46 protein-coding genes and 1 pseudogene (1 of these 47 cut by a window edge) are annotated in these 51,354 nt (G+C 60.8%); 12 read left to right on the forward strand and 35 right to left on the reverse strand.

Annotated elements, in window-relative coordinates; all coding sequences use genetic code 11:
• Positions 1–157: the final stretch of a YlbL family protein gene (locus ACFOTD_RS26925; RefSeq protein ID WP_378123041.1), read on the forward strand. It extends 1,010 nt beyond the left edge of the window; only the last 157 of its 1,167 coding nucleotides appear in the window; the start codon falls outside the window, past its left edge; the stop codon is at positions 155–157.
• Between the two features lie 347 nt (positions 158–504).
• Here the strand turns inward: ACFOTD_RS26925 and ACFOTD_RS26930 are convergent, their stop codons facing one another.
• The gene (locus tag ACFOTD_RS26930; RefSeq protein ID WP_378123085.1) at positions 505–1,248 is read right to left on the reverse strand and encodes an IclR family transcriptional regulator; all 744 of its coding nucleotides are present in this window, start codon (positions 1,246–1,248) and stop codon (positions 505–507) included.
• A 211-nt stretch (positions 1,249–1,459) separates the two neighbouring features.
• Between ACFOTD_RS26930 and ACFOTD_RS26935 the strand changes: the two genes are divergently transcribed.
• A complete protein-coding gene (locus ACFOTD_RS26935; RefSeq protein WP_378123042.1) occupies positions 1,460–2,500 on the forward strand; it encodes an alpha/beta hydrolase in 1,041 nt (346 codons plus the stop codon).
• Between the two features lie 80 nt (positions 2,501–2,580).
• Positions 2,581–3,720, forward strand: coding sequence for a superoxide dismutase (locus ACFOTD_RS26940; RefSeq protein ID WP_378123043.1), 1,140 nt, complete (start codon positions 2,581–2,583; stop codon positions 3,718–3,720).
• A gap of 1,186 nt (positions 3,721–4,906) precedes the next feature.
• On the opposite strand, the gene ACFOTD_RS26945 is transcribed toward ACFOTD_RS26940, so the two are convergent.
• Positions 4,907–6,511, reverse strand: coding sequence for a sensor domain-containing diguanylate cyclase (locus ACFOTD_RS26945; protein ID WP_378123044.1), 1,605 nt, complete (start codon positions 6,509–6,511; stop codon positions 4,907–4,909).
• A gap of 199 nt (positions 6,512–6,710) precedes the next feature.
• Positions 6,711–7,787 carry a Gfo/Idh/MocA family protein gene (locus tag ACFOTD_RS26950; RefSeq protein ID WP_378123045.1) on the reverse strand — a complete coding sequence of 359 codons (1,077 nt, stop codon included), beginning with the start codon at positions 7,785–7,787 and terminating at the stop codon, positions 6,711–6,713.
• Positions 7,788–8,001: 214 nt separating this feature from the next.
• On the opposite strand from ACFOTD_RS26950, the gene ACFOTD_RS26955 reads away from it, so the two are divergent.
• Positions 8,002–8,766, forward strand: a complete 765-nt coding sequence (locus ACFOTD_RS26955; RefSeq protein ID WP_378123046.1) for a GNAT family N-acetyltransferase — start codon at positions 8,002–8,004, stop codon at positions 8,764–8,766.
• A 63-nt stretch (positions 8,767–8,829) separates the two neighbouring features.
• Here ACFOTD_RS26955 and folE read toward each other — a convergent pair whose 3' ends face one another.
• From folE to ACFOTD_RS26990, 7 genes are all read right to left on the reverse strand, one after another.
• Positions 8,830–9,423 carry a GTP cyclohydrolase I FolE gene (folE, locus tag ACFOTD_RS26960; RefSeq protein WP_090109012.1) on the reverse strand — a complete coding sequence of 198 codons (594 nt, stop codon included), beginning with the start codon at positions 9,421–9,423 and terminating at the stop codon, positions 8,830–8,832.
• A 60-nt stretch (positions 9,424–9,483) separates the two neighbouring features.
• Positions 9,484–9,726 carry a YneF family protein gene (locus ACFOTD_RS26965; protein WP_378123047.1) on the reverse strand — a complete coding sequence of 81 codons (243 nt, stop codon included), beginning with the start codon at positions 9,724–9,726 and terminating at the stop codon, positions 9,484–9,486.
• A gap of 190 nt (positions 9,727–9,916) precedes the next feature.
• The gene (locus ACFOTD_RS26970) at positions 9,917–10,936 is read right to left on the reverse strand and encodes an HD-GYP domain-containing protein (protein WP_378123048.1); all 1,020 of its coding nucleotides are present in this window, start codon (positions 10,934–10,936) and stop codon (positions 9,917–9,919) included.
• A gap of 208 nt (positions 10,937–11,144) precedes the next feature.
• A complete protein-coding gene (gene queG / locus ACFOTD_RS26975) occupies positions 11,145–12,284 on the reverse strand; it encodes a tRNA epoxyqueuosine(34) reductase QueG (protein WP_378123086.1) in 1,140 nt (379 codons plus the stop codon).
• Positions 12,285–12,371: 87 nt separating this feature from the next.
• Positions 12,372–12,956 (reverse strand): signal peptidase I, encoded by a 585-nt coding sequence (gene lepB / locus ACFOTD_RS26980; RefSeq protein ID WP_378123049.1) that lies wholly within the window; start codon positions 12,954–12,956, stop codon positions 12,372–12,374.
• The gene (locus ACFOTD_RS26985) at positions 12,953–13,549 is read right to left on the reverse strand and encodes a DUF402 domain-containing protein (protein WP_378123050.1); all 597 of its coding nucleotides are present in this window, start codon (positions 13,547–13,549) and stop codon (positions 12,953–12,955) included. The genes lepB and ACFOTD_RS26985 overlap by 4 nt, the downstream gene beginning before the upstream one ends.
• A gap of 148 nt (positions 13,550–13,697) precedes the next feature.
• Positions 13,698–14,120, reverse strand: coding sequence for a GNAT family N-acetyltransferase (locus tag ACFOTD_RS26990; protein WP_378123051.1), 423 nt, complete (start codon positions 14,118–14,120; stop codon positions 13,698–13,700).
• A gap of 476 nt (positions 14,121–14,596) precedes the next feature.
• Here ACFOTD_RS26990 and ACFOTD_RS26995 point away from each other — a divergent pair, with 476 nt between their 5' ends.
• Positions 14,597–15,208, forward strand: a complete 612-nt coding sequence (locus tag ACFOTD_RS26995) for a superoxide dismutase (RefSeq protein ID WP_378123052.1) — start codon at positions 14,597–14,599, stop codon at positions 15,206–15,208.
• Positions 15,209–15,461: 253 nt separating this feature from the next.
• Here the strand turns inward: ACFOTD_RS26995 and mutY are convergent, their stop codons facing one another.
• Both mutY and ACFOTD_RS27005 read right to left on the reverse strand, forming a co-directional pair.
• Positions 15,462–16,802, reverse strand: a complete 1,341-nt coding sequence (mutY, locus tag ACFOTD_RS27000) for an A/G-specific adenine glycosylase (RefSeq protein ID WP_378123053.1) — start codon at positions 16,800–16,802, stop codon at positions 15,462–15,464.
• Positions 16,799–17,701: a helix-turn-helix domain-containing protein gene (locus tag ACFOTD_RS27005; protein ID WP_378123054.1), complete on the reverse strand. Its 903-nt coding sequence runs from the start codon at positions 17,699–17,701 to the stop codon at positions 16,799–16,801. Before ACFOTD_RS27005 ends, mutY begins: the two co-directional genes overlap by 4 nt.
• 79 nt (positions 17,702–17,780) lie before the next feature.
• Here ACFOTD_RS27005 and ACFOTD_RS27010 point away from each other — a divergent pair, with 79 nt between their 5' ends.
• The gene (locus ACFOTD_RS27010) at positions 17,781–18,146 is read left to right on the forward strand and encodes a c-type cytochrome (protein WP_378123056.1); all 366 of its coding nucleotides are present in this window, start codon (positions 17,781–17,783) and stop codon (positions 18,144–18,146) included.
• A 202-nt stretch (positions 18,147–18,348) separates the two neighbouring features.
• On the opposite strand, the gene acpS is transcribed toward ACFOTD_RS27010, so the two are convergent.
• The 5 genes from acpS to ACFOTD_RS27035 form a co-directional block, all read right to left on the reverse strand.
• Positions 18,349–18,744: a holo-ACP synthase gene (acpS, locus tag ACFOTD_RS27015; RefSeq protein WP_378123057.1), complete on the reverse strand. Its 396-nt coding sequence runs from the start codon at positions 18,742–18,744 to the stop codon at positions 18,349–18,351.
• Between the two features lie 7 nt (positions 18,745–18,751).
• A complete protein-coding gene (nadE, locus tag ACFOTD_RS27020) occupies positions 18,752–19,561 on the reverse strand; it encodes an ammonia-dependent NAD(+) synthetase (protein ID WP_378123058.1) in 810 nt (269 codons plus the stop codon).
• Positions 19,562–19,692: 131 nt separating this feature from the next.
• Entirely contained in the window at positions 19,693–20,127 is a 435-nt protein-coding gene (locus tag ACFOTD_RS27025) for a BrxA/BrxB family bacilliredoxin (RefSeq protein ID WP_378123059.1), read from the reverse strand.
• Positions 20,128–20,258: 131 nt separating this feature from the next.
• Entirely contained in the window at positions 20,259–20,387 is a 129-nt protein-coding gene (locus ACFOTD_RS27030; RefSeq protein WP_282911031.1) for a hypothetical protein, read from the reverse strand.
• Positions 20,388–20,450: 63 nt separating this feature from the next.
• Positions 20,451–22,118, reverse strand: coding sequence for an ATP-binding protein (locus ACFOTD_RS27035; RefSeq protein ID WP_378123060.1), 1,668 nt, complete (start codon positions 22,116–22,118; stop codon positions 20,451–20,453).
• Between the two features lie 163 nt (positions 22,119–22,281).
• Between ACFOTD_RS27035 and ACFOTD_RS27040 the strand changes: the two genes are divergently transcribed.
• On the forward strand, positions 22,282–23,580 hold the full coding sequence (locus ACFOTD_RS27040) for a BaiN/RdsA family NAD(P)/FAD-dependent oxidoreductase (RefSeq protein ID WP_378123087.1): 1,299 nt from the start codon (positions 22,282–22,284) through the stop codon (positions 23,578–23,580).
• 262 nt (positions 23,581–23,842) lie between these two features.
• On the opposite strand, the gene ACFOTD_RS27045 is transcribed toward ACFOTD_RS27040, so the two are convergent.
• From ACFOTD_RS27045 to xylA, 5 genes are all read right to left on the reverse strand, one after another.
• Complete coding sequence (locus ACFOTD_RS27045) at positions 23,843–24,241, reverse strand: hypothetical protein (protein WP_378123061.1); 399 nt, start codon at positions 24,239–24,241, stop codon at positions 23,843–23,845.
• A 62-nt stretch (positions 24,242–24,303) separates the two neighbouring features.
• Complete coding sequence (locus ACFOTD_RS27050; RefSeq protein WP_378123062.1) at positions 24,304–25,635, reverse strand: ABC transporter permease; 1,332 nt, start codon at positions 25,633–25,635, stop codon at positions 24,304–24,306.
• Positions 25,632–26,405, reverse strand: coding sequence for an ABC transporter ATP-binding protein (locus tag ACFOTD_RS27055; RefSeq protein ID WP_378123063.1), 774 nt, complete (start codon positions 26,403–26,405; stop codon positions 25,632–25,634). Before ACFOTD_RS27055 ends, ACFOTD_RS27050 begins: the two co-directional genes overlap by 4 nt.
• Positions 26,406–26,632: 227 nt before the next feature.
• The gene (gene xylB / locus ACFOTD_RS27060; protein WP_378123064.1) at positions 26,633–28,129 is read right to left on the reverse strand and encodes a xylulokinase; all 1,497 of its coding nucleotides are present in this window, start codon (positions 28,127–28,129) and stop codon (positions 26,633–26,635) included.
• Between the two features lie 34 nt (positions 28,130–28,163).
• Entirely contained in the window at positions 28,164–29,546 is a 1,383-nt protein-coding gene (xylA, locus tag ACFOTD_RS27065; RefSeq protein ID WP_378123065.1) for a xylose isomerase, read from the reverse strand.
• Between the two features lie 123 nt (positions 29,547–29,669).
• Here xylA and ACFOTD_RS27070 point away from each other — a divergent pair, with 123 nt between their 5' ends.
• Positions 29,670–30,836: an ROK family protein gene (locus tag ACFOTD_RS27070; RefSeq protein WP_378123066.1), complete on the forward strand. Its 1,167-nt coding sequence runs from the start codon at positions 29,670–29,672 to the stop codon at positions 30,834–30,836.
• 252 nt (positions 30,837–31,088) lie between these two features.
• Here ACFOTD_RS27070 and ACFOTD_RS27075 read toward each other — a convergent pair whose 3' ends face one another.
• The 10 genes from ACFOTD_RS27075 to ACFOTD_RS27120 form a co-directional block, all read right to left on the reverse strand.
• Positions 31,089–31,523, reverse strand: a complete 435-nt coding sequence (locus ACFOTD_RS27075; protein WP_378123067.1) for an RbsD/FucU family protein — start codon at positions 31,521–31,523, stop codon at positions 31,089–31,091.
• A 145-nt stretch (positions 31,524–31,668) separates the two neighbouring features.
• A complete protein-coding gene (locus tag ACFOTD_RS27080) occupies positions 31,669–32,745 on the reverse strand; it encodes an ABC transporter substrate-binding protein (RefSeq protein ID WP_378123068.1) in 1,077 nt (358 codons plus the stop codon).
• A 99-nt stretch (positions 32,746–32,844) separates the two neighbouring features.
• On the reverse strand, positions 32,845–33,684 hold the full coding sequence (locus ACFOTD_RS27085) for a helix-turn-helix transcriptional regulator (protein WP_378123069.1): 840 nt from the start codon (positions 33,682–33,684) through the stop codon (positions 32,845–32,847).
• Positions 33,685–33,741: 57 nt separating this feature from the next.
• A complete protein-coding gene (locus ACFOTD_RS27090) occupies positions 33,742–34,200 on the reverse strand; it encodes an RrF2 family transcriptional regulator (RefSeq protein ID WP_378123070.1) in 459 nt (152 codons plus the stop codon).
• Between the two features lie 199 nt (positions 34,201–34,399).
• Positions 34,400–36,157: a type 2 periplasmic-binding domain-containing protein gene (locus tag ACFOTD_RS27095; protein WP_378123071.1), complete on the reverse strand. Its 1,758-nt coding sequence runs from the start codon at positions 36,155–36,157 to the stop codon at positions 34,400–34,402.
• Complete coding sequence (locus ACFOTD_RS27100) at positions 36,154–37,581, reverse strand: response regulator transcription factor (protein ID WP_378123072.1); 1,428 nt, start codon at positions 37,579–37,581, stop codon at positions 36,154–36,156. Before ACFOTD_RS27100 ends, ACFOTD_RS27095 begins: the two co-directional genes overlap by 4 nt.
• Positions 37,559–39,313 carry a sensor histidine kinase gene (locus ACFOTD_RS27105; RefSeq protein WP_378123073.1) on the reverse strand — a complete coding sequence of 585 codons (1,755 nt, stop codon included), beginning with the start codon at positions 39,311–39,313 and terminating at the stop codon, positions 37,559–37,561. The genes ACFOTD_RS27100 and ACFOTD_RS27105 overlap by 23 nt, the downstream gene beginning before the upstream one ends.
• Positions 39,314–39,513: 200 nt before the next feature.
• Positions 39,514–41,304: a type 2 periplasmic-binding domain-containing protein gene (locus tag ACFOTD_RS27110; protein ID WP_378123088.1), complete on the reverse strand. Its 1,791-nt coding sequence runs from the start codon at positions 41,302–41,304 to the stop codon at positions 39,514–39,516.
• 179 nt (positions 41,305–41,483) lie between these two features.
• A complete protein-coding gene (locus ACFOTD_RS27115; protein ID WP_378123074.1) occupies positions 41,484–42,380 on the reverse strand; it encodes a carbohydrate ABC transporter permease in 897 nt (298 codons plus the stop codon).
• A gap of 18 nt (positions 42,381–42,398) precedes the next feature.
• Positions 42,399–43,367, reverse strand: a complete 969-nt coding sequence (locus ACFOTD_RS27120; RefSeq protein WP_378123075.1) for an ABC transporter permease — start codon at positions 43,365–43,367, stop codon at positions 42,399–42,401.
• Between the two features lie 455 nt (positions 43,368–43,822).
• Between ACFOTD_RS27120 and ACFOTD_RS27125 the strand changes: the two genes are divergently transcribed.
• Positions 43,823–44,998 (forward strand): sugar ABC transporter substrate-binding protein, encoded by a 1,176-nt coding sequence (locus tag ACFOTD_RS27125; RefSeq protein WP_378123076.1) that lies wholly within the window; start codon positions 43,823–43,825, stop codon positions 44,996–44,998.
• Positions 44,995–46,497, forward strand: a complete 1,503-nt coding sequence (locus tag ACFOTD_RS27130) for a glycogen synthase (protein WP_378123077.1) — start codon at positions 44,995–44,997, stop codon at positions 46,495–46,497. Before ACFOTD_RS27125 ends, ACFOTD_RS27130 begins: the two co-directional genes overlap by 4 nt.
• A 75-nt stretch (positions 46,498–46,572) precedes the next feature.
• On the opposite strand, the gene ACFOTD_RS27135 is transcribed toward ACFOTD_RS27130, so the two are convergent.
• Positions 46,573–47,817 (reverse strand): MFS transporter, encoded by a 1,245-nt coding sequence (locus ACFOTD_RS27135; RefSeq protein ID WP_378123078.1) that lies wholly within the window; start codon positions 47,815–47,817, stop codon positions 46,573–46,575.
• Between the two features lie 277 nt (positions 47,818–48,094).
• Here ACFOTD_RS27135 and ACFOTD_RS27140 point away from each other — a divergent pair, with 277 nt between their 5' ends.
• Both ACFOTD_RS27140 and ACFOTD_RS27145 read left to right on the forward strand, forming a co-directional pair.
• The gene (locus ACFOTD_RS27140; RefSeq protein WP_378123079.1) at positions 48,095–48,715 is read left to right on the forward strand and encodes a TlpA family protein disulfide reductase; all 621 of its coding nucleotides are present in this window, start codon (positions 48,095–48,097) and stop codon (positions 48,713–48,715) included.
• A 147-nt stretch (positions 48,716–48,862) separates the two neighbouring features.
• Entirely contained in the window at positions 48,863–49,858 is a 996-nt protein-coding gene (locus ACFOTD_RS27145) for an acrylyl-CoA reductase family protein (protein WP_378123080.1), read from the forward strand.
• A gap of 81 nt (positions 49,859–49,939) precedes the next feature.
• Here ACFOTD_RS27145 and ACFOTD_RS27150 read toward each other — a convergent pair whose 3' ends face one another.
• Both ACFOTD_RS27150 and ACFOTD_RS27155 read right to left on the reverse strand, forming a co-directional pair.
• Positions 49,940–50,623, reverse strand: a complete 684-nt coding sequence (locus ACFOTD_RS27150; protein WP_378123081.1) for a queuosine precursor transporter — start codon at positions 50,621–50,623, stop codon at positions 49,940–49,942.
• A gap of 499 nt (positions 50,624–51,122) precedes the next feature.
• A pseudogene (locus tag ACFOTD_RS27155) lies at positions 51,123–51,354 on the reverse strand (transposase); the annotation flags it as partial.

The following is a 51,354-nucleotide window of genomic DNA, read 5'->3' on the forward strand; positions in this document are numbered from 1 at the left end:
CTGGAGTCTCGCGCAGCAGACGGTCGCCGATCTTAAGCTGAAGCCCAAGCTCGTGCCCGTCGCCTCGCTGCAGGATGCGCTGGACTTCCTGAACGGCCTGGAGCCAAAAAAGGACGAGAGCGCAGCGAGCCCGGCGCCTAGCGCCAAAGCTTCCTGATGATAAAAAGAGCCTTGCTTGCCGGTATAAGCGGCGAGCAAGGCTCTTTCTTATGCGTTCGAGCAGATCCCCGCGCGAGGTGCGGCGGCGCGTGTCGGCTGTCAACCTCGCGTCCCGGACACGAGAGCCGCTATTTAAGCTTTGATCGCGCTTTTGCCTCGCTAACGGACCCTGAGTCCGCTATTAGCCGGATATTCGACCATATCGGACCCGATTCCACCAAATAACGTCTCTCCAGTCCGCAGCCGCCACCGACATGCCATCATTTCGCAAAATAGCGTCTTCTGTGTCCGTTTGCCGACGACGATGCGCATCTCCTAATAATAGAAGCCAAGCGCGAGCAGCCGCTAGTCGAGCAGCGCGCCCATGCGCGTAGCTGCGCCGATGATCGCGGGCGCGCGCTCCTCCATGACGTCCGGCGTCAGCCTGTTCGAAGGGCCCGAGACGGAGAGCGCGGCGAACAGCCTGCCCGTGCGGCTGAAGATCGGGGCCGCCAAGGCGGCGGCGCCCGGCTCCCGCTCCTCGAAGCTGGTCGCGTAACCGGCGGCCATGACCTCGTCCAGCTGCTTGGCGTAGGACGGCCCCCTCAGCCCCGCGGGCCAAGCCGGGTCGCCGAGCAGCGCCTCGCGCGTATTGCTCTCCTCGAACGCAAGCAGCACCTTGCTGGAGGCGCCTACGGACAGCGGCAGGCGGATGCCGACCTGCGCGACCCGGCGGATCGCCTGCCTGCTCTGCACCGCCTGGATCCGCACCCGCTCGAGACGGTCGCGAATATAGAGGCTCACAGTCTCCCCCATCTGATCCCGCAGCTTCTCCATCTCGCCGATAAGCACGACCGTCGGATCGTCCGACCGCGCGTAGTGCGCGGACAGCTCCAGGACCCGCAGGCCAAGCCTGTATTTTTCCGTCGCGTCGTCCCGAATGACGAAGCCCTTCTCCTCGAGCGTCGCGAGCAGCCGATGCACGGTGCTCTTGTGCAGCTCGCACTTCACTGCCAGCTCCGTCAGGCTCCATTCGCCCCCTGTCGTGAAGACGAGCAGGATGTCGAGCGCGCGCTCGACGGCGCGCACGGTTTTCTTTTCCTCTTCCAGCGGGCCCACCTCCGTTTCACCACATGAAACCCTGTTACACCCAGTATAACTCACCGCAGTCCTAACGTAAATCTCCAAAGCTAGTATTACAGTTCGATTACATGTACCTAACAAAACGACAATGTCCGTTGACGCCTTAGGACGTAAGCACTAAATTTAAATTATCAGATAATAATGCGCTTTCAGTGCTAGATTGATAGGAGGCGATCCCATGAGCACCACTGTCCTGACACCTATGCCTCTTCACGCTGGATCGCTTCACCTCGAAGAAGATTCTCCGCGCCTCACCATTGCCCGCCGTCTCGCCCGCATTTTCGGCGCCGTGACCGCTTCGCTCGCCTTCGCCGCCGTGCTGATCGTCTTCGTACTCTACGGCTATATGAGCTGGCGTTTCACCCACCCGCCCGTCGCAGCGCTCAATACGAACCCGATGTCCGCCAAAAGTCTGCCGTACGCCGATGTCTCCTTCCCCGCCGCAGGCGGCGGTCGCGAGACCGACGGCTGGTGGATTCCGGCGCAGGCCGCCAGCGCCCGCACGGTCGTCCTCAGTCATGGCTTCGGCGCCAACCGGGAGGAATATTGGGTCCCGATGTACGATATCGCCGCCATGCTTCACAAACAGAATTACAACGTGCTGATGTTCGATTACGGCTATGCGGACCCGACCGGCAGATCGGCCGCGACCTTCGGCATCGGCGAATCGAAGCAGCTTATCGGCGCATTGGAATATGCGCGCGCGCAGGGCTCGAGCGAGCTGATCGTCTGGGGCTTCTCCATGGGCGCCGGCACCGCGCTTCAAGCCGCCCTGCAGACGTCCCTGATCGACGGTATGATCCTCGACAGCACCTTCGTGACGAACGCGGATACGATCGCATACAACCTCAAGCAGTATGGCGCTTTATCCTCCCGTTTGACGATGAACCTGCTCTCCCTCTTCACGCCCCTCTGGGCGGGCGTCCGGCTCGATCAGATTCCGTCCGACGAGATACAGAGCACGGCTTACAGCTTCCCCCTGCTGTTGATCCACGGCACGCGGGACGACAAAGCCCCGTACGAAATTTCCGAGCGGATCGCCAAGTCGCAGACGAACGCGGACTCCTCCCTCTGGCTCGTCAAGGACGCGATCCACGAGATGGTGTTCCGCACGTATCCGGAGGAATACGTCGCCCGCACCACCGCCTTCTTGCAGACCGTCGATACGGACCTCGCTGCGAGCCGCACTTCTAACATGGGCATGCTCGAGTCCGCCTGACCCTGCTCGGCATGGGACAGCTCTCCCCCCGCATACGATGGGAACGAAGCCATCATCAGGGATGAAGGGAGGCTGGTCCAATGTTGCCAGGCAAGCTGCTCGCCCAGCTCATCGACAGCAAATTGCGAGAATACAGGCATGCGGAATCGCTGCTCGAAGCCGTGCCCGATCTGGAACCGCCTTATGCCGAGTTGCTGCGGCAGTGGGAAGCCGCATTCGGCAGGACGATCTCGGCAGCGCAGTTCGCTGCGCAAGAGCAGGCGGCGGACGACGCGCTCGGAATCTACGCCGAAGCGCCGGTCAGAGAGGCAAGGCTGAGAAGCTTGATCGCCGAGTCGATGCTCCAGAGCCGCGAATTCGGCAAGCATCTGCTGCTCATGGGGAGCGGCAGCGAGGCCGTGCGACGGTTCGGTCAGGACATTCGTCTCCCCGCCGAAGAGTCCGATCCCGTCGAGAACGGCGATTATAGCGGACCGGAGCCCGCGGATGCCGCTCGGGCGACCGCCAAAAAAGCGGCAGGCAATCCGCAAGGCAGCGTCGCAGGCGCGAATGCCGCCGCGCCCCTATCCGCCGCAGCGAGCCCCGGCTGCGCGCCCGTGCCGATCGGCGGCCACAAGCTGCCGCCGCTGCCCTACGCCTACAATGCGCTGGAGCCCTACATCGACGAGACGACGATGCGCATTCACCACGACAAACATCATCAGGCGTACGTCGACGACCTGAACAAGGCCGAGCTCAAGCTGGCTGAGGCGAGGCGCAAAAACGACTTCGAGCTCGTCAAGCATTGGGAGCGCGAGCTGGCGTTTAACGGGGCCGGCCATTACTTACACACGTTGTTCTGGGACACGATGACGCCGGGCGGTGGCGGCAAGCCGACAGGCCCTCTCGCGGATCAGATCTCCAAGGACTTCGGCAGCGTCGACGCCTTCAAGCGGCAGTTCTCCGAAGCTGCGGGCAAGGTCGAAGGCGGCGGTTGGGCGATTCTCGTATGGAGCCCGAGAGCGCATCGCCTGGAGATCCTGACAGCCGAAAAGCATCAGAACCTGTCCCAATGGGACAACGTGCCGATCCTCCCGCTAGACGTGTGGGAGCATGCCTACTATCTCAAGCATCAGAACAAGCGGGCCGACTATGTGAAAGACTGGTGGAACGTCGTGAACTGGCCATACGCCAACGCCCGGTTCGAGGAGGCACGCAAGCTGAAGTGGCCGCCTTACTGAAGGCGCCATGACACGCCAAAAGCCCCGCCGTACCGAAGCTTGCGCTCGGTATAGCGGGGCTTGCCTTTACTGAGTCAGGTTCGCTTTTTGCAGCATTCTGCGAACGGCCGTGGCCGGCTTGGCGCGAGTCATGTTCGCCTTCGGCGCGAGCTTGTCCGCTCGTCTGCCGGCGAGACGCCGGAAGAAACGGCGGGCGCGGTGCCCTCCTTCGCCCAGGCCGATGTCCGGGGCACATCCTCCAAGCGGCCAAACAACCCTGCCGCTCCTCCGGCGCCCGGCGCCGTAGCCGCGGTTCAGCCCGTAGCCGACGGCCGTGCGGACGCGTCATGGTACCATGCCTGTCGGGAAACGCCGGCGTATCGCCACTCGCATATCGCCGCCTGCGTATCGCCGTCTGCGTATCGCAGCCCGCGTATCGCCACTCGCATATCGCCACTCGCATATCGCCACTCGCATATCGCCACTCGCATATCGCCACTCGCATATCGCCACTCGCATATCGCCACTCGCGTATCGCCACTCGCATATCGCCGTCCGCATATGGCAGCCCGCGGATCGCCGTCCGCGTATCGCCGTCCGCGGATCTCCGTCCCCGTATCGACGTCTCCGCCGTTCCTTCGCCGGAAAGCCTGCAAATAAAGTCAATTTCATAATTCAAAAAATCGCAAGTTCAAACAAACTTATTCATAAGATTTGGCGAATAACGTTCGGTTTTGGGATTATTTCCGAATCTCAGAGATTCTATTTCGTATTAAAAGTTCGGATTTATACTGGAAAAAAATGTTTATGAAATTGACTTAATATACATCTTTTTATACCGACAACGACTCTTTTGTACAAAATAGATGCCAAAATGCAGTTATTTTCCTTCATCAGCTGGATTCCCGGCTTGCGCTTTGAATTTACCTGCACATTTGCAGGCATTTTATCACGTGTCGCGCATCGACAAAAAATACCTGTACAAATGCAGGCTTTTCGTTCTGCCCGACTTCCGCAAAGAGCTCGACATGCCAAAAGCGAGCTCGCCTGTCGTCGATTTGCCGTCGACCGAAGCAGGAAGAAAGCGCGGCCTCTCATCGATAAGAAATGGACAGGCCCATTTCCAGAGTGTTCAAAAAAAAACGCCAGCAACCCGCGCGAACGCGAGTTTCTGACGTTTTGAGAACCCGATTTTGCAAATGCAAGGTTATGGCTTTGAATGAATTAACGCTCCATACATAACTGAACGGTTGCGCCCTTTTTCCTTGGCCTGATACAGCGCCAGGTCCGCGCAGTGTACGACATCGGCCGCGCTCGCGCCGTCTTCCGGATAGGCGGCGATGCCCAGCGACAGCGTGACCGGCCTGCCGATCGGCGCATCCTCCACCATCAGGCTGATGCGTATGCTCTCCGCGAGCTGATAAGCCAGCTCCTTGTCTCCGTAAGGCAGCAGCAGCACGAACTCCTCCCCGCCGTACCGGCACGCATAGTCGCCTTCCCGCTTGCCGGCCGTCAGCCGCGCCGCCAGGAAGCGCAGCACCTCGTCTCCTTTGAGATGGCCGTACGTATCGTTGACGGACTTGAAGCGGTCCAGGTCCATGAGGATGACCGCATACGGCATCTGCTGACGGTCCCAGGACGCAAGCAGCGAGTCGAAAAACCGTCGGTTGCGCAAGCCCGTAAGCGCATCCGTCTGCGCCTCGAGAGAAAGAGCCTCCGTGCGGTCGCCCATTACGCGGAAGGCGTCGATCACCGCTCTGTTCAACTCGTTGGCTTCATAGATCAGATGATGCCGCAGCCGGAGCGCGGGAACCTTGTCCTTCTCCCCGTTATTGAGCATGGACGCATATACCGCCAACCGGCGAAGCGGAAAAGCGAGCCGATGCGAGACGCCGATGACGAGCAGCGCCAGCAGCAAAATAAACGGCATGGACACCAGCGCCATGCGGGCCACGATGCCTCTGACGCTGTCCGTCACCGTTGCGGCAGGCGTCTGGGAGACGATGCCCCACTGTACGGATGGCACGATGGCATACCCCGCGAGCATCGGGACGCCCTTGGTGTTAACCAGCTTCAGATGACCGCCCTTGCCCGCCATGATCTGGGCGACCGCAGGATTCGACGCGACGTTGTCCCCGATCCGAATCTTGTCCGGGTGATAGATGATATTGCCCATTTTGTCGACGACGTAATAATAGGAGCCGTTGAGATTAGGCCCTTGCTTGCCGAGAATCTTGTCCAGTACGTTGCTGCCGTGCAGGTAGATCGTACCGCAGATGAATCCGCGATAAGTCCCGTCTCCGTCGAAGATCGGATGGCTGACGAGCACGATCAGCCGGTTGGTCACGGCCACGTAAGGTTCGGATACGAGCGGCTTGCGTTCGGTCATCGCCTGCCGGGCTGCGGCCGACTTCAGTACCTGTCCGACCAAGTCCCCGTTGTCCGGCGAGGCGGCGGTGATCTTGCCGTTCTCGTTCACGAGCGCCAGCGAGTTGAAAAACGACATGCTGCCCCTGACGAAATCCAGCCAGGTGCCCGCCTGCTTATCCCTAGTTTCCGCGCTTGAAAAGTGTGCGCTGGCGGAGTTCAGAGACTGCGTCATGGAGTCGAAAATCGTGTCGACGGCGACGCTCAGTTCGTTGGCCGTGATCTGGTTCAACTCTAGCGTATTGCGCGACAGCGAATCCTTTTGCGCCTCGAAGCCCACGATCGTGTTCAGCGCAGCCGTCAACGTAACGGACAGTACGACGACAGCGGTGAAGATGACGGAGAGATGGATTCCCTTCCCCCGCCAAAACCTTAATCTATGCATGGACGTTCTCCAGTCTTCAAAATAGCGGAACGCGTCTCTTTTTAACAGCTTTCGACAACAATCCAATGAACCGTATTCTACCACACATTGATAGATCAATATAGTTAAAGTAAAAAACAACCATGGACCGAAGCAGGCGGCTTCAGACCATGGTTGGGTGACGATAGGGGTTATGCGCGCGTCGAACGGAAGGTCGGCGTCACAGCGTCCAGTCGAGCTTGACTTCGCCGCCGGTGCGCGACGATTCGTAAATCGCGTCGATGATCAGGTTGCTACGCAGTCCGGTCTCGGCCGACGTAATCGGCGTCTGGCCGGTGCGGACGCAGTCGATGAAATGGCGGCTCAGCTTGACGCGGGCTCCCTCGTCCTCGATCGGGGCGATGAGCGGAATGTCGACGGGCTGGTCGAAGCGCTCGGTGAGGAATTTGCCTTCGTTGCCCTTGAGGAAGGCGCCGCCCTCGGAGCCCATCAGATGGACGAAAGGCGTGCTGTCGGTATCCATATGGACCGCCCAGCTGACCTCCAGCGTGAGGGACGAGCCGTCCTCCATCTTGATGATCGCGGTCGCCAGATCCTCAACGTCGTATGTGCCGTTCCAATCCGGTTTGCCCCAGCTGCCGATCCCCTTCTTGCGGGGACCGAACTCGGCATACGTCGAGCCGTATACGGAAACCGGCTTCGGCTCTCCCATCAGGAAAAAGGCCAAGTCGAGCATGTGCACGCCGATATCGATCAGCGGTCCACCGCCGGACTGCCCGTGCTGCGTAAACCATGTGCCCCATCCCGGAATGCCTTTGCGACGATACCAGCCGGTCTTCGCCGTGTAGATGTGTCCCAGTTCGCCGCGATCGATCTGCGCCTTCACGAGCTGCGGGAGCCATTCCCAGCGCATCTGGTGAGCGACCATGACGGTCTTGCCGCTCTTCTGCTGCGCCCGCACGATGTCCTTGGCCGCCGCCGAGTCGAGCCCCATCGGCTTCTCGACCAGCACGTGCTTGCCATGCTCGAGCGCGCTGATCGTCAGCGACGCGTGGCTTTGGTTCGGCACCGCCACGATGACCGCATCGATATCGAGACGCTCGATAAGCGCCTGCGGCGTAGGGGCGACCGACTCGATGCCGTACTGCTGCGCCCTGGCTTCCGCCAGCGGCAGATACGTATCGGTAATGGCGACGATCTCGCAGATTTCCGCCAGCTTGCCGAACTCCTGAAGGTGAACGTTGCCAATATTGCCTGCACCGATCAAACCGATGCGAACTTTATTCGAATTTTCCATGATAGCCTCCAATTGGATTGCTGTTTTCAGTTCTTTTGATACCGCTATCATAGCTCAATTCCATCGGCCCTGCGATGAGCGATTTAGCCCTGTTTTTATTCGTGTTAGGCTTCGCAAGCCAGCATGAAAAGGAGTTTGCATAATTATAAATATTTATGTATATTTATTCTCATGGAGTTTTACTAGGTTTACTCACGGGAAAGGGGCGTACACTGTGTGCGAAGACATCCTCGTCGTAGAGACCAAAGCGCTGAACGCATGGCCCGCCCTGCAGCAGATGGCGCATGACGACTGGTTGCTCAGGCTGTCCAAGGGGTATACGAAGCGCTCCAATTCCGTGCAGCCGCTGCGGACCGGGCCTGATGCGGATCTCCGCGCCATGGTCGGTTATTGCGAGGATGCGTATCACCGCGCGGGCCAGCCGACGATTTTCAAAATCACCCCGCTGTGCGGGCCTTGCGGGCTCGACGGCCGGTTAGAAGAATACGGGTACGCTAAGGCGGACCGCTCCCAGGTTTTGACCCGATCGCTGGACGAGACGCAGGGCGAAGCTTCCATAGAAGGGTTGAGAGAAGGGTTGAGCGTAGACGCCTGTCTGACGGAGGCGTGGATGACCGCCGCCTCTGCGATACTGTCCCTCAAGCCGGAACAGCGGGAGATCGCTTCCGCCATGTTAGCGGACAGTCCGCTCCGCAGAGCCTTTTTCCTCCTCCGCTCGGGAGACGAACCCGTCGCGATCGGCATCGGGGTCGTCGACGGCGGGTATCTGGGGCTGTTCGATATCGCGACGGCCCTTGCCTATCGGAACCGCGGCATCGGCGAGCGGCTCGTCAGACAAATCCTCCGCTGGGGACAGTCGCACGGCGCGCACGCGAGCTACCTTCAAGTCGCGGAAGACAACGCGCCCGCGCAACGCCTGTATGCCAAGCTAGGCTACAAGAGGCTCTACGATTATTGGTACCGCGTGCGATGGCCGTGATCGTCTCATACAAAAGCCGCGTTACCGACCGCTGTCTGCGGCCGGCAACGCGGCTTCATTCGTTTATTCCTTCAGCAGAGAGAGAAACTCGGAGCGAAGCGCGGAGCTGCCCCGGAACTGCCCGCGTACGGCCGAAGTGACGGTCTTGCTCCCGTACTTTTTCACGCCGCGCGCGCACATGCACAGATGCTCCCCTTCGACGACGACCATGACGCCGTTGGGCTTGAGCACGTCGTCCAGGATGTCGGCGATCTGCGAGGTGATCCGCTCCTGGACCTGGAGCCTGCGCGTCACGGCCTCCACGAGCCGTGCCAGCTTGCTGAGGCCCGCGATCTTGCCGCTCGGGATGTAGCCGATGTGCGCCTTGCCGAAAAACGGCGCCATATGGTGCTCGCACTGGCTGTAGTACACGATATCCTTGACGATGACGAGCTCCTCGTGCTGTTCGTCGAACGTGACGCCCAGCGCGTCGCGCGGATCGATTGCGTAGCCGCCGAAAATCTCCTCGTACATGCGCGTGACGCGAGCGGGCGTGTCCAGCAAGCCTTCGCGCTCGACGTCTTCGCCGATCAGCTTGAGAATCTCGCGGACGTGATGCTCTACCTGCTCGCGGTTGCGCGTAACGTTCGTATTCAGATAGTCCTTTAGACCGGCCATCTTATACCCTTCTTTCATCCTTAGCGGCCGCTGCGGGCATTCCCGCGCGCCGCCTATCGATTATCTGCGGGGCTTGAAATTTTGATTCTGATTTTGGTTTTGGTTTTTCATCATTTGCTGCGCCTTCTGAAGCTGCTGCTTGTTCATATTGTAACCCATCTGCTTGGCCATCTTGGCCAGCATGTCCGGATTGTTCTGCATCTTCGTCATCTGACTGCGCAGATAGAATACGCCGCCGAGGAAGCCCAGCACAAGTCCGACGATCAACGTCAGAACCGGAATCAGAATATCCCAAAAAGTCATCTGCCATACCTCCAAATTTTACGCATGAATGCGTGTATGCGATCCGCGCGAATTAGCGGGACAGCCAGCCTATAATAGCATGAGCCCAGCGGGGGAATCAACCGGCGATCGCAGGCGGGACCTAGCCCTTACGGCTTGGGCCGGATTGAGTCCGGCTCGAATCCTGATTCGATCGGGCTCGAGCGCGCGATTAATTGATGACCCCTTCGATGAACAGCGTCGGCAGCCTCGCCAGATCGAGCTCCCGCGCGGCGGAGGACTCGCCTTCCCGGGCGATGACGCGAACGATCGGCCTGCCGGGCAGTCCTCTGTGCTGGGCCACGACGATGCCGATCAGCCGGTTGGACAGCCTTACCGAGACGCCGTTCGGGTAGACGGAGACGATCTTCAAAAACTCGATAAGCGTCTCGCGATCGAGCGTCGTGTCGGAGAGCGCGTGAAGCCGCTCGATCGCCTCGTGCGGCTGCAAGCGGGGAAGCTCTGCCGTGCCGTGCACGAGATTGTCGTACATGTTGGCAACCGCGGTGATCTTGGCGTAAATATGGATCTCTTCGCTGGTTATGCCCCGGGGCTGACCGCTGCCGTCCGGCGCCTCGTGGTGCTGAAAAGCGACATGGGCGGTCAACAGACTGTATTCCCGCTTCAGCTTGAGCAGCTCGAAACCCCGCCACGCGTGGTGCGAACGGCCTTCCTCTGCGCCGTGCGCCCCAAGCTTGCCGATGTCGTGCAGCAGCGCGCCGATCGCCAATTCCTTGAGCTGCAGCATGTTCAGCCCCATGTTAACGCCGACCATCGTCGCCATCATGCACACGTTCATGCTATGCATGTACTGAGCGTTGTCCGCCGTGCGGATGTCCGAGAGCTGGATGAGCACGTTTTGGTTGCGCAGCACGTCCTCCATCAGCTGATCGACGGACATGCTGATCGCCCTCGCGCTGAATTCCTTGCCGGAGCGCAGCGCGTTGAAGGTGTCCGACATCTGCGCGATGACCGCCTGCTTGGTCTGCTCGGACAACACCTCGTCCAGCTGGATCTCCTGAGCCCCCGGCTCCGAGACATAAACCATCGGCACCCCGAGCCTGCGGAGCGTACTGATCATAAATACGGTCAGTTGCACGCCCGCCGACAGAAGCACCGTACCGTTTTCCGAAAAGAGCGTTTTGCCGAGCAGTTGCCCCGGTTCGAGATTGTCGATGTCAACCAGCTTCATATCTCATGCTCTCCTGTGGATGCGCCTGACGTAATAGGCTGGATTTTCTTCCTATATGAATATATTATCCGCCTGCTGTCGGTTATAGCAAATAAAGATTCGCCTGCAATCGTTTGACCGCATAAAAAGAGAACATACGCGCGAATGACAAAAGACCGCAACGGCCGGCTAAGCTGCCGTCGTTTGCGGTCTTTTGTCGCGAGCGCGTTTATTCGCGGGCGCGTCCGCCCCGCTTCGGCGCAGGCTCCGCGAGCGCGCCCAGCGCGCGGCTGGCCGCCGCTCGGACGCGCTCGTCCGCGTCGGCTTCGGCCGCCTCGGCCAAGGCCGCCTGCGCGATCTCGCCGCGGATGCGGCCGAGCGCCCAGGCCGCCGTCGCGCGCAGCTCGAAGCGCGGATCCTCGCGCAGCACGCGGGCGACGTCCCCGGCGGACGCCTCGTCGCGGAAGTTGCCGAGGCCGATCAGCGCGTTGCGCTGGATCGGCTTGCGTCCGCGCCAGGAGGCGCTGCTCGCGCCGTACGTCTCCTTGAATTCGCGGTTGCCCATCTGCAGCAGCGGACGGAGCAGCGGCTTCGCCACCTCGGGATCGGGCAGCGTCTCGGCTTGATGCCGGGAATCGATGCCCCGGTTGATCGGGCACACGATCTGACAGGTGTCGCAGCCATAGAGCCGGTTGCCCATTTTGACCATCGCGTCCTCGTCGAGCAGCCCCTTGCTTTGCGTCAGGTACGAAATGCATTTTTGCGCGTTCAGCTGACCCGGGCCGACCAGCGCCCCCGTCGGGCAGGCGTCGATGCAAATCGTGCAATCCCCGCACTGATCCAGGAGCGGCGTATCCGGCGGCAGCGGCAGATTCGTGATCATCTCGCCGAGATACATCCATGACCCGAGTTCGTCGTTCATGATCATGCAATTTTTGCCGCTCCAGCCGATGCCGGCGCGCTCGGCGACCGCGCGGTCGGAGAGCGCGCCGGTGTCGACCATCGACAACCACTCGAGCTCGGGCGCCCGCTCCGCCAGCCAAGCGGCCAGCCGTTCGAGCCGCCTGGCGAGCACGCGATGGTAATCCTCGCCCCATGCCGAGCGGGACAGGATGCCGCGCCGGGCGCCGGGCTCGGATACTGGCGGATTTTTAAGTTTGGACGGATAGGCTACCGCGATCGCGACGATCGAGCGCGGCGCCTCGAACAGCAGGGACGGCTGCGTCCGCTTGTCCAGATCCGGCTCCTCGAAGCCCGACTCGTAGCCGAGCGCCCGATGCAAGACGAGCCTCTCCCGCAGCTCCGGGAAAGGCTCGGCCGACGTCACGCCGATCCGGTCGATGCCGAGCGACTTCGCCGCCGCAAGCATATCCCTTTTCAATGACGACCAATATGCGGGGCTGCGGTCTGATGCCGCGACGCCCTTGTTATCCAACGTCAGGTCTCCCTCCTTGCGCTACAGGCTCTTCCAGCGCACGATCGGCCACATGATGAATTCCGTCCGACCGAGCAGCAGCGACTTGGGCACTTCGCCGAAGGTGCGGCTGTCCTTGCTCGCGCCGAGACGGCGATTGTCTCCCATAATAAAGTATTTCCCGTCTTCGACTTTGACCGGCCCAAAGTCTCCGTCCTCGATGGGACTATCGGTATAGGACTCGACGCGCAGCTCTCCGTTCACGTACAGCTGTCCGCCTCTGCCTTCGACCGTATCGCCCGGCATCCCGATAATGCGTTTTACGAGAAACTTCTTTTTGTCCGGACCGTCGCTCGGATCCTTCAGGATGACGACGTCGCCGGCCTTAGGCTGGCCAAGCTCGTATGCGACCTTGTTGACGAACAGCCACTCGTGCTCGTAAAGCGTCGGCTCCATCGATTCCCCTTTGACCGTGGACAACCTGAATACGAAAGCCCACAGCAGGATAACGATCGTAAAGGCGATGCCCAAGGCGCGAACCCACTCCCACAGCTCGCGCCGCAAGGCGGATTCGGGCTTGACCGAGCGGGATCTGCCGGGCTGCGGGATGCCAGATGTGTGCTTCATGGATACGACTCATTCTCCTTCGCCTGAGGGCTGTCTCTCCACTCGCGATAATAGCGTCTCGCTTCCTCGTCGCCGAACGGCTGTCCGAACGTCGCCACGCGCTCATGCAGCGCGCGCAGCCCGTCCTCCACCTGTCCGCGGACGGACATGCTGTACCGATATTCTTCCTTGTGCTTGTCGTACTCGTCCCGGTCCAGATCCAGCACGGAGCCGCCCGGCAGAAGCACGACATCCAGGTCATAATCGATATAGGTCAGCACGTTGTGGTACCGATACGGCGGAGATGCCACATTGCAATAGTAACGCACGCCACGATCCTCCAGCAGCGCCACTACGTTAAACCATTCGCCCGGCAGAAAAAAAGAAACGGCCGGCACCCGGCTGATCCATTCCTTGCCGTCGGCTTCGCGAATCGGCGTATGGTCGTTCACGTATACCATAATGCCCGCGTCCCGATGCGCGGGATGGAGCCTGTCCTCCGGAACCTTCCAGTTCTCGAGCCACATGCGGTGGAGCGAGCCGTTGTGCTTAAAGCTCTTGATCGTACAGCTCTCGTATATAGATGTAGATATTAGGCCGCCGATGCGCTCCATGCCAAGCCCCCTGCCGTAGAACCAAATAAGATAATATAAGAAAAGCATATCTTATGGCCAAAAGCAACCGGTTTTCGGCGCCTGTCGACACGTAAGATATGCTCTCCTGATTGTAAGTCCGTCTTGCGAGGGACCTTGCGATGGGCGTTCAGCCTGCTACGATGGACAGCGGACGCTGAGGCGTCACGAGATCGAGCGTCTCTTCGCTCAAGGATTGGTAGAACGGAAGCAGCATTTCGTTGTGCTTGTCCACCGCGACAAATACCTTTTGCACGTTCCGCTGGCGGAATCGCGCATTCATGGCGGTGACGAGCGTGCGGCCCACGCCTTGGCGGCGGAGATCCGGATGTACGGCGATGCGGTATACATAACCCTTGCTGTGGTCGATCGTGCCGATCATCATGCCCGCGAGCTCTTCATCCTTCAGCGCCACGAGCACGAGCTCGCTGTCCCAGGACAATTGGCGGGATAAAGCCGACATGGTTTCTTCACAGCATTCCTCCGACAGAGCTACCTTCAGAAGCTCGGATACGGAACGATAATCCGACAATTGAAAAGTCCGAATCTGCATATGCCTGTCTCCCCGGATTCAGTTAAAGTAGAGGCTAAACTGTGAACATCGCTTTAACGTCTTTTTATATTACGACAAATTCGTGATAATTTCATGCTATTTTAGGGATATCGCATAAATAATTTTGGAGAATCGGCGCGCAATGGAGTGTAAACGCTTTAAATAAAGCGGTTACATATGAATATATCTAAAATATTGCCGAATTTCGCCGAATATGAGCCTAAATCGGGATCGGATCGTCCCTCCCTGTTTTTACTGGGTTAGAAAGAACCAATTTACATTAATGTATTAAGGCTAACTGTATGGACAAATTTTACTGGTATAAAACAGGAAATAGTGCCCATGCTGAGGGGGCGCGACGCAGCGGACGACCGGCAGACTTTCTAAACACCCATGTTGATTTAGTATTTGAAATCAGGGATAATACAGAAGTAGATTTCCATTCCAGATTCATAATCTAAGGAGGCTGTTCCATTATGGCACACGTATTGCCCGCTCTTCCTTACTCCAACGACGCACTCGAGCCGCATATCGACGCGCTCACGATGGAGATCCACCACGACCGCCATCACAATACTTACGTAACGAACCTGAACAAAGCACTCGAGTCCGCTCCTGAACTGGCAGACAAGAGCCTGAACGATCTGATCTCCGACCTGAACGCCGTGCCTGAGGCCATCCGCACCGCCGTTCGCAACAACGGCGGCGGCCACGCCAACCACTCCCTGTTCTGGGAGACGATCGCTCCTAACGCAGGCGGCGCTCCTACCGGCGCTCTGGCTGCCGCAATCGACAGCGAGCTCGGCGGCTTCGACAAGTTCAAGGAAACGTTCGCCGCTGCGGCTACGACCCGTTTCGGCTCCGGCTGGGCGTTCCTGGTCGTCGGCAAGAACGGCGAGTTGAAGGTATACAGCCTCCCGAACCAAGACAGCCCGATCTTCGAAGGCGAAACGCCGATCCTCGGCCTCGACGTCTGGGAGCACGCTTACTACCTGAAGTACCAGAACAAGCGTCCTGACTACATCGGCGCATTCTGGAACGTCGTTAACTGGGAAGAAGTCGGCAAGCGTTACGAAGCTGCCAAGTAATATTCCCTACTGAAAAAGCCAGCGCCGATTTACGCGGCGCTGGCTTTTTTTGCATGCGATCGGACCCAGGAGCCGCTATTTCCGCGAAATGGATCATTTAGGCGGAGTTACGGACCCAGAAGCCGTTATTTCCGCTCTGAGGTGCGTTGGCGTGCCTGCTGGAGGAGGATAGCGCATCCTCTGTCCGTTGACCCTCATTTATCGGACCGCAAGTGTAAAATAGCGGCTTCAGGGTCCGATACATCGAGAATCATCAGCGCTTCGGCGTGTTGTCGTACAAGGTGCCGCTAAAGTGTGCGGACAGCAGCTTGCTGAACACATTCGGCCAAGCGAGACGCTCAAAGTCGGCCGCGTCGATCCAGCGGTAGCCAGGTGGAAGCGAGGCGGCTAAGTTCTTGCCATTGTCCGGCGGCAACAAAACGGCGGCGGTCATGTGACTGTCAGGCGTTAGCGAAGCAGCGATGCTTGTGCTATAGCCGGCCTTGTCTTCGGCAGCCGTCATCGTGGTTTTCTTCTCAGTCGCCTCTCCCACACTGCTTAACGCCCCAGCCCCGGCCTCTGCTGCGGCAACCTCAGCCGCCGCAGCATCTCCTGCCGTCGCTCCAGCGTCCCCCAGCTCCGCACCCAGCACGCGCAAATACCAGTGCAGGTGCGTGAACACATGCTCCGCGTCGGCGACGTGGCGCAGCGCCTCGGCGCGGACGCCCGCGAGCCCCTCCGAGTCCAGCGAAGCCGCGAGCAGCGCCCCGCCCAGCGAGCCGGAATCCCAGACGCCTCGCTCAGGCGCCACCACGTGCGGCAGCTCCCACATGCGCGCGAGCAGGCCGCTCTCCGGCCGCTGGCGCACGAGCACGCGGCCCTCCGCGTCCTGGAGGAGCACGGCGAGGCGGTGCTCAGGCCGGGGCGGCTTCGCCTTGCTCTTGATCGGCAGCTCCGTCTCGCGGCCGGCGTGCCGGCCCTGGCAATGCGCCATGACCGGGCATAGCAGGCAGCTCGGCGACTTCGGCGTGCAGATGAGCGCGCCCAGCTCCATGAGCGCCTGATTGAAGTCGGAAGCTTCCCCTTCCGGGATAAGCTCCCTGGCAAGCCCCTCCATGCCGACGCGCGTGGCCGGCTTCGCAATATCCTCGTCGATGCAAAAATAGCGCGACAATACGCGCATGACGTTGCCGTCCACCGCCGGCTCGGGCCTGCCGAAGGCGATGCTGAGGATCGCGCCGGACGTGTACGGGCCGACGCCCTTGAGACCTGCCACGACGGTCTTGTCGTCAGGCAGGCTGCCGCCGTGATTTTCCTTGATCTCGCGGGCCGCCGCCTGCAGATTGCGGGCACGGGAGTAATAGCCGAGCCCCTCCCACGCCTTGATCACATCTTCCTCCGGCGCCTCGGCCAACGCCGTTACCGTCGGAAACCTGGTCATGAAACGGTGGAAATAAGGAATGACCGTATCGACGCGCGTCTGTTGGAGCATGATCTCGGACACCCAGATGTGGTACGGATCCCTGCTGCGCCGCCAGGGCAGGTCCCGTTTTTCCCGCTTGTACCATTGCAGCAGCTTGCCGCTAAAAAACGATTTGATCTCCCGTTCGTTCAAGCTCCCGGTCCGCCTTTCTTTTGCGACTCGGCACTGCCCTCGTCGTCTTTGGCACTGCTGGTGGCCCCGAGCCCCAGCACAAGCTTTTTGTAGCGGCTCGGGGTGAGGCCTGTATAGGCTTTAAACATTCTCGAAAAGTAGTAGATCTTCATGCCGATGCGCGCCGCGGCGTCCGAAACGTTGCAGGCGGGATCCGCAAGCAGCGTACGGGCAATCTCCAGCCTTCGCTGGTTCACATACTGTATCGGCGAGCAGCCCATCAATCCTTTGAAAAAAACGATAAAATAGTTCGGGTGCAAAAAGATGAGTCCCGCCAGATGCTCGACGGTAATCGTATCGGCCAGATGCTCGTCGATGTAGCTCAGCACGATTTCCAGCTTTTCGAACTCCGGCGAGAGCGGCGCCATCCGCGCGGAATCGGCGACGAAGTAATCGATATAAATGCCGATGAGCTCCATGAAGGAGGTCTTGATTCGAAGCTTGGCCGACGGCTGCGGCGAGAGCAGGTTGCCTCGGATTCGGGCGAACATCGCGACCGCTTCGGAAGGGTCGGGAATGCGCACATGCTCGGGCAAGCCGATCGCCTGGTAGAGCGCCCTGTCGGCATAGCTCGCGCGGAAGTGGCACCACCAGTACGACAAAGTATCGCCCGGGCTCGGCTCGATCCAATGCGCCTTGCCTGCCAGCAGGAAGCTGAACGTCCCCGCATCCATAGAAAAAGACCGGTCTTCCATGTGCAGCAGGCCGCTGCCGCCGGTCACGAGCAGCGCCCGATTGCAGTCGTAAACCTCCGGTCGTCCTTCTTCTGCGCCCGCATGTTCCTCGAAGGAGGCGGCGGCGACCTCGAACTGCATCTTTTCGAGATGATTCATTAATATGTTAAAATAGCGTATGCTCATCGTTTGCACTCCAGGAAGCTTGTCTTAAGATGTCTAGTAGGTTCTATTTATTATACTTAACATTGGGAGTCGGGTAAATTTGAAAAAATATGCCTTCGCGCGCCGCGGATTGCGGACCGCAGCGGCTTCTGCCGTGATCGGAGCTCTACTGCTGACAGCGGCTTGCGGCAAAGACAAAAATGAGGACAACGCCAAACCTACGTTGCCCGCCGGCCCGGCGGATACGATCGCGTTATACCGCAGCAATTGCATCTCCTGCCATGGAGGCGGCCTTGAGGGCGTTATGGGGCCCGATACGAATCTCCGGTCCGTCGGCTCCCGTCTGACCGAGACCCGGATCGCGGCCCAGATCGCGAGCGGCGGACAGTTGATGCCCGCTATGAAAGAGCGCCTGACCGCGCAGGAGATCGACAAGCTTGCCTCCTGGCTGGCCGGTTTGCATTGATTCGCTTCTCCCTCACATCATACAACCGCCACGCTTAACCGTCCTGGTATTTATTTGTTTATTTTACTTACATATCATAATTTATAGAAAATTCTCTCAGGCTGTCTTGGACTTGCTGACGCCGCATCCGCTTACCGCCGGCCTGGCGAACAAAACGCACAATAAACTGAGCCCGGCCAACAGGGACCGGGCTCAGTTTGCCTTATTCAATTCGTTCCAGCGTAGCCGTCGCTGCCGCGAGCCGCCGTTCGTGCGTGATCGCCACGTGCACGCGATACGAGTCTTCAGTCATTCCAAGTCTCGACCACGCCTCAGGAGACAATCGGCAAGACGGCCGGCCCCGCTCATCCGGCAGCACCTCGATGTCGCGGAAGCCGACAGAGCTGCCGATGCCGCAGCCGATCGCCTTGACGACCGCTTCCTTGGCCGCGAACCGGCCGGCAGCGAACTCGACCGCACGCCGCGGCTGCATCTGCGCATACCGCTCCATCTCGCTTGGCGTCAGCACGCGAGCGGCGAATCTGCCGCCGGTGTCTCCCGCGAGCAGCTTGGCCATCCGTTCCATCTCGACGACGTCGATCCCGATCCCCTCGATCATTGCCGCCTTAGATGCCCGGGATCGCTTGACGCTTGTGCTGCGTGCGCAGGTAATGCTTCTCCAGAATCTCCCGCGCCGCGTCCGGGATCTCCTTGCCTTCGAGATAGTCGCTGTTGTCGTCGTAGCTCACGCCCAGCTCGGCCTCGTCGGTCTGGCCCGCCCACAGGCCGGCCGTCGGCGCCTTCTCGACAATATCCGCCGGCACGCCGAGCGCGCGCGCGACCTCGCGTACCTGACGCTTGTTAAGCGAGCTGAGCGGCGTGATATCGACCGCGCCGTCGCCCCACTTGGTGTAAAAGCCTGTCAGCGCTTCGGACGCATGGTCCGTGCCGACGACCAGCAGATTAAGGTCGAACGCCAGCGCGTATTGCACGACCATGCGCGTGCGCGCCTTGACGTTGCCCTTGCCGCCGCGGCTGATGTGGCGGGACATGCCCAGCGACTTGAACGCATGCTCGGTCTCGAGCGAGATCTCGTCCACCGCTTCCTCGATGTTCGTCTCGGCTTTGTACTTGAGATCGAACGCCTCGGCAACGGCGTAGCTGTGGGCGATATCTTCCTGCTGACCGTACGGCTGGAACACGCCGAGCGTCATGTATTCTTTGCCCGTCTCGGCAGTCAGCTCGTCCGTCGCGCGCTTGCACAATCCGGCCGCCACCGCGCTGTCCACGCCGCCGCTGATCGCGATCAGCAAACCGGACGCGCCCGCTTTTTTCACATACTCCTTCAGAAATCCGACTCGCTTCGCGATCTCCGCATCCGGAGCGACCGACGGCTTAACGCCGAGGAGCGAGATAATATCCTGTTGCAAACTCATACCAACGCCTCCAATCTATAGGTTCCCTAGTTATGTAAGACGTCCATGGCTCGCATGAAACAATACGGCCCGCGTCGTCGTCATACGAAAAAAACCGCGGATGCGCAAAGTCATCCGCGGCGGCGCTCCTGTCAGCGGCAGAAACGGTCGAAAGCGTCGGTCAGATCGGCGGCGATATCGTCAGCGCTGCGGTTCTCGATCTGATGGCGTTCGATGAAGTGCACGAGCTCCCCGTCCTTGAGCAGGGCAATGGAGGGCGAAGACGGCGGATACGGCGCGAAGTACTCTCTGGCCTTCGCGGTCGCTTCCTTGTCCTGTCCCGCGAAAACGGTGTACAGGTGGTCGGGCAGCGCATCGTGGAGAAGCGCCTCCGCTACGCCCGGGCGCGCCTGGCCGGCCGCGCAGCCGCATACGGAATTGATGACGACGAGCGTCGTGCCTTTGCTGTCCGGCAGCGCCTGCTCGACTTCCTCCGGCGTTCTCAGCTCCGTGATGCCGATCCGGGTCAGGTCGTCGCGCATCGGTTGGACCATGTCCAGCATATATCGTTCGAATGACATCGACATGTCTATCCCTCGCTTTCGATAGAATCGCTATTCGGCGGGCGTGCCGCTTACCTTATTATAGCGCGGCCATGCGCGAACCGTCAAAAGCGGCACGAGCCCGGCAAGCGCCGGACCCGCCTCGATTCATGCGCTTAAGTCGAAGGACGGTTGGGACCGTCGAGCTTCTTGTCGTATCCCGCGGACAGCGGAGACGCGTCCTCTTTGCCCTTTGATGAAGCCGGCGCGTCGGCGCGTCCTTTTTGCTTGGGCTGCTTAGCCATTGCAATCCCTCCTCCAGCATCCTCTGTAGTTATCGGAATTAGTGTAAGCCGGAGACGGTCCGCTTATTCTGCGGCGACCCAGCAGGCGTAACCGCTTTTGCAAAAAGTAACGATAAAGGTCGTTCCTTCGCCTACGCTCGATTGCACCTCGATGCGGCCGTCGTGCCGCTCGGCGATGCTCAGGCAAAGGGCGAGCCCAAGTCCCGTCCCCTGCTCTTTCGTCGTATAGAACGGCTCGAACAGCCGCTCGACCTTTTCCGGCGGTATGCCGTTGCCCGTATCCGATACGTACAGCTGGACCCGGTCCTCAAGATCGCGCGTCTCGATCCGAAGCACGCCTTTTTCGTCCATCGCTTCGAGGCCGTTGCGCGCCAGGTTCAGGATAAGCTGCTTGATCTCCTTTCCGTTGAGCTCCAGCACGTCCTGCTCCTCGCAGAGCTCGAGCTCGACGGATTGCCCGCGCAGATTGGCGTCGGCCCAGATGAGCGGCAGCATATCCTTCAGCACCGATTGAAGACTGCTCGTCTCCTTTTCCACGATGCGGTTCTGAGCCAGCGACAAGAAGTCGTTGATGATCGCGTTGGCCCGGTCCAGTTCTTCCATGACGATGCGAAAATAGGAGCGCTGCTCCGAGGGACTCCGCTCGTTGAGCAGCTGGACGAAGCCCCGGATGACCGCCATCGGATTGCGGATCTCGTGCGTGATGCTGGCCGCCATTTGCCCGACGAGGCTCAGCCGCTCCATTTTGTCCAGCTCGTCCTTCAGCCGCTGCGTATCCGTGACGTCCTGCGCGATATAGACGACGCCTTCGGATATGCCTCTCGCGCCCGTTTCGTTAACGGAGCTGGCCGTCGCAAGCATCGTCCGCCCCTGGATCTTGAACATTTCCGAGGACACGCGCTCTCCCTTGTTCAGGATCAGCTGAATAATGGAGGCGGTTGCATCTAGTCCCATAAGTCGGGCCAGCTCCGTATAATGCATGCCCACGACGTTGTCGGCAACATGCTTGCCCATCTCCAGCGCAATCTCGTTTACGTGCGTGATCATGCCTTTGGCATCGATAAAAATGACCGCGAGGGGCACCATATCGAGAAATCGGCGCATGCGGATCGATTCCGATTTGTATTGACGGGTCAGATCGAGCAGCTGCGACTGCAGGCTGACCCGTTCGTAAGCGATCTCGATAAAATAGACCGAAAGATGCGTAATGAGAATAAACGCGATCAAATACGCGGCGCAGGCCATAAGAAATTCCGAATCGCGGGCTGCAGTGCCGTCTATGTAAGAAACAACTGCGGGAACTAAAAACGATAGCGAGGCGACGGCCCACAATAAAGCGACGGTTCGCATTTTCGCATACCGGTTTTTGAGACGAAAAGAGGGAGAGACTTTGTAGAGAATCAAGAGATAGACGATAAAAAAGGCGAGAAAGCCGACGACGTCCGCCAAATCCTCCCCGTGGACATGAAGCAGCATGTACGCCGCGCTAAGCACGACCGCGAACGGGAATCCGCCGTACAGCGAAGCGGTGATGACCGAGACAAAACCTAAGTCAAGGATTACCGGGCCATTTTGAATCATATAGAAATGTCCCAGCAGCATGCAAAGCCCGCTGACGACGCCGATGAACAGGCGGGAATGGCGCAGTTGGCGCTGGCGCGAAAACCAGACCTGAAAGGTGCCAACTGGCAACAGGGCGATAAGAACCTGAAGAAGCAGGCTGTTAACCAAAGAGGATCCCCCCGCACGATCGTCCTTTATACTTAAACAATTCATTCTGATTAAAACATATAAACATTCCGCTTACAATAATAGGAATATAGTTTAGACTATATATATCACGAATTAACCCTGCGGCGGTAAAACGGAGAGGAACGAGCACGTGGAGTATACAATATGTAACCAAACTAAAGAGAAATATAACATCATTATTATAGGCGGGGGATCGGCGGGCTTGATGGCCGGGATCGCCGCCAGCCGATCGGGCGCGAGCGTCCTGCTGGTCGACAAGGGAGACAAGCTCGGGCGCAAGCTGGGCATCTCCGGCGGAGGCCGCTGCAACGTCACGAACGCCAAGGAAACGGACGAGCTCATCCGGCATATTCCGGGGAACGGGAGATTCCTGTATTCGGCGCTGTCGGTATTCGGCAACCGGGATATCGCCGCCTTTTTCGAAGGGATGGGCATCCGGCTGAAGGAGGAGGACAACGGGCGGATGTTTCCCGTATCCGACAAGGCCAAGACGGTCGTGGACGCGCTCGTGCGCAAGGTCAGGGAGCAAAGCGTACGGATCGAGACGCACGCCCCGGTTGCCGAGGTGCTTTACGACAACGGCAGCGTCGCCGGCGTCAGGCTTGCCGATGGACGCGTATTCGCCGCGCCCTCCGTCATCGTGGCGGTCGGCGGCAAGTCGGTTCCCCATACGGGATCGACCGGCGACGGATACGCGTGGGCCGAGCAAGCCGGGCACACGATCTCCGAGCTGTTCCCGACCGAGGTGCCGCTGACTTCCTCGGAGCCGTTCATCCGCAGCCGCGAGCTGCAGGGCTTGTCGCTGCGCGACGTGGTGCTGACGGTATGGAGCGACAAGGGAAAATCGCTCGTATCGCATCGCGGGGACATGATCTTCACGCATTTCGGACTGTCGGGGCCGATCGCGCTGCGCTGCAGTCAATTCGTCGTGAAGCAGCGAAAAAAGACCGGGGGCGGTCCGGTCCGGCTCACGCTGGATATGTTCCCGGACAAGAGCGCCGCGGAAGTTTACGACGATACGTACGGCTTAACGAAGGCGGAGCCCAAGAAAGCCGTCAAAAACATCTTAAAAAGCGTCGCTGCCGAGCGCCTGCTGCCGCTATTGCTGGAGCGGGCGGGGTTGGACGGCGATACGACGCACGATAACATTCCGAAGCAAGCCTGGCAGAACCTGTCGGTCCTTCTGAAGGCCTTCCCCGTCGAGGTCGACGGCACGCTATCCATCGAGGAAGCGTTCGTCACCGGCGGCGGGGTCAGCCTGAAGGAGATCGATCCGAAAACGATGCAGTCGAAGCTCATGCAAGGCCTGTTCTTCGCCGGCGAAGTACTGGATATCCACGGTTACACCGGCGGCTACAATATAACGGCGGCGTTCTCCACCGGCTACGTGGCCGGCTTGAATGCCGCCATGCATGCGGAGGAGGCGGGCGGCGCGCAGTAGGCTTGGCGGGGCGCAATAGGCTTGGCGGTGCCCGGCGCTTGGCGGGGCGGGCCTGGGCGCATGCGAAGCGGATCGCGGCACGATAGCGAAACTTTTTTCCGCTCAGGCACTCGGTAGGCAGACCTGCGGCACAATAGCGGATGTTTTTTCCGTTATTGATGTTTGCGCGGCAGATTTGCGGCGCGATAGCGGAACTTTTTTCCGTTTTGATTCGTCGGCAAGGCGGGTCTGCGGGGCATAGCGAAAGTTTTTCTCGCTCGGCCTAATAGGCCTCGAAATGATTGTAGCTGCCATCATCGGCCGCGTTTTCGCCGTTCCGCGCAACTTCGGGATCGCTCGTCGCCAGCGCCTCATCCGGCGCAACGCCGAAGTATGCCTGATCCCAATCCTCGTTCACGGTGTGCGCGGGGATCTGCAGCTCGTCCAATGCGTATGCGTTGGCCGTAAGTTCGGCGTCGTCGGCCGGCGCTTCTGACAACAGCTCGCCGCCGTGGCTCTGGGCGATCTCCAGCGCGCTCGCGAGGTTATCTCCGTCCACGTGAATGTGGAGCCTGCCGAAGCCGTGCGGCTGCGGCTCGTATCCCAGCTCGTCCAGCGTTCCGCACGCCTTGTGCGCGCTGCCTTCGTCCGGAAACTGAAACATCAGTGCTCTGTAAGCCATTCAGAAATCGCCTCTTCTCGTTAGCGTTAGAATGTCTGTAGCATATCCGCCCGCAGCCGCGTTCATGTAGTCTTCTCGACCTCCGGCCGCTGCCTGCCCGCCCGCCGGGAATAGAACATGGCCGATGCCGCGCGATTTATGCGGCTTAGCAGCGGAAAGCCAATTGCAGGCAGGAGTAAGACCGCCAGCCACCATAGCCCTCCGTACATCCATCCGGCATGCAGGCCAAAAACCGCGCACCACGCCAGCGCGACCGGACGAAGCAGGAGCGATCTTCCGATTTCCCGCGCTGCGCTCCGAACCTCCTCGCGCCAATCGTACAACGCCATATAACGCTCCATTTCCCACTTGCCCCATACGCCGTTCAGCCACCAGATCAGTAATGCGCTCATGCCAATCCAGGCGACCCCCGCCAGCCAGAACGGAGACAGCCAGATCGCCATAATGCCCAGGAAAGTGAATTGAATCAGGGTGCGCATAAGCCCCGCATCCCGCAGCGTGCTGCGCAGCCATAGCTCGGCGATCCGAGCCGCCTCGTCTCGCCGCTTCAGCAGCCGCCGAGGCTTGCGCAGCACCCAGGGCCTGCGTCCGGCCGGCGGTCTCTTCGCCTGCTCCGTGTCCATCAGCACCCAGCCGACGTTGTCCGCATAGGCCTGCTGCTCCGCCTCGAGTTCGTGCGCGAACGCGCCTGAGAGGCCTGCGCGGCGCCAGCCGAGCCCGGCGCAAGTCATCGCCAGCACGGCGATCGACGCTGCAACGACAACCGGCTCGGCCCCGCGCATCCCCCATGCTGCAGCAAAAATCCACGCAGCGAAGAACGCGGCACGCAAGCCGTAGACAGCCAACACGCGGCGCAGGCCATGCCATCTGCGCTCGGCCGAGTCGCGGACGACTGCCCAGACAAAGCCCATCAGGCCTGCGGACAACGCGAGCGCGGCGCCGGCCCCCAAGCTCCAGGCTGAAGCGCGCGACAGCAGCGGCAGCATCACTCCCGCCCCCGCTGCCGATAGGGCCAGGCGGGCGGCCAACGTATAGACGAGGCCTGCCATCGTCATGCCTCTCACCCACCTGCCGCTCGAGCGCAGAAACAGCCCGTCCCCATACTCGGCGAAGGTTCTCAGCCTTGCCCGAACCATCAGGATCCCTAGCACGACGACCGGTGTCTGCACGGGCAAGCGGCCAATCCATTCAGGCGGATGCCGCAGCAAGTCCATGTACATCCCCCCGGCGACCCACAACGCGGGCAAAACGAGATAGAGCAGCACGGTCCAGTCGAGAGTCAGACGCCAGGCGCGAATCGATTTGAGCCAAAAGGCGCCGCAGCGGCTCGCTGCCAGTCTCGCAGGGCCGCTCTTCCCGCGCAGCCGTCCGACGCTGCCTCCGTCCGGTTTCATGGTCCCTCCGCAGAAGCGGCGCTCGTCAGCCGATGGAAGCAATCGAACAACGGCGTACCGTCGGGCAAGCCTGCCGCCGTCCGGATGTCGGCGACCGTTCCCGACGCCGCCGCGCTGCCTTCGTGCACGAGCACGAACCGGTCGCACAGCCGCTCGGCCGAGTCCAGGACGTGCGTCGTGAGCAGCACTCCCGCCCCCCTGGCCCGCTCCTCGTCGAGCGCTTCCAGCAGTTCCATGACGGCCGCGGGATCGAGCCCGATGAACGGCTCGTCCACCAGATACACGCTCGGCTCCAGCAAGAAGGCGGCGACGAGCATCGTCTTTTGCTGCATGCCCTTTGAAAACTTGATCGGGTAATCGTTCTTCACATGCTCCAGGCGAAATCTAGCCAGCAGCCCCTCCGCCCGCTCGGCGAGCCGTTCCTCCGAAATGCCGCATACCGCGGCGGCCAGCTGCAGATGCTCCCACAGCGTGAAGCGTTCGTAGAGGATCGGCTGCTCCGGAATGTATGCGAGCCTGCTGTTCATGGCGCCGCCCGACGACGCTTTTTTTTCGCCTGAAGCGCCTCGCCATTCGACGTCCGCCACCCAATACGGCAGCTGTCCGAGCAAGCCCTTCATTACCGTGCTTTTGCCGGCGCCGTTCGGCCCGAGCAGACCGACGCGCTCGCCGCGCTTCACCCCGATCTCCACGTCGCGAAGCACGGCTCTGCCTTGCTCGTACCCCGCCGCTCTGATCGCGGCGCGCATCAGCCAGTCTTCCCCGTTCATCGGATCCCACCTTTGCCTCGTATCCTCGTCTTTCCAATAACTACGATGGTTCCCGGCAGTAAGTTGCGCCTCGCCGCCCCTCCCGGCTCGCCGGATTCGACCGCGCAAAGACAAGCCAAAGAGCCCCTCATCCGGTTACCGGCCGGAAAATACGAGGGGCTCTAACACTATAGGGAGGCACCCGTCCGCAAAGACAAGCTCCTCCCGTCTATCTTATCATCGCAGCCTCAGATTCGGAAAGGCTGCAGCGCTTCGTTCAGCGGCTTCGTAGCGGCGTACACGTCCCGATAGATGCCGAATAGCTCGCCGTAACGTTGCGCCCGCGCTTCGTCCGGCACATACGTCGCCGCGTGCTTGACGAAGACGTCCGCGCATGCCTCCAGACTGCCGTACCAGCCGGCGCCGGTAGCCGCCAGCATCGCCGCCCCGAGACCCGGTCCCTGCTCGCTCTCAAGCCGAACGACCTCGGCATCGAACACGTCCGCCTGCATTTGCAGCCAGTCCGGATTTTTCGCGCCGCCTCCGATGGAGACGACCTTCGTCACCGACTTGCCGGCTTGGCGGAAGACGTCGACCGACTCGTTCAGCGAGAACGTAATGCCCTCGAGCACCGCGCGCGCAAAATGCGTCCTCGTGTGCGAGCCGTCCACGCCGACGAAGCTGGCGCGGATGACCGCATCTGCGTGCGGCGTCCGTTCGCCGACCAGGTACGGCGTGTACAGCAGCCCGCCGGCTCCCGGCGCGATGTCGCCGATGCCCGCGAGCAGCCGCTCGTAAGGCTCGCCGGCCGCGAACGTATTGCGGAACCAGCTTAAGGAATAACCCGCCGCAAGCGTCACGCCCATCGCGTAGAACGCGCCAGGCTTGCCGTGGTTGAAGAAATGGACCTTGCCCGCATAATCGGCTGACGTGTCCGGCTCGTGCGTAAGCACGACGCCCGACGTGCCGATGCTGCAAAGCGTCAGGCCGGGCTTCAGGATGCCCGCGCCGATCGCGCCGCAGGCATTGTCCGCGCCGCCGGCGAACACGCGCGTCGAGGCCGGCAGGCCCGTCTCGCGCGCAGACGCTTCGTCGAGCGTGCCCGTCTCGGCGACAGACTCGACGAGCGGCGGACAGAACGAGGCCGGAATGCCGAACGCCGTCAGCACTTCCTGGCTCCATACGCGGCCCGCGACGTCCAGCATCAGCGTGCCCGCCGCGTCGGACAGATCCATATGCACGGCGCCGGTCAAGCGGTAGCGTACATAATCCTTGGGCAGCAGAAACGATTCTGCCTTGTCGTACAGCTCCGGCTCATGCTCGCGCACCCACAGCAGCTTGGGGAGCGTGAAGCCCTCGAGCGCCGGGTTGCGGGTGAGGCCAAGCAGCGACTGACCGAGCGTGCGCTCGATCTCGCGGCACTGCGCCGTCGTGCGCGTATCGTTCCAGAGGATCGCCCTGCGCAGCGGCCGGCGGTTCCCGTCCAGCAGCACGAGGCCGTGCATCTGGCCCGAGAAGCTGATGCCGTCGATGCTGCCGCCCGCGGCCGCCGTCTTTTCCCCAAGCTCCTTCAGTACTTCGATCGTCGCGCGGACCCAATCCTCCGGGTCCTGCTCGCTCCAGCCCGAGCGCTCGTGGTACAGCGGATATTCGCGGGAGGCTTCGGCCGCCACCGCTCCGTCCTGCCCGACGAGGAGCGCCTTGACGGCGCTCGTGCCGAGATCGATGCCGATGACATAATTCATGTTGGCCCGTCTCCTTCGATCTGCTTATACAGCGTTATACGCTGAAAATAACCTCGTTCACGGCTTGACGAATCTGCTCCAGGCGGCCGGAACGGTTTACGATAGGCTTCTGCCCGCTGAGCACGTAGGCTTCGAGCGATGCGAGCGTATGCTTGCCCGCGACGATCTCGGCGCCGACGCCTTCGCCGTAGCTGGCGTAGCGGCCGTCGACGATGCCGTCCAGCGTCTTGTTCTCGATCAGCTTGGCAGCGGCCTTCAGGCCGTGCGCGAACGAATCCATGCCCGCGATGTGCGCGTAGAACAGATCGTCGTCCTCGAAGGAAGTCCGGCGGACCTTGGCGTCGAAGTTGACGCCGCCCTTGCCGATGCCGCCTTCGTTCTTGAGAATTTCGAACATGGCCAGCGTCGTCGAGTACAGATCGGTCGGGAATTCATCCGTGTCCCAGCCGAGCAGGTAGTCGCCTTGGTTGGCGTCGATCGAGCCGAGCGCGCCGTCCAGACGGGCGACGCGGAGCTCGTGCTCGAACGTGTGGCCGGCCAGCGTGGCATGGTTCGCTTCGATGTTCAGCTTGAAGTGGTCCTTCAGGCCGTACTTGCGCAGGAAGCTGAGCGTCGTCGCGGAGTCGAAGTCGTACTGGTGCTTGGTCGGCTCCTTCGGCTTGGGCTCGATCAGGAATTGCGCGCCGAAGCCGATTTCCTTGGCGTAGTCGACGGCCATGTGCAGCATGCGCGCCAGGTTGTCCAGCTCGAGGCCCATGTCCGTGTTCAGCAGCGACTCGTAGCCCTCGCGGCCGCCCCAGAAGACGTAGTTTTCGCCGTTCAGCTCTTTGCCGACCTCGAGCATCTTCTTGATCGTCGCCGCGGAGTACGCGAATACTTCCGCATTGTTGCTCGTCGCGGCGCCGAATACGTAGCGCGGGTTCGTGAACAGGTTGGCCGTGTTCCAGAGCAGCTTTTTGCCGGTAGACTGTTGGAATTCCTTCAGCTTCGCGACGATAATGTCGATGTTCTTGTTCGTCTCGGCGAGCGTAGCGCCTTCAGGGGCGATGTCGGCGTCGTGGAACGCGTAGAACGGTACGCCCAGCTTCTCGAGCAGCTCAAAGTTCGCTTCGACGCGAACCTTGGCCCGATCGAGCGGGGAGAGCGAATCCCAGCTGCGGACTGCCGTGCCGGCGCCAAACGGGTCTGAGCCGTTTGCGTTAAAGGTGTGCCAGTAAGCGACGGCGAAGCGCAGGTGCTCCTCCATCGTTTTTCCGAGGACGACCTCGCTGGCGTTATAGTGTTTAAATGCGAACGGATTGTCGGATTTGCGGCCTTCGTACTTGATCTGCGGCACATTCGAAAACAGGCTCATAATTACGGAATGCCTCCTTAAGGATGTTAAGTGTTGAATTCGGTTACAAGCTGAGTTAAGCATAGCACCCGAAACTTAGTTTGTCTATTGGATAAACTAAGTTTTATGCTATGATGACGTTAACGATTAATGGGACGAAAGAACGAATCGAGTTCCACACGCCCCGCATGAAGGAGCCGCAATCGCATGAAGACCCCGACCGGAGATCAAGCGCTCATCAAAAGAATGAATACCGCCATCGTGCTCGAGTCCGTGCTGCAGGGCGCCCCGCTGTCGCGCGCGGATATTTCCGCGCTCACGGGCCTTAACAAGGCGACCGTGTCCAGCCTCGTCCAGGATCTGATCGACAGCGGCCTGGTCCGCGAGATCGGGACGGGGCAGTCCAGCGGCGGGCGCAAGCCGGTTCTGCTGGAGTTCGTGGCGGAGTCGGGCTATGCCGTCGGCGTCGATCTCGGCGTCAACTATGTGCGCGGCGTGCTCACGGATCTGCGGGGCGGCGTCGTTATCGAACGTACGGCGCGGCTCGCCAAGACGTCACCGGATGAAGTATTCGGCATTCTGCGGCCCTTTATCCAATCGCTCGTAGACGAGGCCCCGGAGAGCGCGTTCGGCGTCGTCGGCATCGGCGTCGGCGTGCCGGGGCTCGTAGACCGCAGCGGCGCCGTGCTGTATGCGCCCAACCTAGGCTGGCGGGACGTGCCGCTGCAGGAAGCGCTGAACCGCGCGTTCGGCATCCCCGTCCTCATCGACAACGAAGCCAACGTCGGCGCCATCGGCGAGCGCAAGTTCGGCAGCGGGCGCGGCATCGGCAGCATGATCTATGTGAGCGTGGGGATCGGCATCGGGACCGGGCTTATTTTGCAAAAGGAGCTTTATAAGGGGGCGGCTGGCTTTTCGGGGGAACTCGGGCATCTGTCCATCGAGGCCAGCGGGCCGCCATGCCGCTGCGGCAATCGCGGCTGCTGGGAGCTGTACGCCTCGGAGCAGGCGCTGCTCGACCGCGCGGCGGAAGCAGGCGTCGGCGAAGGCACGCTGGACAGCCTGCTCGCGCTTGCCGAGGACGGGGACGAACAAGCGCGCGCGCTGTTCGCCGGCATCGGCGAGTCGCTCGGCGTCGGCATCGCCAACATCGTTAACGTCTTTAATCCCGAAGCCGTCGTCATCGGCAACACGATGAGCCGCGCGCGGCCCTGGCTCGAGGAAGCGATGAGCCGTACGACCGAAGCCCGCGCGCTGAACTTCCATCTGCGCGGCATCCGGCTGCTCTTCGCCGAGCTCGGCGACCGCTCCGCCGTCATGGGCGCGGCCGAGACCGCGATTGCCGCTTTCTTCAAGCGGCTGCGGTCGGCTTAATTCAGCTAAATACCCAAGACCGAAATTTGTTCCTACGCAGAAACACCTGGGCGCTTCAGCGACACCGCAGACCGATTTTGTTCCTACGCAGAAACATTGATTCGCTCCTTTGCCGCCGCAAATTGCCTGTGTTTCTCTTCAGAGCTATGGCACACTTTTTTCATCCACCAAAAACGGCCAAAAAAGCCGGATACGTCCTCCACGCGCCAAGGGCGCAAAGAGAACGTATCCGACTTTTGGGTTCTAGCGGCGTTACTCGGCCGCAATGACGCCTTTTTTGAGAATGATGTTGGCGTACAGCGCGCCCTCGCCCGTCGCCACGATCGCGTAAGCTTGCTTCGCCCGCTCGTAAAACGCGAACCGCTCGACTTCCTCGAACGGCTCCGTCAGACCCGCCCGCTCGCGGATGATCTCGCCGTACCGGCCCCAGATCGGCGTCTCGGCCGTATCGCCGGGCACGATCTGCATGAGGGCGGCCGGCCGTGCCGTGTACTGATCGAGCGGCATCAGCTTGAGCACCGCGTCGAGCAGCTCCGGGACGCCGTGGCCGTCGCAGCGCACGAGACGCTGCGCGTGGCTGGCCGCGGGGAAATTCCCGTCGCCCAGCACGAGCTCGTCGCCGTGCCCCATTTCCATCAAAATCTTAAGCAGCTCTGGCGACAATATCGCCGGAATCCCCTTCAACAATCCAATCGCCCTCCCGCCGGCTTCTGCGCATGCGCACGGTCAGAACGCGCGGGCCGCCCGATCCGGACATCTGCCCCGGCGCGCGGGCCGGAGCTCCCGTTTCTGCCGTCTTCTGCCAGTATAACCGAAGCGGTCCGCCTTGTCTTTATTGGCCTGCGCCCGTCAGCGCGTCCGAGATCGCCTGTACGCCGGTCCTGCGATCGATCGGCCCGTAGCCGAGGACCATCTGGCCGTCTACGCCGTACACGTGACCGTTTTTAACGGCCTTCAGGTTTTTCCAGATCGTGCTGTCCTTCCAAGTATCGGTGAATGCGGCCATCGTGGAATCGTGATAGTTAAAGTAGCCGAGAACCAGATAATCGGGATCGAGCGCGCTAAGGCCCTCCAGGCTAAGCTCTGCGCCTTTCTGTCCGAGATCGCCTTCAGGCGCCTTCAGACCCAGTCCGTCATAGTAATCCTTCAAGTAATCGCTGCCTTGCAGGTAGACCGTCTTGTCCCGTACTTGCAGGAACGCGACCGTGCCTTGGAGTCCCGCGAGCTTCTCCTTGGCTGCCGCGAGCTCGGACTGATAACCTGCGATGAAGTCGGCGGCGACCTGCTCCTGCCCGAGAATTTTGCCGAACTCGGTGACGAGCGCCGGCCAGTTCGACCACACGTCGGTCTGCGTTTCGTCGATGACGACCGTCGTCGCGACCTGGGACAGCTGCGGCAGCACCTTCTCGTTCGTTTTGTTGCCCGCGATGATCAGATCCGGGCCGTATGCGGCCAGCTTTTCGAGATTAACCTCGGTGTTCTCGCCAACGACCTGGATATCGGCGATTTTGTCCGCGTAAGCTTTGTAAGCGTCCGTGCCGAGCAGGGATTGCTTCTCCGTGAAAGGAAGCGCGAACGCCGCGGAATCGAGGTCGAACAGCAGCAGCGAATCGGTATAGCCCCAGTGGAGCACCGCTACCTTCTTGGGCCGCTCGGCGATCGTCACGTCGCCGCCGACGCTCGTCACCGTGCGGGGAAACGCAGCAGCGGGCTCCGAAGCGCTGGCCGATGAAGCCGGACTCGCGCTGACGCTGGCCTCGGCTCCGCCTGCCGAAGCGCTGGCGGTCGCGGTCGTGCCCGCGCTCGGGCTGCCTGAGGCTGCGTTATTTCCGCTGCCGCAAGCGGACAGCAGCAGGAGCAGCATCATCAAACCGGCCAGAGCCGGCCACAATTTGAAGCGATTAATCATTTTAAATATCCCCTCTGTTCATCTAGTAGATAACGATTCTCATTATCATCTAGACTTTAACACCTCGCCCGCCTGCTGCAAATAGAGAAAAGTTCGCGATCAGGATGGACGATTTCGTCTATGCTTCAGTCCGACCTCGCCGGGCGATTGTCCTTTATGCTTTTTGTACAGCCGGCTGAAGTAGTACGCGTCGGGATAGCCAACGCTTTTCGCCACCGCAAGCACGGTATAAGATCCGGTCGCCAGAAGCTCCTGGGCGCGGTTCATCCGGTACCGGATCAGATAATCGATCGGTCCCATCCCCATATATCTGCGGAACTGCGCCGAGAAATACTTGGGCCCGAGTCCATGCCGCTCCGCCAGCCGGTGAAGGGTAATCGGCTCCGCATAGTGCGCGTGAATCAGCTCTAGCGTCTCCCCCACCATTTCCGATGCGGCCCCCCCATGCTTGACCGCCCGCGCGGCGACGAGCAGCCGATTCACGAGCTGGTAGAATAACGTCTTTTTCTCGAGACGGGCCATATCGTCGGGAAGCGAAGCCGCACGCAGCAGCTGCTCCAGCAGCAGGCGGTGCTCGGGATCCGCGCCTACGCGAAGCGCCGAGACGGCGCTTAGCGCCTGCGCCGCTTCGCCGAGCGGCGGCTCCGGCAGGTAGTGGACGAGCCCGTATTCAAATTTCTCGCCGCCGGTCCGGATCTCGAGCCGTTTGTTAAGCCCGCCGATCAGCGCGGCGCCCGTCTCGATCGTATGCCGTTCTTCGCCGTCAAAAATAAAATCGGCCTGACCGCTCAGACCGATAATGACCGCGCATTTGGACGTCGGCCGCTCTACGTGCCCCGTGTAAGCCGAATCGGCCGCGAGGGTCGTGCGGTAGACGCCGTGTACGGACAGATTCGCACCTTCGAAAGCTTCAGCCAATTGTTCGCAAGTATAGAACATGTTCGCGCTGCCTCGACCTTTCCGCAAAATATAAAGGGCGGCACCGCCGCCCGCGAATTATACCTTCTGCCCGAAGACTTGCCCGATCATGTCCGCGATCGTGCGGCCGTCGAGCACCTCCATCATCTTGCGCTCGGTCTCGCGAATGACGTCGCCGAACGCCTCCTTCATGCCTGAACCGAGCGCGGTGCAGTCGTCCGCGCTGTCCAGCATCCCGCTGTGCAGCGGCTCCGCGATTTCGAGCGCCCGGTACACCTCGCCGAGCGTGATGGCCTCCGGCGGCTTGAGGAGGAAGTATCCGCCTTCTCTGCCCTCGCGCGCGCCTACGATCTGCGCCCTGGCCAGACGGGAGAGGATTCGCCGCATAAGCGTCGCCTCCGTCGCACAATTCCCCGCGATCTCGCCGCTCGGACAGCGGTCGTCCCGGTCGGCGTGATGGGCCAAGTAAACGAGGGACTGCAGCGCGTAACCGAACCATCTCGGCGTCGCCACGCCTCCGCATTTATCGATTGCCATAAACACACCTCCATCGGCGTAATCGCTTATTATTAACACAGTATAGCGCATTGGGGCATGAGATGTCTCTAAGCAAGGGCATCGCTTGTCCGGGCGGTCCCTAAAGGACTTCGTTAGGAGCGCCCCGCCGCGTCTGCGCAGCATGCCGTTAGCCGATTTTATCGGCTATCACGACCTCGCCGGAGCCGCAGGGCGAGCCCTACCCGCGGTTCGCCTCCCGCACCGCCTCGGTCATCTTGTCGCCGCCCTCCGCGTGCCAGCGCTGCGCAAACGCGTCGAACGCCGACAGCGGCAGCTCTCCCGTGATGATCTTCGCGTACGTCTCCGTCTCAAGACTCTGCAAGTTCGTCCACATCGTCGCGAGCGACGGCGGCGGGTCCGCGAAGAAGCTCGCGACCTTGACCGACTCGGCCCGCCCGACGCTGCCCCACAGCTGATAGGCGGTCGAGCCCGCCCAGGCGTCCAGGTTTTTGCGCGGATACTCCCGCTCGGTCTGGGCGTCGTCGTACAGCCGCTTGGTCTCCTGGTCCAGCTGCCCGGGATCGAGCTTGCCGTCAAGCGCCTCCGCTAACCAGTCGTGACGCTGGGCGATCGCGTCGGGATAATCGAGCAGCAGGTCGAACGGATAATAATTGCGAAGCTGCGTATCGAGCTGCTCGGTCACCGCCAGCAGCCCTTTGGCTCCCGGGTCCTGATTGCGCTCGATCCGCGTGAACACGTTCAGCAGCTTGAGCGCGGCTTCGGGATGCTCGTAGCCCTTGCGGACGACCAGATAGCGGTCGGTGACCGGCGAGTCGCTCACGTTAAAGCGTCCCGTCTCATCCAGCGGCACGGCGTAAACCCGCCAATCCGCCTTCGTATCCTGGGAGATCGACTTGGATAACGGATAATAAGGCGCCCACCACGGTCCGAAGAAAATGCCCGTCTTGTTCTCCGTCACCAAGTCCTGCGAATCCTGCCGCAGCATGAATTGCTGGTCCAGCACGCCGTCCTTGTACCACTGCGCGAGCAGCTTGAGGGCGTCCTTGGCCTCGCGCTGGACCGACCCGTAGACGGGCCGTCCGTCCGAGCCAGCGATCCACTTGCGCGGATAGGCTTCGAAAGCCGCGAAGACGCCGTTCAGCCCGTTATTGCCCGTCTTCTCCCCGTAGACCATGCCGCGGTCGACCGGAATGCCCACCGTATCGGCTTTGCCGTTGCCATCCGGATCGAGCTGCCGGAACGCCTTCGCGATCCTGGAGATATCGTCCAGCGTCTTGGGAGCCGCGAGGCCGAGCTTGTCCAGCCAGTCCTGGCGCACCCACAGGTACGTCGGCGCGTCCGCTTCGATCGCGACGTTCGGCAGCCCGTACAGGCGTCCGTCGATCGACGCCTCCTGGAGCGCCTTGCCGCCAGTGGCGTCATAGATCGACTTGACGAGCTTGGACGCGTACTCGCCGTATGTCTGCGTCAGATCGGCCAGCTCGCCGGCCTGCGTCAGCTCGCGGAACTGCTGCCGGTCGACGACGAAGGCGTCCGGCAAGTCCCCGCTGCGGATGGCGTAGTTCATCGTGGCCGCGTACTGCGCGCCGCTCGGCGTCTCCCACGCGTACTTGATCGAGATGCCGGTCTGCTCGCCGAGATATCGGCTTACGAAGTTGTTCTCGCTCGTATCGCCTTCAGGCAGGACGATATCCGAATATTGATGCGGAATGCGCATCGCGACCGGCGTCTCGTACTTGGCGAAAGCCTGACGGTCGGCCGGATCCACGCTGGCGCTCGCGTCGTCCTTCGCCTTGCCTTCGCCGCCTCCGAAGCAGGCGGTCAACGCAAGGGCGCAGACCGCCAGCGCGCAGGCAATTTTCGCCGCGGCCGCCGCGGCGCCGGTCGAGGCGGCACCGCGGACGCGGTTTTGCTCTCCCTGTTGCTTTTCCCCGACGAAGCGCCCATCGCGGGGCTTGTTCGAGGCGGCGTTCACGGACGGCCTCCTTCGTGCAGCTCCTGGCCCGCGCTCCGGTACTCGGACGGGAGCAATCCCGTCCGGTCGCGGAACAAACGGCTGAAGTACTTGTCGTCCTCGAAGCCGACCCGCCCCGCGATGTCGCGGATGGGCAGGTCCGTCCCGATCAGCAGCTCCTTCGCCGCCGTCAGCCGAAGCTTGCGTAGCGCATCGCCGAACGCTTCGCCGGACGCGAACTTCTTGAAGCACTGGCTGAAGTAGCTGCGGCTCATGCCGATGCGGCGCGCCACTTCGTCCTGGTTCAGGTCATGTCCGGCGTTGCCCTTCATATAAAGTACGGCACGGATGAGGCTGCCGAATACCTCCCGCGACAGCGACAGCTCGGCAAGCCGCTGCTGGGTAAGCAGCGCCGCGGCGGACAGCCAGCTTTTCCACTGCTTCCAATCGCACAGCGCTTCGGGATCCCCGAGAACGTCCGCCAGCCCGTCCTCGTCTCCCGCTCCCCCGCGCCATCCCAGATACGAAGCCCCGTCGGCCGCAAGCGAGCGAAGCCACTCCTGCAGGCGCGCCGGATCGACCTGCCACTGCTCGACCTGCGCGGCGAACTTGCGCCAGTCCTCGCCGTAGAGCAGCCAGCGGCACTCGGACCACTCCGCGAACGCCGCGTCCAGCTCCGCCGGCGCCGGCCCCGCTGCGGCCTTGAGCTCGCTCAGCGTGATCCCCCGCTCCCCCGCGTCGCCGCTCCCGCGATAGAACAGACGCACCGGCAGCCGCTCCGCGATCGCGCGCTCCGCCTCCCGCGCCGAGACGCGCTCGTCGGCGCCGGCGGTCACGAGCGCGGCCTGCCATTTGTCCGCGACATGCGCCGGCAGCTCGCGCAGCCAAGCCTCCGCCTGATCTGCTGCTGCGGTCCAGATCCAGAGACCGCCCTCGAGCCTGCGCGCCTTGCACTCGGGCGCCAGACTTGCCGGCGGCGTCTCGTCCCTCGCCGCGCGTCCTTTGGGCGCCAGCACCATCGCCGCTTCGAACGGGCGCTGCGCCGGCGCCGACGTATGGCGCCGCTCCCATTCGAAGCGCTTGACGATGCGCTGCAGCGTCTCGTCTACGTTGCTCTTGTTGAGCAGCGTCTTGACGATGTAGTCGATCGCGCCAAGCCGCAGCGCCTCCTGCACGTAATCGAACTCGTGGTAGCAGGTCAGAATGACGGCCTTCGTTTTCGGATAGCGGCTCCGGGCCTGGTCGATCAGCTCGAAGCCCGACATGCCGGGCATTCCGATATCGACGAACATCATGTCGATCTCGCGCTCGCCGAGCAGCGTCAGCGCGGACGCCCCGTCCTTCGCCTCGCCGACGATGGAAATGCCGTAGGCCGACCAATCCGGCAGCGCGATAAATCCTCGCCGCACGCGTTTCTCGTCGTCAACGACCAGCGCTTTGATCATAGAGCTCCACCTCGCTTCGAATCGGTATGTGCACGGACAGCGTCGTTCCCTCGCCCGGCGCGCTGCGGATGCGCAGCAGGTCGCCGCTGCCGTAGTAGCTCTCGAGCAGCCGCTTGACGTACTTGAGGCCGATGCCCATCCCTCTGCGGGAGGCGCCCTCGTCCTCGAGCAGCGCGGCAAGCGTCTCGTCGTTCATGCCCGGACCGTTGTCGGTCACCTTGAGCGTCAGCATGCCGGGCGCGTCCGGCTGCCGCTCGACGACGATGCGGATCTCTCCGCCTTCCTCGCTCTGCCCGTGGTAGATCGCGTTCTCTACGAGCGGCTGCAGCAGGAAGCGCGGCATCGCGATCGACTCCGTGCCCGGCTCCACGTCGATGCTGAAGGTCAGCTCGTCCTCGTAACGGTAGCTTTGCAGCTCGATATAATGGCGCAGCGCCTCGAGCTCCTGCCCGACGGTGACGATCAGGCTGTTTTTACCCATATTGTATTGGAGCACCTGGACGAGCAGCGTCACGATCCGGTCGATCTCCTCCTGGCCGCCCGCTCTGGCGACCCACTGCACCGTATTAAGCGTGTTGTGGAGGAAATGCGGGTTGATCTGGCTCAGCAGCTTCTCCGTCTCCAGCTGGTACTTGGCCCGTTCGTTCTGGCCGATCTCCAGGATCAGCCCGTTGACCGTCGTCTTCATATCCTGGAAGCTGCCGAGGAGCTGGTCGAACTCCTCTACCTTCATATATTGGACCGGCGCCTCCCGGTCCCGGGTCATGCGGACGATCTCGCGGTTCACCTTCCTGATAGACCCGTATACCTTGCGCCAGACGAGCATCGCGAGCACGATCGCGAATCCGAACGCGAAGGCGAACAACAGCGCCAGCCGCCGAAACCAGTCGTTGATCTCCCGGTTGAATTCGTTTTTGCTGACGGCCGTCATCAGCTTCCAGCCCTGCGGGCTCTCGTAGCCGAACAGATAGTAGCCGCGGTAGGGCCCGCCGTTCAAGGCGGCGATCTCTTCGTAGCGCAGCTGCCCCGGATCGAGCGGCGGCTCGCCGTCGTCCGCGAACAGCGCGTCGCCTTCCTCGTCGAACACGTAATGCGATACCTTCATGCCGTAAAGCGCGCTGTTTAAGATTTTGCGGAAAAGATTGTAGTTCGACTCCAAATAAATGTAAACCGGCTTCTGTTGCTCCGTGCGCACGACGCGCAGGGACGAGATGACGGTGTTGTCGCTGTTCTTGTATTGCGTGCGGTGAGGTCCGTGGAAAACGGCGCCCTTGTACTGCACGAACGGCGGCAGGTTGTCGATCGAGAAGCCGTCTGCGACCGGCAGGTTGTTGAACAACACCGGCTCCGCGGCTTTCGGCATGTAGTAAACGGTGAGCCCCACGTTCGGACTCGTGAAGTTGACCAGATTCAGGCTGTCCTCGATATCCTGCTTGATCTCCGCCTTGTCGTAGGTCTGGCTCGCCTTCAGATAACGGTTGACCAGCTCGGCCAGCCGCCCGTCCAGCGCGAACTGCTTGGAGACGAAGTCCAGGTCGTTCAGCATGTTCTCCATCCCCGTCGCCTCCTGCTTGAGGCTCGCGTCGATGCCGCTGCGGATCTTGCCCGTCAGGATGGAGTGCAGCGACGAATACGTGTAGGCCGAGAACAAGATTGGCGGAAACAGGCAGGCGATCAGCAAATAGATGACGAGCGTGCGCCTCAGCGTGCCGGACTTGAAGGGATGAGGCATCTTCAGATATCGTGACAGGAACAGTTGCGTGCATCCCCTCTCGTTGCGTCGGGCTCGCCGCCCCTGTATACGCTTTCTAGTTTAACAAATTGCGCGGCCTCCCGACAGCGGAAGCCGTTTCCTCGCCGCAATGCCGGAAAAGCTTACCGCCGTCCCCCTGCGAGGGCGGCGATAAGCTTTAGTCCGATGTAGCGCGACGCTTACTTGCTGCGGTATTCGAATACTTTCTCGTTTTGCGATTTGTTCCAGTTAAAGACGTCGTCGTAGCCGAGACCCTTGGCCTTCGTAATCATTTCCTTTTTCAGCTTGTCGAACTCGGCCTGGTTCTTCGCGAACACCATCTTCCAGGAATATTGCTTGATGACCTGCGCGACCTGGCCTTGCTTCTGCGACAGATCGTCGGAGATGACCTCCGGCGCGGTGCCGGTGAAGATTTGTTTGTTGATCGCGATCTTGTCGTTCTTCTGCAGATAATCCTTGGCGCTCGTCGCGCCGCCCATCGCGGCTCTCCAGTTTTCCTCCAGCTTGTTCGGCGCTTGTGCGAGCGTCGAGGTCCACAGCGTGTAGTCGTAAGGATCGCCCGTCTCCGGATTGATGCTGGTCATCTTGAGGGTCGTGTTGTTGATTTGGTTCTGGCCGTCCTTCCACGTGCCGCCGCCGAACGCTTCAGGTACCGCCGTAGCGTTGGACGGGAGCGCCTGCTTGCCGAAGTCCGTCAGGACGGGCTTGCCGTTCTCCAGCTTCCAGTTGAGGCCTTCCGGACCGTAGTTGGCGATCATCGTGCCTTCAGGGCTGTACATCCAGTCGAGGAATTCGAGGACGCGCTCCGGATGCTTCGCCTTGGCGCCGATCGCCCAGACGCGGTTGCCGCCGTACGGATTGTAGCCGTAGGAGAACGTGCGCTCTTCTTCGAACGGCACGAGCGCGAAGCCCTTGCCCTCGGCGAGACGTTCAGGCGTATTGTACGTGTTGAGCCACGGGAACCAGGTAAACAGCAGCTGGCCGTCCGTCATCTTGTTGACGACGTCGTCGAACTTCTGCGTCATGGAGTCCGGATCGACCAGTCCCATTTGGTTCGCGTCGAAGTACAGCTTCAGGCCGCGCATGTAGTAGCCGTCCTCGTCGAGCACGCCTTGCACTTCGCTCTTGTCGGCCGATATCAGCGTGAAGCCGCCGTTGTTGAAGCCGTCTCCCTCGTCGAAGCCGTTCAGACCCGCCCAGGCTTTGGTGTTCATCATCATATTGCCGTCCCAGTCCTGCCACATCGAGAAAGCGTACGTCGGCCGGCCCGAGTCGCTCTTCGGCTCCAGCTCCTGCATTTTCTTGAGCACGGGGAGGTAGTCCTCCATCTTCGTAATCTTCGGACTGCCGGCCTTCTGGTACAGGTCGAAGCGAAGATTGGGGTTGTAGGTCATGTCCTTGCCCTCGGAAGGACCGTCTCCTTCGCCGACGTCGAAGCCGATGCCGTATACCTTGGAGCCGCCGCCGAAGTTGACCTTGTTCTTCTCGATCGCTTGAGGCGCATACTTCAACAGGTTCGGTCCGTACTTGTCGAGCAAGCCGTCCTGCGTCCAGTCGAGCAGCATGCCCGCCTTGATCGCGTCCTGATACTTCTGCCCGTCGTCGCCGAACACGACCAGGTCGCCCAGGCTGCCCGCGGACATCATCGCGGAGAACTTCACGTCGCCGCCGCCCTCGAGATTCGAGGAGATGATGTTGAGGTCGAGGTTGAATTTATCCTTGACGACCTTGGCGAACCAGCCCTGCTGCTCGCCCGAGAAGTTGGAGAGCATCGAGAACACGTCGATCTTGTACGCGTCGCGCTGCGGCGCGCTCGAAGCGGAAGCGCTTGCAGAAGCGCCGGACGATGCCGAGCCGGACGGCGCCGCGGATGGCGAAGCGTTGTTGTTATTGTTGCCGCCGGAGCAGGCTGCGAGGCTCGTTGCGAGCAGAACGGCGACGGATGCGGTTAGCGCTTTTTTCTTTTTCATCTGAACCACGGGGTAGTCCTCCCTTTGATAGATAGCTATTGGTAAACGCGGTCTAGAGCATGGAGCTGTCTGCCATTCCGGTCACATCGCGGGCTCCGGATTCACCTCCTTAGGTGGGCCCGCTGGACTGTCGGGGATTGCCGGTGCCTGCCGGCGACCATGCGCCGGCGTTTCGACCGTCAGCCTTTAACTGCGCCGATCATGATGCCTTTGACGAAAAACCGCTGGAAGAACGGATACACGAACAAAATCGGGATGACTACGATCATCGAGACGGTCGTGCGAATCGAGGTCGCCGTCTGCATCTTGGACAGGTCGACGTTCGCCGATCCCCCGCTGCTGCGGATGATGGCCGCGAGCGAGTTGGATTCGTTCAGATACTTGTAGAGCACGAACTGAAGCGTGTAGTATTTCTGGTTAGTCATGAGGAATACGGTGTCGATAAAGGAGTTCCACTGCGTGACGGCGGCGAAAATGGCGATGGTGGCGGCGATCGGCATGATAAGCGGCAGGATGATGCGGAAGAACAGCGTCATCGTCCCTGCGCCGTCGATCTCGGCCGATTCCTGCAGCACGTCGGGCAGCGATTCGACGAACGTTTTGACCAGGATTACGTAAAACGGCGAGACGATCATCGGCAAAATGTAAGCCATGAAGTTGTTCGTCATGTGCAGCTTCAGCATGATGACGTACCACGGGATGATGCCCGCGTTGAAGTACATCGTGATCATGATGAACCGGTACCAGAACGTGCGGCCCCACATCTTGCGCTTGGTGAAAATGTAGCCGAGGAACGCGGAGCCCGCGACCGTAGCCACCGTCCCGATGACCGTACGTCCGACGGAGACGATCGCGGCCTGCGACAAGCCTTTGAGTTTCAGCACCTGAAGGTAGTTATTGAAGTGAATCTCCTTCGGGTACCACATGACGAGCCCTCTCGAGCTTAAGTCGTTGCTGCTGATCGTATTGATGAACAGGTAATAGAACGGGAACAGGCACAGCAGCGTGAAGATGGCGAAGAACAGATAGTTGAACGTGTGGAACACTTTGTCCCCGGTCGAGCTGCGTATCTTCAAGTTCGGCCCCTCCTTTGCTTAGATGATCGATTCCCCGCGAACCCACTTCGACAGCCGGTTGGCGAAGAACAGCAGCCCGATGCTGATGATCGACTTCAGCATGCTGACGGCCGTCGCGAACGAGAAGTTGGTGCCGAGCATGCCCGTGTTGTAGACGTACAGGTCAAGCACTTCGATATGGTCCTTGTTGATCGGGTTCTGGAAAACGAAGTACTGCTCCATCCCGTTGTTGATGAAGTTGGCGATCGAGAGCAGCAGCAGCACGAAGTACGTCGGCATGATGCCCGGCACCGTGATATTCCACATCTGGCGGAAACGGCCCGCGCCGTCGACCTTGGCCGCATCGTACTGCTCCTGGTCGATCCCGGTGATCGCCGCGATGTACATGATCGCGCCCCAGCCGAGCCCTTTCCAGGTGGCCCACAGAATCATGGCGAGCCAGGTGTGGCTGTCGTTGGCCAGGTAGTTGAAGCCGCGGTCTTGAAGTCCGAGCTCGATCAGGAGCCGGTTGATGAGACCGTTATCCACGTTAAACATCATGAAGGCGATGGCATAAACGAGCACCCAGCTGATGAAGTTCGGCAGCGTCGTCAGGATCTGCACCGTCTTCTTGAAGCGCATCGACCGGATCTCGGACAGCAGGATCGCGAAGGCGACCGGCAGCACCGAAGTCACGATGCCGAGGGTGCTCATGGCGACGGTGTTCTTCATGACCCGCAGCACCTCTTGCGTCTGCGTCGGGTTGGAGAAGATCGAGCGGAACCATTGCAGGCCGACGAACGGCGTGTCGCTCAGCTTGAAGCCGGGGCGGTAATTGTAAAGCGAGTAGATCCAGCCGTACAGCGGCATATAGCTGAAGATAAAAACGAGCACAAGGAAAGGAAGCGCATACAAAAACAATCGGTAGCGTTCCGCGATGCCGCGTTTTTTGGCGGCTGGCTGGGCGACGGTCTGAGGATGCTGCGAAGTGCCGACAGCCGAACTCATAAGATTCCTCCTTCTGGGGTTGCGGGGTTGCGAGCTGCGCCTTCGGACCGATCAGGACGGCCGGCAGGCTGGCGACGTTTGAACGTTTGAAAGGCAGCGCTGCGTCGAATGAATTGGAGAAAGCGTTTTCTATCCATCGACTTCGCCGTCCCTTTCCTCTCTTCTACGCCTCTTATTGTATCTAGCGCGGGATATGTAAGGGGATACAAAACGGTTGCTGCGTGCGGGACAGCTGTCGCGAGACATCGAACGGGATTCCGCCCCGCGCAAACGAATTTCTACCTGTCCAGACCGCCCGCTTCCGGGCTTAAGCGCGCGGACACGGGAAAAACGTCGGAACAGGGAGGCGAGCCGCGTAAAAAACAATTTGCCAGAAGATGAAATATTTTATATTTTAAAAGCGGGCCCGACTATACAAAAAAAGGCAATTCAACTGTAATCAGGAGGTAGATGATGTGGAGAAAAGCAATATTGTCCGGTTAACGCTGTGGCATGAATTCGACGGACCCGGCGATACGTCCGTCGAGACGCTGGAGGAGATTTGCAGGCGGTTCGCCCAGAGAGAGAACATCCAAATCGCCTTGGAAACGATGAGTCTGCGAGAGCTGTCCGAACGGCTCAAACGCACGGCGCAGACGGGCGCCGCGCCTGATATGGCGCTCGTGCCGGCGGATATGGCGGCGTTCGCCGAAGCGGCGCTCCTCTCGGAGGCGCCCTTCGCCGACTTCGAGCGGGAGATCGGCACGGACATACTCGAAGCGATGGCGGTCGGGCGGAAGGTATACGGCGTGCCCGTGCTGACCGGCAATCATCTCGTCATGTATGTGAACAAAAGCGTGCTCGCAGAGGCGCCCGCCTCATGGGACGAGCTGGAACGGTCCGCTCCCGTATTAGCCGGGCAAGGCATCGCTCCGCTCGGCGGCGACCTGGCGCAGTCGTATTGGTTCATGCCATTCTATATGGCCTTCGGAGGCAAGCTGCCCGGGAACGGCGACGACAGGGAAGCTGCGATGCGTCAAGCGCTCGATTTCGTTCGGGAGAAGCTCGCGCGCGGCACGCTCGTCAGCCTCGACGGATCGACGGCGCTGCTCGAGCGGTTCGCGGCGGGCAAGCTCGCGGCGATGATCGGCGGCGAGTGGGTATACAACCATCTCGACCGGCTTTTGGGGGACCGGCTGCAGGTCGCAGCGCTGCCCGCGATCGAAGGCATGCCGGCCCCGGCGCTGCGATCGTCCATCGGCCTCGTCTATCCGAACGATTCGCTCCATTCGCCCCGCCGGCAGGCCATCCTTGCCTTCACGCGCTACATGCTGAGCGAGGACATCCAACTGCTGTGGGCCGAAGCGGCGCAGCGCATTCCGGCCGGCCAAGCGGCGCGCAAGCGGCTGGCGGCCCAAAGCGATCCGAACCGCGCGGCCATCCTCGGACTGCTCGACGGCGCCGTCGCCGTGCCGAACGACCCGGCGATGATCGGCTTCTGGTCGGCGGTCGAGCGACGGCTCGCGGTGCTGCGGGACGAGCCGGCGCAGGCGCTCGCTTCGGCGGCGCAGGAGCAGCCGGACAGCTGTATTACGGAGGAAAAACATCGCGATCCGGATACGTTTATCTTTAATAGGGAGGCATTCGAATGAGCGCTCAGCCTGCGGTTCTTTTTGTAAGCACGGAGGTGTATCCGTTCGCCAAAACGGGCGGGCTGGCCGACGTGTCCGCGTTTTTGCCGAAGGCCCTCCGCGCGCGGGGCTGCGACATTCGTATCGTCATGCCCAAGTTCAGAGGCATAGAGGAACGGTTCGGTCACTTGCTGCGGCAGGAGGCCGCCTTTCCGCTTGCCTTCGCCGGCCGGACGACCGATTGCGTCGTCCAATCCGTCCGTTTCGGGGATAACTTCGTTTATTTGATCGACGCTCCGCATTATTACGACCGCGAACGCCTGTACGACTACGAAGACGAGATGGAGCGATTCGTTTTCTTCAGCCTCGCCGCCCTTGAGGCGCTGCCCAGGCTGGCGTTCCGGCCGGACATCGTCCACTGCAACGATTGGCTGACCGGCTTCGTCCCCTATTTTCTACAAGAACGCTACCGGCAACAGGACTTTTTCCGGAACATGCGCACGATTTTCACCATTCATGCCATGCTGTATCAGGGCGTATTCCACCGCGATCTGACGAAGCGGCTGCTCGGCGTCGAATGGGACACGTTTGCCGCTCGCGGGCTCGGCTTCTACGGTCAGATCAATTGCATGAAGGTCGGCATCCTGACGGCAGACCTCGTGAGTACGGTCAGCCCGAGCTATGCCGCCGAGATCTCCAAGACTTCGCCGCTTAATATCGAGCCGCTGACGGAATCGCTGCGCAGCCGCAGGCGGAGTCTGACGGGCATTCTGAACGGCATCGATCCCGAAGCGAACGATCCGTCAGCCGATCCGCGCCTTTACGCGGGCTACGACGCCGAGCGGCCGGCCGGCAAAGCGGAAAACAAACGTCGGCTGCAGGAGGCGCTCGGACTTCCCGTACGGAGCGATGTGCCGGTCGTCGCCGTCGTCTCGCGGCTCGAGATTACGAAGGGCTTGTACTTGATCGAGAAATCGTACCACGAGCTGCTGAAGGACGATCTGCAGTTCATTGTCGTAGGCGACGGCATTCCTTATTACGACCATCTGTTCCGTACGATGCAGGAGGCGTTCCCCAATCGGATGCGCTATCTCCCGTACGACGAGACGAGCGCCTACCGGACTTACGCGGCGGCCGATTTATTCCTTATGCCTTCCTATACGGAGGCGTGCGGCATCAGCCAACTGATCGGAATGCGCTACGGTGCCGTGCCGATCATCCGCGAGACCGGGGGCCTGCGGGATACGGTCGAGCCCTACGACCCCGTGCGCGGGACGGGCACGGGCTTCGCGTTCAAGTACGCGAGCCAATGGGTTATGCTGGACGCCGTCCGGCGCGCGATCGAAGTGTACCGCCGCCCGGACGAATGGCGCAGCCTCACGTATCGCGCGATGACGCACCCGGTCGGGTGGGAGCAGTCGACGGAACAATATTTGAAGTTGTATACGCGTGCGGTACAGCTGCCGGCACTTCAACGTCAAAGCGACGCGCAAGGCCAAGAGATTCCGCAGTCGTTCTAGCCGAAGCCATGCACAAGAGCGCCTTCCGTCCGCTTGCGGCGGAGTCGAAGGCGCTCTTTGGCTTTTTTAACGAGCTTAAGCTCGCTTGCGGTCGGATGGCAGCAGCATGGCCAGGAAGCCCACAACCGGCAGAATGCCGATCGTCTGCATGACCTCGGACATGCCGTAGACGTCGGCGGCCTTGCCGAGCACGACGGCACCGATAGCGCCCATGCCGAAGGCGAGGCCGGTCGTGAGGCCGGAGGCCATGCCGACTTTGGTGGGCAGCAGATGCTGCGCGTAGACGACGGCGACGGAGAAGCCGGACAACAGGATGAAGCCCATGATCGCGATGACCGGATAGACGGCCCACAGCGGCAGGTACGGCAGCGCGAGCGAAAAGGGCAGCGCTCCCACGATCGAGAGAACGATCATTTTTTTGAGCCCGATCCGGTCCGCCATGACGCCGCCGAAGAAGGTGCCCGCCACGCCGGTCGCGAGGAACAGGAACAGCGGGATCTGGGCGGAAGACTTGGACAAGCCGTAGTGGTCGATCAGGTAAAATTGGTAAAACCCGCTGATCCCCGAGTGGTACCATGAGCGGCCGAATACGATGAAGACGAGCAACGTCATGGCAAACAAGGCCCGCGGATGGTTCGTCAGCTCGGCGACGGCAGCAGCGCCCGCTTTGCGCTTCGCGCTGGCCGCTTCGCTTTTTTCCCGCCAGGCGATCAGCTGTCCCTTGTACCACGGCACCAGCCACATCAAGGCTGCGATGGCGAATGCCGCGAACAGCGTCCCCCAGATCGCGCCATGCTGACCGAAGGGGATAAAGATCACCGCAGCCATGAGCGGCGCCAGCGAGCTGCCGGCGTTGCCGCCGACCTGATAGATCGATTGGGCCAGTCCCCGCTTCCCGCCCGCCGCGAAGTAAACGACTCGCGAGCCTTCAGGATGGAATATCGAAGAGCCGAGACCGATGAACATGACCGCGAGCAGCACGCTCCAGAACGCCGGCGCGAAGGCGATGCCCACCATGCCGATCAGGCTGAGGCACATGCCGAGCGGCAGCAGGTAAGGCCTTGCGGTCTTATCCGTGTAGGCGCCGACGACCGGCTGCATGACCGAAGACGTCATATTGAGCGCGAACGTGATCCAGCCCACTTGGGCGAACGACAGGCTGAGCGACTTTTCGAGAACGGTGAACATCGCGGGGACGACCGCTTGCATGGAATCGTTCATCATATGAACGAAGCTGATGCAGAGCAGCACGGGCATGACGGCGAGAGAGGCGTCGCGGGCGCTGCCCGGCTCGGCGCGCGTCGATGCGGTGGATGCCATGAATGATTCCTTCTTTCGGGTTCTTTCGGATTTTTCCGCTTGATGAAATTAAAGTTTAGGAGCGGTTCGCCGCGAAGTCAAGCGAAGAATATCGATCGGGGCTATCGGAATAAAGCATATATGACTGAATAGCGCCTTTGCCCAGCGATGTCGATGGCCCGCCTAGGGATTGCCGGCGTTGGAAGCGGACATATTGACTACTGAGACACCTTTCCTATTCGTTCTCGTTCTCGAGGATGTCTCAATGATCAAGCGACATGGGGAGGCTAGGCCGAACGTGCGAAAGAAAGTGCTGCGCGACTGGATGCTGCTCGCCGTCTTCGTGACGGCTGCGATTGTATTAATGCTGTTTCACCGCGGTCCCTCGCTAGCCGCGAATAGTCCCGAATCCTCAACTCAAAACGAACGGGCCAGCGAAGCCGCCGCCCGAAACGTATCTCTCTCGGCACGTCCCGCGGCGCCCAAGCTTTTGGCGTTGGCACCGGACTTCTCGCTCGAAGGCTTGGACGGCGCCACGCATTCCCTGTCCGACTATCGAGGCAAGCCGGTCGTTCTGAACTTCTGGGCTTCCTGGTGCGGCCCGTGCAGAGAAGAAGCCTCGGCCCTCGTCAAAACCGCAGCGCACTACAAAGACACAGCGACCGTCGTAGCCGTCAATTTGACCGCTTCCGACGACGAATCGTCAGCACGCTCCTTCGCAGCCGATCAGCATTTCGCGTTTCCCGTGCTGCTCGACCGCCTGGGGACCGTCGGAGAGCTGTACCGCATCCGGCCGATTCCTACGACGCTGTTCATCGACGCCCGGGGCGTCGTTGCGGATGAAGCGCTCGGCGCGCTTGACGAGACAGAATTTGCGCGTCGGATCGCCGCGCTGCTCAAGCCGGCGGGCCGCGATTAGTCCCGTCCGGCGCCGGCATCCCATTCCAATGCACTCCAATGCCATTGCAACCTGTCCCCAGGCGGTTAATAATGAAGGAATACGGTCTTGCGCACGCAACGAAGCGCGGGAATTGCCGTGCCATCACCGCCTGGGGAGGCATGCCAGATGAAGCATTATCGCGCGTTGATAGCTAGATTAGGCGGCGAAGAGATTGTCGCTTCAGTCGAAGAATTAGAAATTCCGTCTCTGCAGGACGGCGAAGTCCGCATTCAAGTCGCTTACTCCAGCGTGAACTATAAGGACGCCCTGGCGGTCAGTCCGCGCGGCAACGTCGTCAAGCGCTACCCGCACGTGCCTGGCATCGACCTGGCGGGCACCATCGCCGCTTCGAAGGACGCGCGGTTCCGCGAGGGAGATTCGGTGCTGGTCACGGGTTACGGCCTCGGCGTCTCCGCGGACGGCGGCTATGCCGAGATCGCGCAGGTGCCGGCCGACTGGGTCGTCCCGCTGCCCGCCGGCCTCACGGCGCGGGAGGCGATGGCCTTCGGCACGGCGGGCTTCACGGCGGCGCTGTCGATACTGCGCCTCGAAGAGGCCGGCCTCGCGTCAGGACAAGGCCCCGTCCTGGTGACGGGCGCCACCGGCGGCGTCGGCAGCGTCGCGGTCGCGATGCTGGCCGGCCTCGGCTACGAGGTGGCGGCCAGCTCGCGCAAGGCCGACGCCGAGGCGCAGGCCTTCCTGCGGGGGCTCGGCGCGAGCGAGCTCTTGCCGCCGGAAGCGCTGCGCATGCCGGAAGGCAAAGCGATCGCGCGCGAGCGCTGGGCCGGCGCCGTCGACCCGGTCGGCGGCCCGGCACTGCTGGACGTGCTCGGCACGGTCCGCTACGGCGGCGGCGTCGCGCTGAGCGGCTTCACGGGCGGCGCGGACTTCGCCGCGAACGTCTATCCGTTCATCTTGCGCGGCGTGAAGCTTCTCGGCATCGACTCGGTGCTCTGCCCGATGCCGGAACGGCTGCGCGCATGGGAACGGATGGCGGACGATCTGAAGCCGGCCGGCCTCAGCGACGCGATCGCGCGCGAGGTGGCGCTCGAGGAACTGCCGGACGCGCTCAGCGCTATCCTGCGCGGCGAGATGCGCGGACGCGTAATCGCGAAGCTATGACGGCGGCAGGCATGGCGAAAAAGGAAAGCCGAGCGCGGAATCAATCCGTGCTCGGCTTTCCTTTTTTTTCATATATAAACCCTATCGTTCGTCCGCGAACTTGAAGCTTCGGGCCAGATAGATGACGGGCGTCGACGCGGCGGAAATAACGAACTTGAGCACGTAGGTGGTGATGGCAATCTCCCAGAAGACGTCCCAGGGATATAAGCCGATGAAGGCGATCGAGCTGAAAATGAGCGTATCGACGAGCTGGCTGATGCCCGTGCTGCCGTTGTTGCGGATCCACAGCTGGGAACGGCTCGGGTAAGCGACCTTCAGGCGGCTGAAAATGCGCACGTCCAAGAACTGACTGACGAAGTAGGCGCACAGGCTGCCGAGTACGATGCGCGGCGTTATGCCGAAAATGGTCTTCAACGCATCTTGGCTGAAGTCGTCGGCGCCAGGCTTGAAATAAAGCACCATCTGCATGATGACAAGCGACATGATCATCGTGAAGAAGCCGAACCAGACCGCCTTCCGCGCTTCCTTTTCCCCGTACTTCTCGTTCAGCAAGTCGGTGGTGAGGTAGATCGTGGCGTAGATAGTGTTGCCGAGCGTCATGACGATGCCGAAAATTTCGATCGTCTTGACGACCTGGATGTTGGCCAACAGCGTGGCGGCGCCGATCCAGGTGTACAGCCCGTTCTTGCCGAACAGACGGTAGCAGACGAGGAACAACGCGAAATTGACCGCGACGAATCCCACGCCCCAGAGCAGGTTAAACATATTGGACTTCCTCCTAGTTTTGATGACGCGGGAGTTTTCGAACCGCGGCTCCGTGTCCCGGAGCAATGCCTACCATTATAGCATAGCGCTACGCGCGCGCCAGTAAAAAAAACGCCAGGGCGATCGACGATCGCCCTGACGTAGAGTTGGCGGGTATCCGGGACGCCATTCGCGCAGCGCCTGGCGATGGCTCGACCGACAGCGTTGCGGATGGATCGGCCAATCGTCGATCGCTTCGTCCTTTCGCCGCAATGCCTGCAAATATACATCTTTTCATGCCGCTGTCGGCCCTTTTGTACAAAATAGATGCAAATACGCAATTATTTCCCTCCACTAGCCCGATTTTCGGTTTGTGTTTTGAATTTACCTGCATATTTGCATGTATTTGATGAAATGCCGTTCGTCGGCAGAAAAAGCATGTACAAAAAGTCAATTTCATAATTAATTTGGTCATGGAGCCAAGCATGAGGCCAATGTTGGGGAAGTCCTTTTTTTGAGGTTAAGCGGCTGGTTTTGCTTCGCGGATGCGCTTGTTTAATTTATCTATTGCAAGTTTGCATACATTGTATGTGAGACAACTTAAGTCCATATCTACGAATGCACGTCTTTTAAGCTTTCGCGTCGTGCCTAATTCCAGATAAAGTTTTAAATAGGCAAAGACACGCTCAACCGCGGTCCGCTGTTTAAATAATTGATGGAACTTTTCACTGCCTCGCCCAGGTGCAGTGTAT

This window comes from Cohnella sp. GCM10012308, assembly GCF_042649185.1.
GTDB lineage: Bacteria > Bacillota > Bacilli > Paenibacillales > Paenibacillaceae > Cohnella.

What these genes read in the sequence shown, in the direction of transcription:
- ACFOTD_RS26935 (WP_378123042.1), top strand. Translation starts at nt 1,460, where the DNA reads ATGAGCACCACTGTCCTGACACCTATGCCTCTTCACGCTGGATCGCTT.
- ACFOTD_RS26940 (WP_378123043.1), top strand. Translation starts at nt 2,581, where the DNA reads ATGTTGCCAGGCAAGCTGCTCGCCCAGCTCATCGACAGCAAATTGCGA.
- ACFOTD_RS26945 (WP_378123044.1), bottom strand. Translation starts at nt 6,511, where the DNA reads ATGCATAGATTAAGGTTTTGGCGGGGGAAGGGAATCCATCTCTCCGTC.
- ACFOTD_RS26950 (WP_378123045.1), bottom strand. Translation starts at nt 7,787, where the DNA reads ATGGAAAATTCGAATAAAGTTCGCATCGGTTTGATCGGTGCAGGCAAT.
- folE (WP_090109012.1), bottom strand. Translation starts at nt 9,423, where the DNA reads ATGGCCGGTCTAAAGGACTATCTGAATACGAACGTTACGCGCAACCGC.
- ACFOTD_RS26965 (WP_378123047.1), bottom strand. Translation starts at nt 9,726, where the DNA reads ATGACTTTTTGGGATATTCTGATTCCGGTTCTGACGTTGATCGTCGGA.
- ACFOTD_RS26970 (WP_378123048.1), bottom strand. Translation starts at nt 10,936, where the DNA reads ATGAAGCTGGTTGACATCGACAATCTCGAACCGGGGCAACTGCTCGGC.
- queG (WP_378123086.1), bottom strand. Translation starts at nt 12,284, where the DNA reads ATGCTTGCGGCGGCGAAGTCGCTCGGCATCGACCGGATCGGCGTGACG.
- lepB (WP_378123049.1), bottom strand. Translation starts at nt 12,956, where the DNA reads ATGAAGCACACATCTGGCATCCCGCAGCCCGGCAGATCCCGCTCGGTC.
- ACFOTD_RS26985 (WP_378123050.1), bottom strand. Translation starts at nt 13,549, where the DNA reads ATGGAGCGCATCGGCGGCCTAATATCTACATCTATATACGAGAGCTGT.
- ACFOTD_RS26990 (WP_378123051.1), bottom strand. Translation starts at nt 14,120, where the DNA reads ATGCAGATTCGGACTTTTCAATTGTCGGATTATCGTTCCGTATCCGAG.
- ACFOTD_RS26995 (WP_378123052.1), top strand. Translation starts at nt 14,597, where the DNA reads ATGGCACACGTATTGCCCGCTCTTCCTTACTCCAACGACGCACTCGAG.
- ACFOTD_RS27005 (WP_378123054.1), bottom strand. Translation starts at nt 17,701, where the DNA reads ATGAGCATACGCTATTTTAACATATTAATGAATCATCTCGAAAAGATG.
- acpS (WP_378123057.1), bottom strand. Translation starts at nt 18,744, where the DNA reads ATGATCGAGGGGATCGGGATCGACGTCGTCGAGATGGAACGGATGGCC.
- nadE (WP_378123058.1), bottom strand. Translation starts at nt 19,561, where the DNA reads ATGAGTTTGCAACAGGATATTATCTCGCTCCTCGGCGTTAAGCCGTCG.
- ACFOTD_RS27025 (WP_378123059.1), bottom strand. Translation starts at nt 20,127, where the DNA reads ATGTCGATGTCATTCGAACGATATATGCTGGACATGGTCCAACCGATG.
- ACFOTD_RS27030 (WP_282911031.1), bottom strand. Translation starts at nt 20,387, where the DNA reads ATGGCTAAGCAGCCCAAGCAAAAAGGACGCGCCGACGCGCCGGCTTCA.
- ACFOTD_RS27045 (WP_378123061.1), bottom strand. Translation starts at nt 24,241, where the DNA reads ATGGCTTACAGAGCACTGATGTTTCAGTTTCCGGACGAAGGCAGCGCG.
- ACFOTD_RS27050 (WP_378123062.1), bottom strand. Translation starts at nt 25,635, where the DNA reads ATGAAACCGGACGGAGGCAGCGTCGGACGGCTGCGCGGGAAGAGCGGC.
- ACFOTD_RS27055 (WP_378123063.1), bottom strand. Translation starts at nt 26,405, where the DNA reads ATGAACGGGGAAGACTGGCTGATGCGCGCCGCGATCAGAGCGGCGGGG.
- xylB (WP_378123064.1), bottom strand. Translation starts at nt 28,129, where the DNA reads ATGAATTATGTCATCGGCATCGATCTCGGCACGAGCGCCGTCAAGGCG.
- xylA (WP_378123065.1), bottom strand. Translation starts at nt 29,546, where the DNA reads ATGCTTAACTCAGCTTGTAACCGAATTCAACACTTAACATCCTTAAGG.
- ACFOTD_RS27070 (WP_378123066.1), top strand. Translation starts at nt 29,670, where the DNA reads ATGAAGACCCCGACCGGAGATCAAGCGCTCATCAAAAGAATGAATACC.
- ACFOTD_RS27080 (WP_378123068.1), bottom strand. Translation starts at nt 32,745, where the DNA reads ATGATTAATCGCTTCAAATTGTGGCCGGCTCTGGCCGGTTTGATGATG.
- ACFOTD_RS27085 (WP_378123069.1), bottom strand. Translation starts at nt 33,684, where the DNA reads ATGTTCTATACTTGCGAACAATTGGCTGAAGCTTTCGAAGGTGCGAAT.
- ACFOTD_RS27090 (WP_378123070.1), bottom strand. Translation starts at nt 34,200, where the DNA reads ATGGCAATCGATAAATGCGGAGGCGTGGCGACGCCGAGATGGTTCGGT.
- ACFOTD_RS27100 (WP_378123072.1), bottom strand. Translation starts at nt 37,581, where the DNA reads ATGATCAAAGCGCTGGTCGTTGACGACGAGAAACGCGTGCGGCGAGGA.
- ACFOTD_RS27105 (WP_378123073.1), bottom strand. Translation starts at nt 39,313, where the DNA reads ATGCCTCATCCCTTCAAGTCCGGCACGCTGAGGCGCACGCTCGTCATC.
- ACFOTD_RS27110 (WP_378123088.1), bottom strand. Translation starts at nt 41,304, where the DNA reads ATGAAAAAGAAAAAAGCGCTAACCGCATCCGTCGCCGTTCTGCTCGCA.
- ACFOTD_RS27120 (WP_378123075.1), bottom strand. Translation starts at nt 43,367, where the DNA reads ATGAGTTCGGCTGTCGGCACTTCGCAGCATCCTCAGACCGTCGCCCAG.
- ACFOTD_RS27130 (WP_378123077.1), top strand. Translation starts at nt 44,995, where the DNA reads ATGAGCGCTCAGCCTGCGGTTCTTTTTGTAAGCACGGAGGTGTATCCG.
- ACFOTD_RS27135 (WP_378123078.1), bottom strand. Translation starts at nt 47,817, where the DNA reads ATGGCATCCACCGCATCGACGCGCGCCGAGCCGGGCAGCGCCCGCGAC.
- ACFOTD_RS27145 (WP_378123080.1), top strand. Translation starts at nt 48,863, where the DNA reads ATGAAGCATTATCGCGCGTTGATAGCTAGATTAGGCGGCGAAGAGATT.
- ACFOTD_RS27150 (WP_378123081.1), bottom strand. Translation starts at nt 50,623, where the DNA reads ATGTTTAACCTGCTCTGGGGCGTGGGATTCGTCGCGGTCAATTTCGCG.